At 68.7% G+C, this 56,325-nt stretch carries 52 protein-coding genes (1 of these 52 only partly in view); 31 read left to right on the top strand and 21 right to left on the bottom strand.

Going from position 1 to position 56,325, the window contains the following annotated elements; all coding sequences use genetic code 11:
- From CEF10_RS13265 to CEF10_RS13255, 3 genes are all read left to right on the top strand, one after another.
- Positions 1–61, top strand: the 3' end of a protein-coding gene (locus tag CEF10_RS13265) for a carboxyl transferase domain-containing protein (RefSeq protein ID WP_101068657.1). 1,481 nt of this gene lie to the left of the window's left edge; 61 of the gene's 1,542 nt are visible here — the last part of the coding sequence; its start codon lies beyond the left edge, outside the window; its stop codon occupies positions 59–61.
- Positions 62–68: 7 nt separating this feature from the next.
- Positions 69–2,045, top strand: a complete 1,977-nt coding sequence (locus tag CEF10_RS13260; RefSeq protein ID WP_101068656.1) for an ATP-binding protein — start codon at positions 69–71, stop codon at positions 2,043–2,045.
- Positions 2,046–2,160: 115 nt separating this feature from the next.
- Positions 2,161–2,373 (top strand): DUF1858 domain-containing protein, encoded by a 213-nt coding sequence (locus CEF10_RS13255; RefSeq protein WP_101068655.1) that lies wholly within the window; start codon positions 2,161–2,163, stop codon positions 2,371–2,373.
- On the opposite strand, the gene CEF10_RS13250 is transcribed toward CEF10_RS13255, so the two are convergent.
- Positions 2,370–3,074 (bottom strand): Crp/Fnr family transcriptional regulator, encoded by a 705-nt coding sequence (locus CEF10_RS13250; protein ID WP_101068689.1) that lies wholly within the window; start codon positions 3,072–3,074, stop codon positions 2,370–2,372. The two genes, CEF10_RS13255 and CEF10_RS13250, sit on opposite strands and share 4 nt — an antisense overlap.
- 99 nt (positions 3,075–3,173) lie before the next feature.
- On the opposite strand from CEF10_RS13250, the gene CEF10_RS13245 reads away from it, so the two are divergent.
- The 4 genes from CEF10_RS13245 (at position 3,174) to CEF10_RS13230 (ending at position 6,212) form a co-directional block, all read left to right on the top strand.
- Entirely contained in the window at positions 3,174–3,602 is a 429-nt protein-coding gene (locus tag CEF10_RS13245; RefSeq protein ID WP_101068654.1) for a pseudoazurin, read from the top strand.
- Positions 3,603–3,808: 206 nt separating this feature from the next.
- Positions 3,809–4,927, top strand: a complete 1,119-nt coding sequence (gene nirK, locus CEF10_RS13240) for a copper-containing nitrite reductase (RefSeq protein WP_101068653.1) — start codon at positions 3,809–3,811, stop codon at positions 4,925–4,927.
- 61 nt (positions 4,928–4,988) lie between these two features.
- Positions 4,989–5,774, top strand: coding sequence for an SUMF1/EgtB/PvdO family nonheme iron enzyme (locus CEF10_RS13235; RefSeq protein ID WP_101068652.1), 786 nt, complete (start codon positions 4,989–4,991; stop codon positions 5,772–5,774).
- A 102-nt stretch (positions 5,775–5,876) separates the two neighbouring features.
- Positions 5,877–6,212, top strand: coding sequence for a YegP family protein (locus tag CEF10_RS13230; RefSeq protein WP_101068651.1), 336 nt, complete (start codon positions 5,877–5,879; stop codon positions 6,210–6,212).
- A gap of 68 nt (positions 6,213–6,280) precedes the next feature.
- On the opposite strand, the gene CEF10_RS13225 is transcribed toward CEF10_RS13230, so the two are convergent.
- Together CEF10_RS13225 and CEF10_RS13220 are read right to left on the bottom strand one after the other, a co-directional pair.
- Positions 6,281–8,671: a hypothetical protein gene (locus CEF10_RS13225; protein ID WP_101068650.1), complete on the bottom strand. Its 2,391-nt coding sequence runs from the start codon at positions 8,669–8,671 to the stop codon at positions 6,281–6,283.
- 11 nt (positions 8,672–8,682) lie between these two features.
- On the bottom strand, positions 8,683–9,885 hold the full coding sequence (locus tag CEF10_RS13220) for a methionine gamma-lyase (RefSeq protein WP_101068649.1): 1,203 nt from the start codon (positions 9,883–9,885) through the stop codon (positions 8,683–8,685).
- A 116-nt stretch (positions 9,886–10,001) separates the two neighbouring features.
- On the opposite strand from CEF10_RS13220, the gene CEF10_RS13215 reads away from it, so the two are divergent.
- The gene (locus CEF10_RS13215; protein ID WP_101068648.1) at positions 10,002–10,460 is read left to right on the top strand and encodes an Lrp/AsnC family transcriptional regulator; all 459 of its coding nucleotides are present in this window, start codon (positions 10,002–10,004) and stop codon (positions 10,458–10,460) included.
- Positions 10,461–10,514: 54 nt separating this feature from the next.
- On the opposite strand, the gene CEF10_RS13210 is transcribed toward CEF10_RS13215, so the two are convergent.
- The 3 genes from CEF10_RS13210 to CEF10_RS13200 are packed head-to-tail and all read right to left on the bottom strand — an operon-like array spanning position 10,515 to position 12,855.
- Entirely contained in the window at positions 10,515–11,864 is a 1,350-nt protein-coding gene (locus CEF10_RS13210; protein ID WP_101068647.1) for a sensor histidine kinase, read from the bottom strand.
- Entirely contained in the window at positions 11,861–12,526 is a 666-nt protein-coding gene (locus CEF10_RS13205; protein WP_101068646.1) for a response regulator transcription factor, read from the bottom strand. Before CEF10_RS13205 ends, CEF10_RS13210 begins: the two co-directional genes overlap by 4 nt.
- Entirely contained in the window at positions 12,526–12,855 is a 330-nt protein-coding gene (locus CEF10_RS13200) for a PepSY domain-containing protein (protein ID WP_101068645.1), read from the bottom strand. The genes CEF10_RS13205 and CEF10_RS13200 overlap by 1 nt, the downstream gene beginning before the upstream one ends.
- 132 nt (positions 12,856–12,987) lie before the next feature.
- Here CEF10_RS13200 and CEF10_RS13195 point away from each other — a divergent pair, with 132 nt between their 5' ends.
- Positions 12,988–13,287, top strand: a complete 300-nt coding sequence (locus CEF10_RS13195; protein ID WP_101068644.1) for a PepSY domain-containing protein — start codon at positions 12,988–12,990, stop codon at positions 13,285–13,287.
- A complete protein-coding gene (locus CEF10_RS13190) occupies positions 13,287–13,925 on the top strand; it encodes a cytochrome b/b6 domain-containing protein (RefSeq protein ID WP_101068643.1) in 639 nt (212 codons plus the stop codon). Before CEF10_RS13195 ends, CEF10_RS13190 begins: the two co-directional genes overlap by 1 nt.
- A gap of 599 nt (positions 13,926–14,524) precedes the next feature.
- Here CEF10_RS13190 and CEF10_RS13180 read toward each other — a convergent pair.
- From CEF10_RS13180 to CEF10_RS16940, 4 genes are all read right to left on the bottom strand, one after another.
- A complete protein-coding gene (locus CEF10_RS13180) occupies positions 14,525–14,722 on the bottom strand; it encodes a hypothetical protein (RefSeq protein ID WP_101068641.1) in 198 nt (65 codons plus the stop codon).
- A gap of 400 nt (positions 14,723–15,122) precedes the next feature.
- Positions 15,123–15,971 carry a BKACE family enzyme gene (locus CEF10_RS13175; protein WP_101068640.1) on the bottom strand — a complete coding sequence of 283 codons (849 nt, stop codon included), beginning with the start codon at positions 15,969–15,971 and terminating at the stop codon, positions 15,123–15,125.
- A 10-nt stretch (positions 15,972–15,981) separates the two neighbouring features.
- Positions 15,982–16,113, bottom strand: a complete 132-nt coding sequence (locus CEF10_RS17345; RefSeq protein ID WP_269801324.1) for a hypothetical protein — start codon at positions 16,111–16,113, stop codon at positions 15,982–15,984.
- 26 nt (positions 16,114–16,139) lie between these two features.
- A complete protein-coding gene (locus CEF10_RS16940; RefSeq protein WP_232796508.1) occupies positions 16,140–16,292 on the bottom strand; it encodes a carboxymuconolactone decarboxylase family protein in 153 nt (50 codons plus the stop codon).
- Positions 16,293–16,914: 622 nt separating this feature from the next.
- Here CEF10_RS16940 and CEF10_RS13170 point away from each other — a divergent pair.
- Both CEF10_RS13170 and CEF10_RS13165 read left to right on the top strand, forming a co-directional pair.
- The gene (locus tag CEF10_RS13170; protein WP_232796507.1) at positions 16,915–18,882 is read left to right on the top strand and encodes a hypothetical protein; all 1,968 of its coding nucleotides are present in this window, start codon (positions 16,915–16,917) and stop codon (positions 18,880–18,882) included.
- Positions 18,879–22,151 (top strand): hypothetical protein, encoded by a 3,273-nt coding sequence (locus CEF10_RS13165; RefSeq protein ID WP_101068638.1) that lies wholly within the window; start codon positions 18,879–18,881, stop codon positions 22,149–22,151. The genes CEF10_RS13170 and CEF10_RS13165 overlap by 4 nt, the downstream gene beginning before the upstream one ends.
- A gap of 27 nt (positions 22,152–22,178) precedes the next feature.
- On the opposite strand, the gene CEF10_RS13160 is transcribed toward CEF10_RS13165, so the two are convergent.
- Positions 22,179–24,863 carry a cation-translocating P-type ATPase gene (locus CEF10_RS13160; RefSeq protein ID WP_101068637.1) on the bottom strand — a complete coding sequence of 895 codons (2,685 nt, stop codon included), beginning with the start codon at positions 24,861–24,863 and terminating at the stop codon, positions 22,179–22,181.
- Positions 24,864–25,209: 346 nt separating this feature from the next.
- On the opposite strand from CEF10_RS13160, the gene CEF10_RS16935 reads away from it, so the two are divergent.
- From CEF10_RS16935 to CEF10_RS13145, 3 genes are read left to right on the top strand one after another with little or no spacing between them, the layout of a single operon-like run.
- The gene (locus tag CEF10_RS16935; protein ID WP_157933030.1) at positions 25,210–25,803 is read left to right on the top strand and encodes an ABC transporter substrate-binding protein; all 594 of its coding nucleotides are present in this window, start codon (positions 25,210–25,212) and stop codon (positions 25,801–25,803) included.
- Positions 25,800–26,489, top strand: a complete 690-nt coding sequence (locus tag CEF10_RS13150) for an ABC transporter ATP-binding protein (RefSeq protein ID WP_101068635.1) — start codon at positions 25,800–25,802, stop codon at positions 26,487–26,489. The genes CEF10_RS16935 and CEF10_RS13150 overlap by 4 nt, the downstream gene beginning before the upstream one ends.
- Positions 26,486–27,595: an ABC transporter permease gene (locus CEF10_RS13145; RefSeq protein WP_101068634.1), complete on the top strand. Its 1,110-nt coding sequence runs from the start codon at positions 26,486–26,488 to the stop codon at positions 27,593–27,595. Before CEF10_RS13150 ends, CEF10_RS13145 begins: the two co-directional genes overlap by 4 nt.
- 22 nt (positions 27,596–27,617) lie before the next feature.
- Here the strand turns inward: CEF10_RS13145 and CEF10_RS13140 are convergent, their stop codons facing one another.
- The 3 genes from CEF10_RS13140 to CEF10_RS13130 form a co-directional block, all read right to left on the bottom strand.
- Positions 27,618–28,805 (bottom strand): lipocalin family protein, encoded by a 1,188-nt coding sequence (locus tag CEF10_RS13140; RefSeq protein WP_101068633.1) that lies wholly within the window; start codon positions 28,803–28,805, stop codon positions 27,618–27,620.
- A 759-nt stretch (positions 28,806–29,564) separates the two neighbouring features.
- Positions 29,565–32,135, bottom strand: coding sequence for a penicillin-binding protein 1A (locus CEF10_RS13135; protein ID WP_332870152.1), 2,571 nt, complete (start codon positions 32,133–32,135; stop codon positions 29,565–29,567).
- Between the two features lie 608 nt (positions 32,136–32,743).
- On the bottom strand, positions 32,744–35,098 hold the full coding sequence (locus tag CEF10_RS13130; protein WP_101068632.1) for a cytochrome P450/oxidoreductase: 2,355 nt from the start codon (positions 35,096–35,098) through the stop codon (positions 32,744–32,746).
- A 163-nt stretch (positions 35,099–35,261) separates the two neighbouring features.
- On the opposite strand from CEF10_RS13130, the gene CEF10_RS13125 reads away from it, so the two are divergent.
- On the top strand, positions 35,262–35,942 hold the full coding sequence (locus tag CEF10_RS13125) for an IclR family transcriptional regulator (RefSeq protein WP_101068631.1): 681 nt from the start codon (positions 35,262–35,264) through the stop codon (positions 35,940–35,942).
- Between the two features lie 30 nt (positions 35,943–35,972).
- Here the strand turns inward: CEF10_RS13125 and CEF10_RS13120 are convergent, their stop codons facing one another.
- The 4 genes from CEF10_RS13120 to CEF10_RS13105 are packed head-to-tail and all read right to left on the bottom strand — an operon-like array spanning position 35,973 to position 38,438.
- Positions 35,973–36,452, bottom strand: coding sequence for a DUF6505 family protein (locus CEF10_RS13120; protein WP_101068630.1), 480 nt, complete (start codon positions 36,450–36,452; stop codon positions 35,973–35,975).
- Positions 36,449–37,156: a biotin/lipoate--protein ligase family protein gene (locus CEF10_RS13115; RefSeq protein ID WP_101068629.1), complete on the bottom strand. Its 708-nt coding sequence runs from the start codon at positions 37,154–37,156 to the stop codon at positions 36,449–36,451. The genes CEF10_RS13120 and CEF10_RS13115 overlap by 4 nt, the downstream gene beginning before the upstream one ends.
- On the bottom strand, positions 37,153–38,232 hold the full coding sequence (locus CEF10_RS13110) for an Mrp/NBP35 family ATP-binding protein (RefSeq protein WP_101068628.1): 1,080 nt from the start codon (positions 38,230–38,232) through the stop codon (positions 37,153–37,155). Before CEF10_RS13110 ends, CEF10_RS13115 begins: the two co-directional genes overlap by 4 nt.
- A gap of 2 nt (positions 38,233–38,234) precedes the next feature.
- Positions 38,235–38,438 carry a DUF6494 family protein gene (locus tag CEF10_RS13105; protein ID WP_101068627.1) on the bottom strand — a complete coding sequence of 68 codons (204 nt, stop codon included), beginning with the start codon at positions 38,436–38,438 and terminating at the stop codon, positions 38,235–38,237.
- 60 nt (positions 38,439–38,498) lie between these two features.
- Here CEF10_RS13105 and CEF10_RS13100 point away from each other — a divergent pair, with 60 nt between their 5' ends.
- Positions 38,499–39,263, top strand: a complete 765-nt coding sequence (locus CEF10_RS13100; protein WP_232796506.1) for a hypothetical protein — start codon at positions 38,499–38,501, stop codon at positions 39,261–39,263.
- Here CEF10_RS13100 and CEF10_RS13095 read toward each other — a convergent pair.
- Positions 39,257–41,215, bottom strand: coding sequence for a 4Fe-4S binding protein (locus CEF10_RS13095; protein ID WP_101068626.1), 1,959 nt, complete (start codon positions 41,213–41,215; stop codon positions 39,257–39,259). The genes CEF10_RS13100 and CEF10_RS13095 overlap by 7 nt on opposite strands.
- 395 nt (positions 41,216–41,610) lie before the next feature.
- Here CEF10_RS13095 and CEF10_RS13090 point away from each other — a divergent pair, with 395 nt between their 5' ends.
- The 13 genes from CEF10_RS13090 (at position 41,611) to CEF10_RS13035 (ending at position 53,783) form a co-directional block, all read left to right on the top strand.
- Positions 41,611–42,150 carry a DUF3305 domain-containing protein gene (locus CEF10_RS13090; protein WP_101068686.1) on the top strand — a complete coding sequence of 180 codons (540 nt, stop codon included), beginning with the start codon at positions 41,611–41,613 and terminating at the stop codon, positions 42,148–42,150.
- The gene (locus CEF10_RS13085) at positions 42,147–42,752 is read left to right on the top strand and encodes a DUF3306 domain-containing protein (protein WP_101068625.1); all 606 of its coding nucleotides are present in this window, start codon (positions 42,147–42,149) and stop codon (positions 42,750–42,752) included. The genes CEF10_RS13090 and CEF10_RS13085 overlap by 4 nt, the downstream gene beginning before the upstream one ends.
- Positions 42,749–43,378, top strand: a complete 630-nt coding sequence (locus CEF10_RS13080) for a TorD/DmsD family molecular chaperone (protein ID WP_101068624.1) — start codon at positions 42,749–42,751, stop codon at positions 43,376–43,378. Before CEF10_RS13085 ends, CEF10_RS13080 begins: the two co-directional genes overlap by 4 nt.
- 50 nt (positions 43,379–43,428) lie before the next feature.
- Positions 43,429–43,617 carry a twin-arginine translocation pathway signal protein gene (locus CEF10_RS13075; RefSeq protein ID WP_101068623.1) on the top strand — a complete coding sequence of 63 codons (189 nt, stop codon included), beginning with the start codon at positions 43,429–43,431 and terminating at the stop codon, positions 43,615–43,617.
- A gap of 111 nt (positions 43,618–43,728) precedes the next feature.
- Positions 43,729–46,626: a formate dehydrogenase subunit alpha gene (locus CEF10_RS13070; protein ID WP_101068622.1), complete on the top strand. Its 2,898-nt coding sequence runs from the start codon at positions 43,729–43,731 to the stop codon at positions 46,624–46,626.
- A 14-nt stretch (positions 46,627–46,640) separates the two neighbouring features.
- Positions 46,641–47,273, top strand: coding sequence for a formate dehydrogenase FDH3 subunit beta (fdh3B, locus tag CEF10_RS13065; RefSeq protein ID WP_101068621.1), 633 nt, complete (start codon positions 46,641–46,643; stop codon positions 47,271–47,273).
- 120 nt (positions 47,274–47,393) lie between these two features.
- Positions 47,394–48,605, top strand: a complete 1,212-nt coding sequence (locus CEF10_RS13060; RefSeq protein WP_101068620.1) for a formate dehydrogenase subunit gamma — start codon at positions 47,394–47,396, stop codon at positions 48,603–48,605.
- Between the two features lie 5 nt (positions 48,606–48,610).
- Positions 48,611–49,924 (top strand): c-type cytochrome, encoded by a 1,314-nt coding sequence (locus CEF10_RS13055; protein ID WP_101068619.1) that lies wholly within the window; start codon positions 48,611–48,613, stop codon positions 49,922–49,924.
- Between the two features lies 1 nt (position 49,925).
- Positions 49,926–50,063, top strand: coding sequence for a hypothetical protein (locus tag CEF10_RS17090; RefSeq protein WP_198586201.1), 138 nt, complete (start codon positions 49,926–49,928; stop codon positions 50,061–50,063).
- A gap of 481 nt (positions 50,064–50,544) precedes the next feature.
- On the top strand, positions 50,545–51,252 hold the full coding sequence (locus tag CEF10_RS13050; RefSeq protein WP_101068618.1) for an ABC transporter permease: 708 nt from the start codon (positions 50,545–50,547) through the stop codon (positions 51,250–51,252).
- Positions 51,245–52,000 carry an ATP-binding cassette domain-containing protein gene (locus CEF10_RS13045; RefSeq protein WP_101068617.1) on the top strand — a complete coding sequence of 252 codons (756 nt, stop codon included), beginning with the start codon at positions 51,245–51,247 and terminating at the stop codon, positions 51,998–52,000. The genes CEF10_RS13050 and CEF10_RS13045 overlap by 8 nt, the downstream gene beginning before the upstream one ends.
- A 27-nt stretch (positions 52,001–52,027) precedes the next feature.
- Positions 52,028–52,846, top strand: a complete 819-nt coding sequence (locus tag CEF10_RS13040; protein WP_101068616.1) for a substrate-binding domain-containing protein — start codon at positions 52,028–52,030, stop codon at positions 52,844–52,846.
- Between the two features lie 49 nt (positions 52,847–52,895).
- Positions 52,896–53,783: a helix-turn-helix transcriptional regulator gene (locus CEF10_RS13035; RefSeq protein WP_101068615.1), complete on the top strand. Its 888-nt coding sequence runs from the start codon at positions 52,896–52,898 to the stop codon at positions 53,781–53,783.
- A gap of 243 nt (positions 53,784–54,026) precedes the next feature.
- On the opposite strand, the gene CEF10_RS13030 is transcribed toward CEF10_RS13035, so the two are convergent.
- Together CEF10_RS13030 and CEF10_RS13025 are read right to left on the bottom strand one after the other, a co-directional pair.
- On the bottom strand, positions 54,027–54,572 hold the full coding sequence (locus tag CEF10_RS13030) for a hypothetical protein (RefSeq protein WP_101068614.1): 546 nt from the start codon (positions 54,570–54,572) through the stop codon (positions 54,027–54,029).
- Between the two features lie 311 nt (positions 54,573–54,883).
- Entirely contained in the window at positions 54,884–55,441 is a 558-nt protein-coding gene (locus CEF10_RS13025; RefSeq protein ID WP_101068613.1) for a hypothetical protein, read from the bottom strand.
- Positions 55,442–55,966: 525 nt separating this feature from the next.
- On the opposite strand from CEF10_RS13025, the gene CEF10_RS13020 reads away from it, so the two are divergent.
- A complete protein-coding gene (locus tag CEF10_RS13020) occupies positions 55,967–56,299 on the top strand; it encodes a hypothetical protein (RefSeq protein ID WP_157933029.1) in 333 nt (110 codons plus the stop codon).
- Positions 56,300–56,325 lie beyond the last annotated feature (26 nt).

Genomic DNA, 56,325 nt, shown 5'->3' with positions numbered 1-56,325 from the left:
CCTGTCGCTGGCCGCGGGCGCGGCCGGCGACACCGGGCCGCGGCCCGTCTACAGGATGTGAGGCGGGGATGTTCGACAGCCTGCTGATCGCCAACCGCGGCGAGATCGCCTGCCGCATCATCCGCACCGCGCGGGCGCTCGGCCTGCGCACCGTCGCGGTTCACTCGGATGCCGATGCCGACGCGCTGCACGTGCGCCTGGCCGACGAGGCCGTCCGCCTCGGCCCGGCGGCGGCGGCTGAAAGCTACCTGCGTCACGACCGGGTGATCGAGGCCGCCCAAGCCACCGGCGCGCAGGCCGTTCACCCCGGCTACGGTTTCCTGTCCGAGACGCCGGCACTGGCGACGGGCTGCGCGGAGGCCGGGATCACCTGGGTCGGGCCGCATTCCGGGGCCATCGCCGCGATGGGTTCAAAGGTCCGGGCCAAGGCCCTCGCCGCGGACGCGGGCGTGCCGGTCATTCCCGGCTACGCGGGCGACGACCAGACCACGGGCGGCCTGGCCGCGGCGGCCCGCGACCTTGGCCTGCCGGTCATGATCAAGGCCTCGGCGGGTGGTGGCGGCAAGGGCATGCGCGCGGTCGTTGCCGAGTCGGAGCTTGCGGCCGCGATCGACGCCGCGCGCGCCGAGGGCGAACGTGCCTTCGGCGACGGCCGCCTGCTGATCGAGAAGCTGGTGCAGCACCCCCGTCACATCGAGGTGCAGGTCCTTGGCGACAAGCACGGCACCCTGTTGCACCTGTTCGAACGCGATTGTTCCGTCCAGCGCAACCACCAGAAGCTTCTGGAGGAGGCGCCGGCACCGGACCTGTCCGCGGAAACGCGCACGCGGCTTCACGAGGCCGCGCTGCGGCTGGCGCGCGAGATCGGGTATGACAACGCGGGCACGGTGGAATTCGTCATGGACGCCACGACGGGGGACTTCTTCTTTCTCGAGATGAACACGCGTCTGCAGGTCGAACACACGGTCACCGAGGAAATCACCGGCCTCGACCTGGTCGAGCTGCAGCTGCGCGCCGCCGCGGGCGAACGGCTGCCGCTTGCCCAGGCCGATATCGCCCGCACCGGCGACGCGCTCCAGGCGCGTCTGACGGCCGAGGACGCCGCCAACGGGTTCCGCCCCCGGACCGGCCGGATCCTGCGCTGGGTGCCGCCCGCGGGGATACGCACCGACAGCGGGATCGCCACCGGGGCGGAGGTCGGCGCCAGCTACGACTCGCTTCTGGCCAAGCTGACCGCGCATGGCGCGGACCGTGACGAGGCGCGCCGCAGAATGGTGACCGCGCTGGAGCGGCTGGAGTGTGTCGGCCTCACGACCAACCGGTTGTTCCTGCGCGACGCGATCCTGCGGCCCGCCTTCGCCGCCGGCGGCGTGACAACCGGCTTCATCGAGTGCGAGTGGCCCGGCGGCTGGCAGCCGGACCCGGGGGATAACCTGCTTTTCGCGGCACTTGCGCGTCACCTGGCCCCGCCTTCGGGTGCATCGCCTTGGCACGCGCTCGGCGGCTTCCGGTTGCTGGCCGAGGCAGGCCGGCCCGCGCGCACGATCTACGTCGATGCGGCGGCGCCGGACGCGCGTGTCACGCTCAGCGGCCAAGGCACGGCCCTGACGGCCACGACCGACGGCGGCACGGCGCGGGTCGAGGCCGCGTGGATCGACGAGCGCACCCTGCGCGTGGTCCGCGAGGGGCGCGGCATCAACGTCGGCGTGTTGTTCGACGGCGCGGTCACCCATGTCCGGGGCGCCACCACGGAGGCCGCCCTGCACGTCGTGCCGCTGGGCGATTTCGAGGCGCAGGGGCCTTCCGACGTCGTTTCCCGGTCCGACGACGTCTCGGCGCCCATGCCGGGGCTCGTGGTTGAACTGCGGGTCACCCCCGGCGACGCGGTGGAAACCGGGCAGACCGTGGCGGTGTTCGAGTCGATGAAACTGCTGACCGAGTTGAAGGCCACGGCGCCCGGAACCGTCGCCGCCGTTGGCGCGGCACCGGGTGACACGGTCGATGCCGGTCACGTGCTTGTCACGCTCGACCCGGAAAACGATTGAGCGTGTTCGCCGTGCGCCTGGGCGGCGCGGTGCGTGCCGCCGATCTGTTTGCGCCATCGCAAAGAGCGGCCCGGCCGCCTGCGCCAGCATGGGGGTGCCGTGACAGGAGACCGCCATGCGCCGCCCGGACATCGACGACCCAGACCTGCCTCTGGAGGAGCTGTTCCGGCACTGGCCCGCCGCCGCCAGGCCGTTTTTCGAGCGGCGGATGCTGTGCCCGGGTTGCCCGATCGCGCCCTTTCACACGGTTGTCGAGGCCTGCGAGGAATACGAGCTGGACGAGGATGATTTCCGCGCCGACCTGCGCCGCGCGGCTGGCCTGGACTAGCTTTCCGGTCCTCCGGCGCTGCCCAGCTCCACCAGCCGGTGCGGCGCGGTGATGACGATGTGCTTGCGGGTCGACCGCACGATGCCGGCCTTCTGCCAGGCCGACAGCAGCCGGCTGACCGTGTGCAGCGTGGTGCCAGTCATCTCCGAGATGTTCTGCCGGGTCACCGGGAAGGCGATCTCGATGCCCGCGTCCGTCTTGCGTCCGCTCTGGTTGGCCATCCGCAGCAGGGCGTCGGCGACGCGCTGTTCGACCGCCTGCGTCGCCAGCTGGGTCAGCGTGCCCTGGATCTCGCCCAGCCGCTGGCCCACGGTGCGGTAGGTTTCCGCGGCGAACCCGTCATACCGCGCGGCGAAGTCGTGCCACAGCTGGACGGGCCAGGCGAGCGCGATGCATTCCGCCGCGGCGGACGCCGTCGCCGGGTAGGTGTCGCGCCGCAGGGCCGGGGCGATCCCGAACAACTGCCCCGGCGCGATGTGCAGCACGACCACCTGGTCGCCGTCGGCCGTGGTGCGCGCGACCCGCACGTATCCGTCGAGCAGAAGGAAGAAGGTTTCCGCGTCGTGGCCCTCGCGGAAGATCGCCGCGCCCTCGTCGTAGCGGCGCGACGCCGCTTGGTCGAGGATCTCGCGGATCTCGGGCCGCCCAAGGCGGGCGAACGGCGGCAGGCCGGTGAGCAGGCTTTCGTCGAGTCTGGGCACCAATGATCCGGAAGTTTGTGGAAGAGCAACGTTCAGCGCGCGGGACCATCGCATACCGCACGGGTCGATTCACCCTGACAGATAGAAAAGGACGACCCGATGTTCAAACCCCTGATGACCGCCGCCGCCCTCGTGCTGACCGCTGGCGCCGCGGCCGCCGAAACCCACGAGATCGAGATGCTCAACCGCGGCGAGGCCGGGATCATGGTGTTCGAGCCCGCCTACGTGAAGGCCGAACCCGGTGACGTTGTCCGCTTCGTGCCCACCGACCCGGGCCACAACGTGGAAAGCATCGGGGGCATGCTTCCCGACGGTGTCGAGGCGTTCAAGACGAAGTACAACGAGGCCTTCGAGCTGACGGTGGACGAGGAGGGCCTCTATGGCGTCAAGTGCACGCCCCACTACGGCATGGGCATGGTCGCGCTGATCCAGGCCGGCGATGCGGTCAACCTCGACGCGGCCAGGGCCGTGAAACAGCGCGGCAAGGCCGGTGCGCGCTTCGACGAGATCTTCGCCAACGTCGAGTGATCCGGGCATGTCCCGCGCCGGGCGGGCAGCCGGGGCGGCCCCCTTCGGGGGGCCGCCCTTTTGCTGTCCGAAAAAGACCGAAGGCAACGCCGGCCACCGGAAAACCCCGTGCATCACGCGCGAAGTTTGCGCCGCCACAACGTTTCCGCCCGGCGACGGGCGTAATCTTCCCTCATACGGCATCAGAAATCGAAAGGAGATACCAGATGCTGACCAGAAGAGCCGCTCTGATGGGTGTCGCGGGGGCCGCTGCCATGCCGATGCTGGCCAAGGCCGCCCGCGCAGAGGAATCCTTCACCCCGGTCGCGCCGCCGGCCGACCTGTCCAACCTCGAGCGGGTCCGCCGCGAACTGGTCGCGCCCCCGTTCGTGCACCCGCACGAACAGGTGGGGCCGGCGGAGCCGCGGATCGTCGAGTTCGAGATGAACATCATCGAGAAGGAGATCGAGGTCGACACCGGCGTTTACATGCAGGCGATGACCTTCGACGGGTCGGTGCCCGGGCCGATGATGGTGGTGCACGAAGGCGACTACGTCGAACTGACCCTCGTCAACCTGCCCGAGAACATGATGCAGCACAACATCGACTTCCACGCCGCCACCGGTGCACTGGGGGGCGGGGCGCTGACGCTGGTGAACCCCGGCGAGAAGGCGGTGCTGAGGTTCAAGGCGACCCGGCCGGGCACTTTCGTCTATCACTGCGCACCGGGTGGCCCGATGATCCCCTGGCACGTCGTGACCGGCATGAACGGGGCGATCATGGTGCTGCCGCGCGAGGGCCTGAGTGACCACCGCGGCGACCCGGTGAGCTATGACAAGGTCTATTACCTGGGCGAGCAGGACGTCTACATTCCCAAGGACGAGACCGGGGCATACAAGCGGTTCCCGGATGTCGCGGCAAGTTACCCGGAGACCGAGGCGCTGATGAACGGGCTGATCCCGTCGCATGTCGTCTTCAACGGGCGCGTGGGCGCGCTGACCGGCGACAATGCCCTGCAGGCCGCGGTGGGCGAGAAGGTGCTTTTCGTGCACAGTCAGGCCAACCGTGATTCCCGGCCGCACCTGATCGGCGGGCACGGCGACCTGGTGTGGGAAGAGGGCAAGTTCGCCAACCCGCCCCTGCGCGACCTCGAGACCTGGTTCATTCGCGGCGGCTCCGCCGGCGCGGCGCTCTACGAGTTCCTGCAGCCGGGGCTTTATGCCTACGTGAACCACAACCTGATCGAGGCCGTGAACCTCGGCGCCACCGCCCACGTCAAGGTCGAGGGCGACTGGAACAACGACCTGATGGAGCAGGTCGTCGCGCCGACCGCCCACGGCGCGTGATGCACCGGGTGGCCGCCTTGCGCGGCCACCCCCTTTTTTCCATTCCTTTCCGGGGGTCGCGATGAAACTTTTCGCCCTCCTTTCGGCCGGGGCGCTCGCGGCGGGGGCCGCGCTTGTCGGGTTGCAGCCGCCGATCACGCCCGCCCCTGCCGTCCAGACAATCGCGATCCCGGCGGGCGAGATCCCGTTCCGCCCTGTCGGCAACTTCTCCCGCGCTGGCAAGACCGTCTCGGCGTCCCCGCAACCTGTCCGGGTGGACGCGTTCGAGATCATGAAATACCAGGTGTCGCGCGCTCGGTATGCCGCCTGCGTGGACGCCGGCGCCTGTCGTGCCAGCGTCACGGGCGAGGGATCCTTCCCCCAGACGCAGGTCAGCTGGCGCGATGCCGACGCCTATGCGCGGTGGCTGTCCGAGGTCACCGGCGAGACATGGCGCCTGCCCACCGCGCCCGAGTGGCAGCGCGCGGCGGCCGAACGCTTTGCCGAGGTTGCGGTGGAAAGTGACGGCGCCGACCCGGCCGCGCGCTGGTTGGGGCAATACGGCAAGGGCACGGCCCTGCGCGACGGGACGGAGGCCGCGCTGAAACCCGCTGGCGGCTTCGGCGAGAACAGCATGGGCGTGGCCGACATTGCCGGCAGCGTCTGGGAATGGACCAGCGGCTGCATGCAGACAGGCATCGTCGATGCCGACGGACGTCTTGCCGAAGCCGCGCCCTATTGCGGCGCCCGCCTGGCCGGGGGACGCCACCGCGCGATCGTCATCGACTTCGTCCGCGACGCCAGCGTCGGCGGCTGTGCCGTTGGGCTGCCGCCCGATCACCTGGGCTTCCGGCTGGTGCGGGACTGAACCCGGCGATCCCGGACGCGGAGGCGGACACACGCGCTTGCCAATCCGGCCACATCGCCGCAAGGTGACGCCGATACATGTCTGCTCGGGAGGACCACGGCGATGGCCGGAAAATTCGAACTCTATCAGGACAAGGCCGGCGAATATCGTTTTCGGCTCAAGGCCGGCAACGGCGAGATCATCCTCGTGGGAGAGGGGTACAAGCGGAAGGCCAGCGCCGAGAACGGGATCGAGTCGGTGCGCAAGAACGCCCCGCTGGACGCGCGGTACGAACGCAAGGTCGCCGGCTCGGGCAAGCCGATGTTCAACCTCAAGGCCGGCAATGGCCAGGTCATCGGCACCAGCGAGACCTACAGCAGCGACAGCGCGCGCGACAACGGGATCGAGTCCGTGAAGGCAAACGCGCCCGACGCCGGCCTCGACGACCAGACCGCCTGAGCGCCCGGCCCCCGCCGCCAAGGGGCGGCGTGTCGGCGCGTCGCACTCGAAGGCCGGGATCGCTCCGGTCAGGCGCGGCCGCCGGCAACCGGGGCCGCGGGCAGGCGCCTGCCTTTCGTCAGGCTTTCGGCGCGCTGCACGATGGCCGTCGCGTCGATCCCGTGGTGTGCGTAAAGGTCGGCGATCGTGCCGGTCTGGCCGAAATGCTCGACACCCAGCGGCAGGGTTTGGTGACCATGCACGCTGCCCAGCCACGACAGGGTGCCGGGGTGCCCGTCGATCACGGTGATGATCCTGCAATGCGGGGGCAGCGTGCGCATCAGGCGCTCCACGTGGGCCTCGGCGGTATCCTCGCCGCGGGCGCGGGCGCGCTGCGCCGCCGTCCAGCCCGCGTTCAGCCGGTCGGCCGATGTCACGGCCAGAACGCCGATGTCGCGCCGGCCTTCCGCGATCATGCCCGCCGCCCGGATGGCCTCGGGTGCCACGGCCCCCTGGTAGGCGATGACGATCTCGCAGTTGGGCCCCGGCGCGCGCAGCCAGTAGGCCCCGTCGATTGCGCCTTGCCGGAACGCGTCGTCGGCGCGCGGGCCGGGCTGCTCGATGGGGTTGGTGCTCAGTCGCAGGTAGACCGATCCGCCGGTTTCGTCCCGCAGCCAGGTGCGCTCGTCCGGGCGGCCTTCGCCGTCGCGTTGCAGGTAATCGAAGGCCCACTCCAGGATAACCGTCAGTTCGTCGGCGAACGCCGGTTCGAAGGCGGCCAGCCCATCCTGTGACATGCCGATCAGGGGGGTGCCGACGGACTGGTGCGCGCCGCCTTCGGGCGCGAGCGTGACGCCCGACGGCGTGCCGACCAGCAGGAACCGCGCGTCCTGGTAACAGGCGTGGTTGAGCGCATCGAGGCCACGGCCGACGAAGGGGTCGTAGACCGTGCCGACCGGGATCAGCCGCTTGCCGAACAGGCTGTGCGACAACCCGGCCGCGCCCAGCAGCAGCATCAGGTTCATCTCGCCGATCCCCAGCTCGATGTGCTGGCCCGCCGGGGTGAATTCCCACTTCGCGGTCGAGGGAATGCGGTGTTCGATGAAGGCGTCGGCCCGTTCGGTCCGCGCGAACAGCTTGCGCCGGTTCACCCAGGGGCCCAGCCCTGTGGTGCCGGTAACGTCGGGGGACGTGGTGAAGATGCGCGCGGCCAGCGGGCTGTCGCCCCTTGCCAGCGCGTCGAGCATCTTGCCGAAGGCGGCCTGGGTCGAGGTCTCGCGGCCCGCGTCCCGCGCGATGGCCGGCACCTCGATCCGGGCATCGCGAAACCGCCGCGGCCCTTCGGCGAAGAACGGCACGCCGCGAAGGAAGGCGCGCAGGGCGTCGGGGTCGTCCACGGTCGCGAAGGGATCCCATTCCGCGCCCTCGGGCACGCCCATGTGGGCCTGCCATTCGGCCATCTGGTCCTTCGTCATCAGGCCGCCGTGGTTGTCCTTGTGCCCGGCGATGGGCGTGCCCCAACCCTTGATCGTGTAGGCCAGAAAACAGGTCGGGCGGTCATGATCGACCGAGGCAAAGACCTCGGCCATCGTCTCGACGCAGTTGCCGCCGAGGTTTTCCATCAGCGCGGCCAGCTCGGAATCGCTGCGCCGCTCGATCAGCGCGCTGACCTCGCCCTGGTCGCCCAGATCGTCCAGCAGGCGCCTGCGCCAGACGGCCCCGCCCTGGTAGGTCAGGGCGGCATACTCCTGGTTGGGGCAGCTGTCGATCCACTGGCGCAGCCTGTCGCCGCCGGGTTCGCCGAAGGCCGCGCGCTGCAGCGCACCGTGCTTGATGCGGACCACGTCCCAGCCGAAGGCGTCGAAGATCTTCTCGACCCGCTCGAACAACCCCTCGCGGACGATCCCGTCAAGCGACTGTCGGTTGTAGTCGATGATCCACCAGCAATTGCGCAGGTCGTTCTTCCAGCCTTCCTGCAGGCATTCGTAGACGTTGCCCTCGTCCAGCTCGGCATCGCCCAACAGGGCCACCATCCGGCCCGATGGTGCCTCGGCGCCCCACGCCTTGGCCCTGATGTAATCCTGCACCAGCGATGCGAACGCGGTGATCGCCACGCCCAGGCCGACCGAGCCGGTGGAAAAGTCCACGTCGTCGGTGTCCTTCGTGCGCGACGGGTAGGATTGCGCGCCGCCGAAGCCGCGGAAGGCTTCCAGCGCTTCGCGGGTCTGGTTTCCCATCAGGTACTGCATGGCGTGGAAGACCGGGCTGGCATGCGGTTTGACCGCGACGCGGTCCTCGGGCCTGAGCGCCCGGAAGTAAAGCGCCGTCATGATCGACACGATTGAGGCCGAGCTGGCCTGGTGCCCGCCGGTCTTGATCCCGTCCGCCCTGGGGCGGACGTGATTGGCGTGGTGGACCATCCAGTGCGACAGCCACAACAGCCGTTGCTCGATGGTCTTGAGGTGCTTCATCTCGCCCATGGCGTCACCCTTCACGCGGCGGAGGTGGGGCGCGGTGCCGGAAGGGCCTGCGCCAGATCCGCGATGATGTCGTCGACATCCTCAAGCCCGACCGAAAGGCGGATCAAGCCGTCGCCGATGCCGTGTTCCGCACGTTCCTCCGGCGTGTAGGTGGAATGCGTCATCGACGCCGGGTGCTGGATCAGGGTTTCGCAGTCGCCCAGCGACACCGCGCGCTCGATCATGGCAAGCCGGTTCATCATGGCGCGTCCGGCCTCCAGGCCGCCGGTCAGTTCAAAGGCGATCATGGCCCCGGGCCGGTCCATCTGGGCCGCGGCCACGCCGCCCTGGTCGAAACTGTCCAGACCGGGATAGAACACCCGGCGGACGCCCGGTTGCCGTTCCAGCCATTCGGCCACGGCCTGTGCCGAGCTGCAGTGCCGCTCCATCCGCAACGAGAGGGTCTTGAGCCCGCGCAGGACCAGCATGGCGTTGAACGGGGCCATCACCGCCCCGGTCATGTCCTTCATGCCGACCACCCGGATCTCGGCCACGTCCGCGGCGCGGCCGACCACGATGCCGGCGACCACGTCGCCGTGCCCGCCAAGATACTTGGTGGCCGAATGCACCACGATGTCCGCCCCCAGTTCGATGGGCCGTGTCAGATAGGGTGTGGCATAGGTATTGTCGACGACCACGCTGGCCCCGGCCCCGTGCGCGATCCGGGCGGCGGCGCGGATGTCCACCAGCCGCATGTTGGGGTTGGCCGGCGTTTCGAAATAGACCACGCGCGTGGCGTCGCTGATGGCGTTGCGCAGGGCGTCGGTGTCGGACATGTCCACATGGGTGATCGTGACGCCCCATTTCGACAGCCCGTGCCGCATGAACGCGAAGGTGCAGCCGTAAAGCGTCTCGTCCACGATCACCTCGTCGCCGGGGCCGAGAAGGGTCCAGAGCGTCGCGGTGATCGCGCCCATGCCCGACGCCAGTGCCAGGCCCGCCTCGGCACCTTCCAGCGCGGCCATGCGGCGTTCGAGCAGGTCGCAGGTCGGGTTGGAGATGCGGCTGTAGACATGGCCGTCGCGCGCCCCGGCGAACATCTCGGCGCCGGCTTCCGCGCTCTCGAAGGCGAAGGTCGAGGTCAGGTGAAGCGGCGGCGTCAGCGCGCCTTCGTTGTCCGCTGGATCGTAGGCGTGATGGATGGCGCGGGTGGCAAATCCCTTCGGGGGCGTCATGGCGGGCTCCTGTGGTGTGGCTTGCGGCATGATCGCACCCCTGCACCACAAAATGCTATCAAAGTATTCCATAAAAGAGTAGGATTTCGGCATATTATGCCAAAAAGGTCAGCGTAATGGATCGAAAGGACCGGCAGATCATCCGTGCCCTGCAAAGAAACGGGCGGATGACCAACCAGGATCTGGCCGAAAGCGTGAACCTGTCACCGTCCCCCTGCCTGCGCCGGCTTCGCAATCTGGAGGCGTCGGGCGCGATACGCGGGTTCACGGTGGACGCCGATCCGGTGGCCTACGGGCTGCCGATCACGGCGTTCGTGCAGGTCCGGCTTGAACGCCACAACGAGGAAACGGTGCGCCAGTTCGAACAGCGCGTGACCTGTCTCGACGAGGTTCAGGAATGCCACATGCTGACCGGCGGCACCGATTACCTGCTCAGGGTCGTGGTGGCCGGGCTGGATGCCTACGAGGACTTCATCCGCAACCGCATTCACCCCATCGGTGGCATCGGCTCCATCGATACCAGCTTCGTCTACGGGACCGTGAAGAAGACCGGCGTGTATCCGATGATCGGGTGATGCCGGCGCACCACCGGCTGGATCGGCGCGACAGGGCGCTGCCCGGACCCGGGCCTATGGTGCCGCGACCATTGGCAACTCCAGGCACGCGATCAGGCCGCGCCGACCGTTGCGCAGCGAAAGGTCGCCGCCCGCGGCCCGGGCGATCTCGGCCGCGATGGAAAGCCCCAGGCCCGTCCCGGTGCCGCCCTCGTCGGTGCGCGCGCCACGTGCGGTGACCGCGGAAAGGTGCGCTGGCGGCATCCCCGGTCCATCATCGCGGATCAGGATCAAGGCAACGCCGTCCCCTGGCTCCGCGGACAGCGTCACCCGGCTCTCGGCATGGCGCGCGGCGTTTTCCGCCAGCGCCCCGATGGCTTCGGCGAGGTCCGCCTCGTCCATGGCAACGCCGAGCTTCTCGGGTATGTCCAGATGCCATGCAAGGCGTTCGCCATCGCGGGTGCGTTTCAAGACGCCGACGACGCGCTCGGCCACCTTGGCAGGGTCGGCGCGCGCCGCGCGGGCACGGGCGGCGGCGCGGGCACGGGCGAGTTCGCGGTCGACATGGGCCCGCATCGTGCCGGCAATCTCCTCGATGCCCTCGGCGGCTGCCACGTCACCCTGTGCGCGCAGGCGGCCGGCCTCGCCCAGCAATGCCTGCAGGGGGGTCTTGAGGCCGTGGGCCAAATCGGCGGCGCGGGTGCGCGCGCTTTCGACGTCGGCCGCGCGCGCGCCGAGAAGCCCGTCGATTTCCGCCGCCAGCGGCTGCATCTCGCGTGGCCAGTCCGGGCCCATCCGCGCCGTCCGGTCGCTTCGCAGTGCCGAGACGCGCGCCCCGAGCCGGCGCAGCGGCGACAGGCCGACGGTGACCTGCACCCATTGCGCGGCGATCAGGACAAGCGCGAGAACCCCAAGGTAGGGGGCCATGTCGGCCACGAACGCCCGTTTCGCGCGCGACAGCTCCGCGGTGTCCATCGCCACCGCAGCACGGACCGATCCGCCACCGAGCCGCTGGGGCAGGGCCACCGTCCGCTCAAGGGCAAGAAGCTCCGACTCGCCGGGGCCGGGCAGGGTGTGAAAATGCGTTTGCCCGTCGCCGAGCGTGTCGTCCGGAAGGTCCAGCGCCTGGTCCCAAAGAGAGCGCGCGCGCAGCAGTCTTCCATCCGCCGAGACCTGCCAGTAAAGGCCGCCGTAGGGTTGCGCGAACCGCGGGTCGGCCGGCGGACGGGCAAGCACCAGCGCGCCCTCGCGACGCTCCAACCCGGCCACGACCTGATCGAGATGCACGGCGAGCTCGGCCTGGGCGCGCCGTTCCACATGAGTGCCGAATAGCTGGGCCAGCCCCGCGGCGGCGAGCCCCAGCGCAAGGATAACCGCCGCCGCACCGCCGGCCAGCAGGCGCCAGCGCAGCGAGAGGGCGGTCACGCGCCGCCCCCTTCGACGAAATAGCCGAAGCCGCGCCGCGTGCCGATCACCCCGGGCCCGACCTTGCGCCGCAACCGCGCGATCACCGCCTCAAGCGCATTGGCCTCGCGCGAGTCGTCGTCGCCGTAGACGTGCTCGAGCAGTTCGGTCGGTGGGATGACGCGATCGCGGTTGAGCACGAGGTAGGCGAGCAGACGGTATTCCAGCGCCGTGACGGGGACCGGCACGCCGCGCACCGTCACGGCCATGCGGTTTGTATCCAGCGAAAGGGCCCCGGCGTTCTGCACCGCCGCGCCGTGGCCGGCGGCACGGCGCACCAGCGCGCGGGCGCGCGCCACCAGTTCCTCCATGCGGAAGGGCTTGGGCAGGTAATCGTCGGCGCCCGCCTCGATGCCCTCGACACGCTCGTGCCATGCGCCGCGCGCGGTGAGCACCAGCACCGGCACCTCGCGTCCGGCCGCGCGCCAGCGCTTGAGCACCGACAGCCCGTCCATGCCCGGCAGCCCGAGATCCAGAACGATTAGGTCGTAGTCCTCGGTATCGCCGCGGAACCACGCCTCCTCGCCATTGGCGCAGGTTTCGGCGTGAAAGCCCGCGCTCTCCAGCGCTGCGGCGACATCGGCCGCGATACGGTGATCGTCCTCGACCGCGAGCACGCGCATCAGTCGTCACCACCGTGGTATTCGCCACGGCCCTCGTTTTCCCGCTCCAGGATCCGGCCGGAGGCGCCATCCATCTCGAGCTCGATCAGTCGGCCGCCGGGCGTAACGAGCTCCAGTTCGTAGACCCAGCGGCCATCGTCGCTTTCGAACTCGACCTCGATGACACGCCCCCCGGTTGCCTTTTCCGCGATCTCGAGGATGCGGCCCAGCGGCAGTACCTCGCCCCGTTCGAGCGCGCGCCGCGCCCGGTCGTGGTCCTCGCGGTCGGCCAGCGCCGGGAGGGTCCCGGCGGCGATCACCGCGATGAGAAGGGCAAGGGGCCGTGCCATGGGCGCATTCTCTAGCCCCGCGCCGCTGACAGCAAGCTGACAGCCCCCGTCAGGCCGCGATCAGGCGAGTCGCGGCACAAGGGGCGTGCCAAACGCGGCGATCCCGCCGCGACAAACCGAAGGAGAAACCCAATGAAGACAGTGAAACTCGTCACCACCGCCCTTGCCGTTGCCGCCGGGCTGGCCGCGACCGGGGTGCAGGCCTCCGACGATGACATGCGCCGCGACGCGGACACGCCACCGCGTTCGGAATGGATGAGCGTGTCGGACCTCGCGCAGAAGCTCGAGTCGCAAGGTTACACCGTCCACGAGATCGATACCGAATACGGGGTCTACGAGGTGGAGATGACCGACGAGCAGGGCATGCGCGTGGAGGGCCATCTGCACCCCGTGACCGGTGAACCCGTGCACCGCCGCGGTGACGACGACTGATGTCGCAGCGTCCGCACAACGGCACGATCCGGGTCTGGGATCCCCTGGTCCGGATCGGCCACTGGGTGCTGATGGCGGCCTTCGCCACCGCGTACCTGACGGAAGGGGAGCCCGAGTGGCTGCACGCCTACGCCGGCTACGCGATCGCCGCAACGTTGGCGGTGCGTGTCGCCTGGGGGTTCGTCGGGCCGCGCCACGCGCGCTTCTCCGACTTCGTGACCGGGCCGCGCGCCGTGGCGGGATACCTGCGCGGCCTCGTGACCGGCCGGGGCAAGCGTCACCTCGGGCACAGCCCGGCCGGCGGGGCCATGACGGTCGCGCTGCTGCTCATGCTTGCGGCCACGGCCCTGTCGGGCATGGGCACGCTTGCGGTGGAAGAAGGGCGCGGCCCCCTTGCCGGTGTCGTCGCCGTCCCACAGGGCGCCGGGCAGGTGCGAGAATGGACCGGCGACGAGGAGGAACATGAAGACGACCACGGCGAAAGCGATGCCGGCGACGCGTGGGAGGAGCTGCACGAGGTTGCCGCCAACGCGACGCTCGTGCTCGTCCTGCTGCATGTCGGCGGCGTCATCTGGGCCAGCCGTGCCCACCGCGAAAACCTCGTCCGGGCCATGTTCACGGGGCGCAAACGGGCCTGATGCGCGATGAACGGTGGCCCCGCGGCGGGGCCGCCGCCATCCGCCGGCGGTGATGCCCGCGGTTGCGTGATGCGCGGCGTATCGTGGGGCAGGTGCATCGCCGCTGGTCGCCGCAGGCTTGCCTGGCGGACCGGGCCGTTCCGATTTGCCGTTCGTCCAGTCGCGCGAGACGGCCCGATCCGGTCGCAGGCCTGGTGCTGTGCAATACCGCCCCGCCCGCCGGCGACGTCCGGGCCGGGAACGCACGGATCGACCGCGCGGCGACCACCTCGGGCAGGCGGAGCTTGAGGTCGTCCCGGAACGCGTCGTCCGACCAATCGTCGACGGCGTGCGGTCGCACGTCCGCGGCATCGTGCACGATGCCGGCGCCGGCGGCATCCGGAAGCGACCCGCGCAGCTTGGGCCGGGCAAGCCACTCGGTGAAGAGGTTGAGCAGCAACCGCAGACCGGCATCGCGCGCGCCGCCGCGGCCACCGTGGGCGTGAACAGCCCGGGTCCGAGGAAGATTGCGCCCAAGATCACCAGAACCGGCACGAGCCGTACCAGCGCCCCGGTGGCCAGCGCCCCGCCGTGGTTCAGCCGGCGCAACTCGGGCAGGGTCACGCGCCCGGCGGTCGACGCCCGAAGGGCGCGACGATCAACAGTGCAAAGTTGCCCGCGATGCCGACGCCCGGCATCGCCAGCCCCACCGGCACCCGCAGGTCCAGCAGCGCGACCGAGATCACGCCGGGGGTGCAGAAGGGCCGTTCGCGCCTGCCCGGCATGCGCGTCGCGGTGCGCTCCCGGCTCATGGCCATGAGGAAGATCGCCGTTGCGAAGCGGGTGCCACCCGGCCCCCTCGATGCAGTATTCGGTCCGTCCATGCAGTTTCGGCGGCGGCAAGGTCTCGAACGGCACCAGCGCGTCGTCGTCGAGGTGAAGGGCGTTGCCGGCATGGACGTGCAGCAGCAGCGGGTGCAGATCCTCGAAATCCGCCTTGATCCTGTCCCGGGTGTCGCGGATCGCGAGGTCGGTCTGGCGGGCAAGGCCGTGGTGCACCGTCAGATGCTTGAAGACCTCGGTCCGCGGGAAGACGCCGGGCGTGCACCCCGGCAGCGTCCGGATGACATCGGGGAAGCCGTTCGTCTCACTTCCCTTGCACGCCCGCGCGTCTTTGTGCCGCGCGGGCGCGCACCCTTCGGGGAACGCGCCGTCGTCTCAGTCCCCCCGTCCCTGCGGCGCGGGGGGCAGCGACAGGATGTTCCGCGCCTCTTCCGTGGTGGCCGGCCGCCGGCCGTATTCGGGGCACAGCGCGACGACCCGCTCCACCAGGGCGGCGTTCGATGGTGCCAGGGTTTCGCGGTCGAGCCGGACGTTGTCCTCCAGTCCCGTGCGGCAGTGTCCGCCCCGCTCCAGCGACCAACGGTTGAGCGTGACCTGGTCCTTGCCGATTCCGGCCCCGGTCCAGGTGGCGTCCGGGGCAAGGCGCGCGAGCGTTTCGACGTAGAAGTCGAAGACGGCGCGATCGACCGGCATGGCGTTCTTCACGCCCATGACGAACTGGACATGCAGCGGCGCGGCGAGCCGGCCGTCGCCCTGCATCTTCACGGCCTGGAAGATATGGGACAGGTCGAAGACCTCGATCTCGGGTTTCACGCCATACTGGACCATTTCGGTGGCCAGCCAATCCACAAGGTCCGGCGGGTTCTCGTAGACGCGGGTGGGAAAGTTGTTCGACCCCACCGAGAGCGAGGCCATGTCGGGCGCCAGCGGCAGCATCCCGCCGCGCGCCTTGCCCGCGCCGGAGCGCCCGCCCGTCGAAAGCTGCACGATCATGCCCGGGCAGTGCTTGCGTATGCCCTCCTGCAGTCGCCCGAAACGCTCGGGGTCCGATGTCGGCGTGCCATCCTCCTCGCGCACGTGGCAGTGCGCGAGCGTCGCGCCCGCCTCGAAGGCGGCGTGGGTGGACTCCACCTGCTCGTCGATCGTGATCGGCACGGCGGGGTTGTCGGATTTCTGCGGCACCGATCCGGTGATCGCGACGGTTATGATGCAGGGGCTGGCCATGGCAACAGTCTCAGATATCGAAGGATACGGTTTCGTTGTCGCTTTTCAGGCGGATGTCGAAGCGGTGGACGGGCATGTCGTTGCTGTCCTCGCGCGCGGCGATCAGGGTCTCGTGGCGTCCGGTCCCGCTGATAGTAACCACCCCGGTTGTTCATCGTGTCCCTTCCGTCAGACCGCGATGCCGATCTCGGCATAAGCTGCCTTGGCGACCTGGATCGCGCGATTTGTCGCCGGAACCCCGGCATTGACCGTCAACGGCATCGACGCCTCGCGCACGTCCTTCGGGCTGGCGTCGGTATTGGCGGTGGCGCGCGCATGCATCGCCCGATGCGTGCCACCAGAATTGACCATGAGGAACGGTGATGCAAAACGAAATCATCGAACGGATCCGCCTCCGGCACCTCGGGCAAGTGGGTGACCTCGCAAGGTGTCGGCGGCCGCGACCTGCGCACCGGGGAGCTTGCCGCGCTGTTCGTCAGCGTGCACGGTGCCGAGGTGATCCCGCCGGGGGCCACCGTTCGCGGCACGATAGAGCCGCGGCGCGACGGCGACCACTACAGGGGCGAGCTTGCACGGCAAGGCGTGTTGACCGTGGCCTTTCCAAAGGTGCCGCCCGAACTCGACATGGCGTTCCGGGTGCGCACCGGGACCGGGCGGCAGGTCTGGCCGTGGCAGAACGCGCAGACCGTGGGCGCACCGTTTGTCGCCCAGCCCGAGATCGAGGCGCCCGGTCGCTGCGTGATCGAGGTTCGAGACGGGCATGACGACAGCCGATCACCCGACAGTTACACGATGAGGGCAAGGCTTGACTGGCAACGGCATCACCGGTGCAACATGCATAGCAGGGTCACGCCGGCGTCCATGCCTTTTCGGGCCGGCCGGTTGCCCCGCGGTTTGAGCCATATCAAGGCCGCGTTCGCCGATACGCTCCATTCAAATGAACATGCACGAGTCGTCAATGGCCACCCCCTTCCGGAATTCGATCCTGTCCTGTGTTTGCCTCGGCCTGCTCGTCGCGCTCGTCGTGGCGCCGGCCGCCGGTGCGCGCGCCGAGTCCTTCACGCCGATCCGGGTCGAGACGAAGGGCGACGGCCCGAAGGAGCGTGTCGTGCGCTTCGAGGTCAACCCGCTGGCGCGGTTCCACCCGCTTGACAAGCAGGTGCCGCTCGTCGCGCCCATCCGCGCCGCCATGGAAGACCAGCAGGCGCAGGCGCGCGACCTGTTGCGCACGGCCGAGGAGCAGGCGTTCCGGCAGGGGCTTTCCCTCATCTCCGCCGACCTGGGCATCATGGGTGCCGGGGCTACGCTGTTCGAGCATCTGTCAGGCTCGAGCGCAGTGTCATCGGCCTATTCCAAGCTGGGCAGTGCGCTGAACAACCTCGGCCTCGCGCTCACGCTCTACCAGTTGGCGCTGGGGCCGGTCTCCGGCGACGGGCGGCCGGAAATCCTGAACGCCTACAAGGGCGTCGCCAGCTACCTCATGGGACGTTTCGGCACGCCGGGCATGCAGCTCGCGATGATCGCCGGGCTGCCGATCGACGTCTCGCTGAGCTACTTCGGCGAAGCGGCCTGGTCGGCGCGCGAGGACGCCTGGCGCCAGTCCTACAAGAAGTATTACCGCGAAACGGAGCAGGCCGCGAAGGATCGCTATTACGGGTCCGTCGGACGGTTGCCACCGACCCTGGAAGAGCGTGTCGCGGAAATCCGCAACCGCACCGAGGGCGGGCGCACGATCAACGAGTGGAAACTCCTGCTCGCGTGGTACCTGGACAACATCAACAGGCCCGAAAAATTCAGCAGCGTCATGCACACCGAGGTCAGGAACTACGTGAGCCTGTTCTGGGACAGCGCGCGGTTTTCGGAGTATGCCGCGGACGTGGACCAGGCGACGGCCGGAATGGCGCGCGGCGCCTCGCTGACGAAGGCGATCAGGAAAAAGCTGGAGGACGAACACTATTCGGTCATCATGGCCAAGCTGATGCGCGACGTGCTGCCCGAGATCGCCCGCGAGCGGTTTCTCGACGGGTTGAACGAACAGGTGGCCACCCTCAACCGCGAGGTCCGGCCCGAGTTGAACGCGCCGCTGACGCTGGAGGTCTCGGCCTTCGGGTTGGAAGGGCCGACGAAATTCCACATGCTGCTCGGCGATGGCGAAACGTGGCGGGGCACGCTCAAGCCCGGCGAGCCGCTGCATATCCGGCTGACGAAACTTGCGTGGCTGAAGGCGGGCTTTCCCGACACCATTCGCCTTGACAGGCCCGACGGCGCCGTCACGCGCCGCTTCGTCTTCGAGCGGGACGAGGCGCTGGTCGTATTCGGCACGCCCGAGGCCGAGGGGATCATCACCTCCTTCGATCGCTCGGAGGGGCCGCAGGACTGCACCGTCACCACGCGCAGCAAGGGTCGGCCGGACCGGCAGCGGCAGGAGCAGCGCCCGGCGAATCCGGGCACGCGCCTGCAGACCGCCGTCTCGCCCGGGAAGTATCTGCTGGTGGGCCGGTTCGACGGTGCGGCGTGGACGGCGGCGGCCCCGGGTCGCGTGCTGGGGGTCGCGCGGGGCGCAAATGCCGGGGTGCCGGCGTTGGGCCAGGGCGACGCGATTTTCGCCGCCCCCTATTTCGAGCGGATCACCGCCATCTCCGACTGCGAGGGCAAGGTGGGCGACACTCCCCTTGCCCAGATGACGCAACCGTTCCGGTGCCGCGTGCATCGCCTGCATCGCGCGCGCGCCGGGGACGGGGGCGAGACCGTCACCCGCTGCACGGCCGAAATGAGGCTGCAACTGGCCGGCGCCTGGCACGAGACGGCTGACGGGCACGAATACGTGCCCTTCGACCGCGACCAGCTAAAAGCGATCGGGCGCGAATACGAAAACATGCTCGACCGCCTGCCCGGCGCGGGTGTCCAATGACCGAAAGGACCGTTTCCATGATGCGTGCCGCGTTCTTCGCCCTGCTGCTGGCCACACCGGCTTTTGCCCAGACGGATGCCGAGACGATCGACAAGCTGGCCGACCAGTACGGCGATTTCGCCCCGGCGGTGGAGGAAGAACCGCTCGACGAGCTCCTGCCGGAGACGGATGAACCGGCCGGCGAGGCCGACGCGCAAGACGGCGACACGCAGGCTGATGTCTTCGCGGTCGAGCCCTCCCCAACGGAGAGCGCGCAGGCGACGCCCGCGGACCCGGGCGCGGCGGACATCCCCGAGGGCTGGACCCGGCACGAGGCGCTTGGCCTGACATTTGCCGTGCCGTCGGACTGGAAGGTCATGCGCGAAAAGGACGACATCTACGTGGTCGCGGCGCCGGGCACCGTGCCGCGCGAAAGAAAGGGTCTGGGCCTGGGCATTCAGACGCTGGATCATAACGATTCACTCAAAGGCTATGTTGAGGACGAAAGCTTTTCCGCGCTTCTGCAGGCAGACCCGCGGCCCGCATTGGTCGTCGGGCCGGGCATTGCTTTCGACCGCTTCATCGCGCGCCCGGAGCAGACAGGCGAAAGCACCGGCTCGGAAGGTGTGGTATCGCCCTACCGCCATGCCGAATACGGCCATCACTTGGTGAGTTTCCAGGCCTTCGATCCCGCGCTTCTCGACGACAAGGCGGCCCTGATCGAGCGGATCTATGCCACCATCCGGGTGGCAGACGCCGAGGCATTCAGGGCCGCAACGACCCGCGCCGGACCGGATGGCGTTGCCCCGGCCGAACAGGTCACCACGCTGGGCGGGCTGTTCACGGTCCGCCCGCCCGAAGGCTGGGAACTGCACGAGGACGAGGAAGAGGTCACCCTGCGCACCGAAACGGTATGGAGCGCCTATGTCACGCTGCGCCGGGGCGAAACGGCGCGGGAGGAACTCGGGGGGCGCCGGGGGTCTGTCGGCATGCTTTCGCGTTTCCAGGGCGTGCCGGAGGAAAGCGCCGCCAATATCCTGGGCCAGCCCGCGCGGCTCTATTCCGGCCCCTTGCCCTACAAGGGCATGCAGGTCGGCCGCAGCATCGACCTGCGCGGCCAGGCGCGCGAGTACGTGCTCGAGCGGTGCCTGCCGGACGGCTCACCGGTGATGATCGAGATGGCGGCGCCCGAGAGGTGGCTTGAGGACAACGACCTCCAGGCCGTTCTGGATAACATCGAACCGCATTGGCCCGACGGCATGCAGGAATGCCACCCCGCGATCACTGCCCGCGCGGAATTCGCGCTGGACGGGCTGTTCGCCTTTGTCCCGCCGGAGGGGTTCGAAACCGGGCGCAGTCGCTCCGCGTTCCGGATCAGGACGAAGGACGACCCCCATGCCAGCCTGAACGTCGGAACCGGAGGGGATTCCTTCCCGTCGGTTTTCCAGTTGAGCTCATCGAACAGCCTTGGCAACGGTTTCCTTGCCCCGCCCGAAACGCGCCGCACGCAGATCATGGGTGAGCCTGCCACGCTGTTCGCCGGCCGCGGGGCGCGGGGCGACGACACGGGCGCGCGGCAGGTGGCGCTGCTCGACAAGTGCTTGCCCGGGGATGAGCCGGTGGTGGTCGAGGCACGGGCCGACGACGCCTGGCTGGACGCGAACGACGGGATCGAGGCCCTGCTCGACGACGCGTGGCTGCTGCTGCCCGAGGACGCGCGGCCCTGCGACCCGGGGCTGTTGAAGACCGCGATGGAGGTTTCGCGCGCCGGTGACGCGCCGCGGGCCACGGCAGAGCCGGGGGCAGAGATGCCCGAGCCTGTCGCCCCCCGCGCGGCCGAGGCACCGCGCGCCGACACCGCCGCCGAGACGCAGGCGGACGGGCCGGCGGCGGCCAGCCCCGCAGACGGCCGGACCCCGCCGGGCTGGATCCGCTACGAAAAGTTCGGCCTGTCGGTCGCCCTGCCGCCCGACTGGACCGTGGCGCGCGACGACGCGACCGATTTCACCGCCATCGCCCCGGGCCACGACCGGGCGCGGCGGGTCGGGCTGGGGCTCGACATCCGCATGCTCGACGCCGAGGAGGTGGCGCGGCCGCTTCTGACCGACCCGGCCGTGCGCGATGTCTTCACGGCCTCCGGGATCGAGACGTTGCCGGTGGCGCCGGGCGTGGACTTCATCACTTTCGTCGTCGACAACGAGGCCTTCGGCTCGAGCGTGCGGATGTACTGGGCCGTCTCCCAGCATCGGTTCCCCGGCGGGCACCCGCTGGTGGGCTTCGGCGCGCTCGACAAGGCGTCGTTCGAGAACAATCGCGCGCTCATGGATCGCATCCTCGACACGCTGCGGCTTGTCGACCGGCAGGCGTTCCTTGCCCGCGGCACGCTTGTCGGGCCCGGGCTGGGAACCCCGGAGGATCCCGCTGCCGCGCCCGCGCGGCCCGCGCCGCAGGCCGAGCCCTCCACGGCGACGACGCCGGCCGGTGGCGGCGTCTGGCAGGCGGTGGGCGACCCGGTCACCGGCGGTATCGACAGCAAGATGGCGGTGGGCAACGGCCCGTCGGCGCCCACGACGTTCCGGCTGGCCCGCCGGGCGATGATCGACCGCATCACGACCTACCACTGGAACCACGGGCAGGGCGCGGCGCCCGGCACGATCGCCCTGCGCGACGAGAGCGGGCAACTCTACGGACCGTGGCCCGCCTACGGCTCGGAAGGGCAGGGCGGGGTGCCTGATGCCTATTGGCACGTGGAGCCCGGCATGGTGCTGCCCGGCGGGCTTTACACGGTCGTGGATTCCGACCCGTCCACGTGGGCCACCAATGCCGACGTGGACAACCGCGGCATCTTCACGGTGGAAATCCGCAGGGTCGTGCGGCGCGAGGCGCAGCAGGCTCCGGCCGCGCCCGCGCCGTCGCCGTCGCCATCAGGTTACTACACCCCGGCGCGGGGCACGGACGAACGCGCGGCGCTGATGGACGCGGCCCGCGTTCCGGTGCAGCGCGAGCTGGGCCAACCGGTGATCTTCAAGGTCTCGCGGCTGCGCAGCGACGGCACATGGGCCTACCTGGAGGCAACGCCGTTGCAGCCGGACGGCCGACCGCTCGACTGGTCGCGCACGCCCATGGCCGAGGCCTGGGCCGCCGACATGATGAGCGACCTCGTCCTGCTGGTGCTGCGCCGCGATCCGGGCGGCTGGCGCGTCGTCGAGCACGTCATCGGGCCAACCGATGTCGCCTGGGTCGGCTGGATGGACCGGTACGGCTGGCCGCGCGTGCTGTTCGCGGACTGAGGCCTCCAGCGTCGCCCGGCCGCGCCGTCAACGCACTTGCGCCGCCTGGCGTTCACGACGGCGCAGGACGGTCTTGTGCGCCTCCTCGGTCACCAGCAGCGCCAGCGCGACGCCCAGCAGCAGCGTCCATTCGCGCAGCGAGATCGGCTCGAGCGCCAGCACGTCGCCCAGCCCGGGCATGTACATCGCCCCGATATGCAGCGCCTGCGCCCCGGGCACGGCGAGGATCAGGAACGGGTTGGCGAAAAAGCGCATGCGAAACAGCGAGCGTGTCTCGGACCGGCTGGACAGCGCGTGGATGTTTCCGAACAGCACCATCAGCATCAGCGTCAGGTTCCGCGCCGCGTCGAGGCCCGTGCCCGCGTCCAGCAGATACCAGTAGGTCGCGAAGGCCAGCCCGCCCATCAGCGTGCCGGTGATGAGGACGTGTTCGATGATGTGGCGTTCGAAGATCGGCTCGTCCGGGCGGCGGGGCGGCCGGTCGAGTTCGCCGCCCTCCTTCGGCTCGAACGCCAGCGCGACGTCCTGCAACCCGTTGGCCACGAGGTTGAGCCACAGCAGCTGCACCGCGATCAGCGGCATCGGCAGCCCGGCCAGCACCGTCAGGAAGAACAGCAGCAACGCCGAGAAGCCGGTGGCGATCAGCAGCCCGATCACCTTGCGGATGTTGTTGTAGACGATGCGCCCCTGCTCGATCCCGTCGATGATCGAGGCGAAGTTGTCATCGGTGATGATCAGGTCGGCGGTTTCGCGCGCCACGTCCGTGCCGCGCTTGCCCATGGCGACGCCGGCATTGGCGCGGCGCATCGCGGGCGCGTCGTTCACCCCGTCACCCGTGACCGAGACGAAGTGGCCCGCCCGGTTGAGGCTGTCGACGATCGCCTCCTTCTGCGTGGGCTCGATGCGGGCGAAGACGCGTGCCGGGCGGATCAGGGCGTCCAGCCGGTCGCGGTCGTCACCGGCCTCGTGGATCATGGCGCCGGTCACGACCGCGTCGTCGGGCCCGCAGAGCCCCAGCTCGGCGGCGATCGCGCGGGCGGTCAGCGGGTGATCGCCGGTCACCATCGCGACCTCCACGCCGCCACGCCGGCAGCGCGCGACAGCGTCCTTGGCCTCGGGGCGCAGCGGATCGATCATCGCGACCATGCCCAGAAAGGTCATCTCCTGCATCTGGTCGAGCGCGCCCGCGCGCCGCGCCGGCCGCCGTGCCAGCGCGATCAGCCGGTAACCCTGCGCGGCGAGTTCCGCGAACCGTTGCTCGATGGTTTCGGTCTCGATCGGCACCGGCCCGTCGCGCGTCTGCATGTGCGTGCACAGCGACAGGATCTTTTCCGGGCTGCCCTTGATGTTGAGCATGGGCGCCTCGGCGTCCTCGTTCAGGCTGCCCGACAGCGCGCGCTCGGATTCGTAGGGCACCAGTTCCAGCTGCCGCTTGCGCAGCCGGGTCTGCGACAGCGACAGGCCCAGCTTCTTGGCCAGCACCAGGAAGGCCACGTCGACGATGTCGCCGTCCGAGACCCACTCCCCGCCGGCGTAGTCCAGCATGCTCTCGTTCGCGAGCACACCGGTGATGCACAGATCCTGCAACCGCGTGTCCGGCGCCGCGCCGTTCTCGCCCTCGACCGTGCCGGGGCCCACCCCCTCGCCGGTCGCCGAGAAGCTGGTGCCGTCCGCCAGCACGATGCGGCGCACGGTCAGCTGATTGACCGTCAGCGTGCCCGTCTTGTCCGAGCAGATGAACGTGCAGGAGCCGAGCGCCTCCACCGCCACCAGCTTGCGGATGATGACGTTGAGCCGCGCCATGCGCCGCATGCCGATGGCCAGCGCCACGGTCAACGCCGCTGGCAGGCCCTCCGGAATGGTCGAGACGGCAAGACCGATGGCCATCATCACCATGCCCTCGGCGTCGTATCCGCCGCGCAGCAGCATGAGCGCGGCAAGCAGGACGATCGCCGTGATGATCGCGGCCGCGACGCGATAGGTGAAGGTGCGGATGCGGATCATGAGCGGCGGTTCGGACACGCGCCGCTCGGCGACGTGGCTGGCGATACCGCCGATCTGCGTGTTGCCGCCCGTGGCCGTGACGACACCGCGGCCCCGGCCGCGGGTGACCACGCTGCCGGCGAAACAGTGATCGACGCGGTCGCCCAGCGCGGCGTCGGCGGGCACCTCGGCCCCGGCGTTCTTGGTCACCGCCGTCGATTCGCCCGTCAGCATCGATTCATCGACGGTCAGGCTCTGGCTGTCGTCGAGGCGGATGTCGGCGGGCACCTTGTCGCCCGAACTGAGCAGGACGATGTCGCCCGGCACGACGCGCTCGGCGTCGATGCGTTTCGGCGTGGCCTCGCGAATGACGCGCGCCGTGCCCTTCACGAGGTTGCGCAGCGCCTGCGCCGACCGCTCGGCCGAGAACTCCTGCACCGTCCCGATGGTCGCGTTCAGCAGCAGGACCGCGGCGATGAACACGGCGCTGGGGATCTGCCCGATCGCGAGCGAAACGATTGCCGCGATCAGCAGGATATAGATGAAGGGGCTGAGGAACTGCCGCAGGAAAATCCTGAAAGGACCGGCGCTTTCGGGCTCGGGCAGTCTGTTGGGGCCATCGCGTTCGAGCCGGCGCGCGGCCTCGGCTTCCGTCAGGCCGGTGCCCCGAGGCGTATCCGTGCCTGGTGCGGACTGGTCCGCGCCGCTCTCGAGATCCCGGGATGACATGCTCCGCCCCCTGAAATGGCCCGCCTGTTGCCACGGCCGCCGCGCGGCCGCGTCCCGGGCTTGCCCACCGGCGCGTCAGGCAACGCCGCCGCTTTCCTGCCAGCCGAGTGTAACGCGGCTGCGACCCGCGCACCATCGCCTCCATCGCTGGCGGGGCGACTCGTCTCGACCTTCGGGTAACGCGGGGGCGCGAACGGCGCTTTCGCACCACCTTCGGTCCCCGGGCCGGGCCTGCCCGGAGATGGCGAACACGACCCGGTCCGAATCCGGACGCCCCGTGTTGATCCCGCCGCACAGTTGGCGGATAAGGATCCAACCGTGGCAGCGCCGTGGAAAGGGTGGAAACGTGCGAAAATTCTGCAGGGCCCTCGCGATCGTTTGCCTGGCTGCACTGCTTTCGATCCGGCCGGCCGCCGGCCGGGCCGAGGATCCGTCGCTCGCGGACTGGGCGTCGGATGCGGTTCGGGCGCTCGACGCCCTGTCGGCGAAGGCCGACCTCGCACCCGACGCGCGCATGCGCCGCTTCAGGAAGCTTGCGACCCGGATCTTCGCGCTGGATGCGATGGCCGCCGCGGCATTGCCGCGCGATGTCAGGCCGACGCCCTCGGACCGGGCGCGCTACGGCGACGCATTCCGCCACCACCTTGCCATCGGGTTCGAGCGGGCGGTTCAGCGGTTCGGGCCGACGACATCGCGGGTGCGCGCCGTCCGGCAGCGTGCCGACACGCGGATCGTCCTGTTGCGGACGCAAAGCGAAAAGCGCACCAGGACCAGCGCGTGGATCCTCTGCCCGCCTCCTGCGTTGCGCGTCTGCGACGTGGAGGTCGACGGCATCCGCATGTCCGCGCACCACCGGCGCGAGTTCGCGGCGGTTCTGGCGCAGGAGGGGCTGGAGGGATTGATCGCGCATCTCCGTTCCGGGCGGCTGGCGCGGCCATGACGGAAACGCTGGCGATCCGGGCGCGCGGCCTCGAACGGACGTTCCGGCGCGGCGCCGTACGGGCGCTTGCGGGCGTGGATATCGACGTGCCCGCGGGCGCCAGCGTGGCCATCACGGGGCCCAGCGGCAGCGGCAAGACCACCCTGCTGCACGCGCTGGCCGGGCTTCTGCCCGTCACGGCCGGAGAGGTGCGCATTGGTCAAGAGGTGCCGCGGACCCCGGCCGACTGGGCACGCTTCCGCCGCGATCACATCGGCCTTGTGTTCCAGGACGACTGGTTGCTCCGGCGCCTTTCGGCGGTGGAAAATGTCGAGATCGCGATGCAGGGCACGCACCTGCCGCCGCGCGAACAGCGGCAGCGCGCGCTTGACCTGCTCGACCGGGTGAACGCGCGCGCCTTCGCACACCGTCGGCCGGCCGGGCTCTCGGGCGGGGAACGTCAGCGCATCGCGGTCGCGCGCAGCCTGGCCAATCGCCCGTCCATCCTGCTGGCGGACGAGCCGACCGGCGAGCTGGACAGCTTCAACGCCGAACAGATCCTGCGCCTGTTGTTCGCGCTTCACGGCACGGAGGGCCTGACGCTGATGATCGTGACCCATGACACCGCGCTCGCCGCGCGCTGCGCGCTGCAATTCCGGATGCATGACGGCCGTGGCCGTTTCTCCGGTACGGAGAAGACCGAATGACGCTGTTCGGCGTGGCGCTTCGCAACCTGTCCGGCTGGCAGCCCCGCAACCTGGGCGCGCTTGCGGGGATCACGATCGCCGTCGCGTCCTTCGTGGCGCTCGTCGGGCTGGCGCGGGGGGTGGAACATTCGCTTCTTTCGACCCTCGTCGACCGTGGCACCGACCTTATGGTCACCGAGGCCGGGGCGCTGGATCTCGTCTCCTCGATCGTGCCCGACGCCCGTGCCGAGGACATCGACGAAATCGAGGGTGTCACCCGGACCGCGCCGGAGCTTTCGCGTTTGACGAGCCTCGACGATGGCCGGTCGGTCGGCGTGGTGGGTTGGCCGGTGGGCAGTTTCCCATGGGAGAGCCTGACGGTGGTCGAGGGCCGGCTGCCGGCAGGGCCGGATCGCCGCGAGGTGGCGGTCGGAGAGGCGCTGGCCGAACGTGCCGGCTTCGCGATGGGCGATGAAGTCTGGCTGTTCCAGACCCGGTTCGAGATCACCGGCGTCGTCACTGCACCGACCGTCCTTGCCCGCAGCCTTGCCTATGTTCCGTTGACCCAGGCGCAGGCGCTGACGTTTCGCGACGGCCAGGCGACCGTGATCAACGTCCGGACGGACCCGGATCGGCCCGACGAGGTTGCCGGCCGCATACGCGAACGCTTTCCCGACCTGGCCGTCGAGCGCGCCGAAACGCTGGCGTCGGATTTCATGTTCGCACGGATCGCCGCGGTGCTGGCCTACGCGATCTCGACGGTGGCGCTGGTCAGCGCGGGGCTTGTCATCTTCACGGCGATGTCGACCGCGGTCGCCGCGCGCCGGGGCGAGATCGCGATCCTGTCCGCGATCGGCTGGGCGCGCTGGCGCATCGTCTCGGCGCTGCTGATCGAGGGCACGGTGATCGCCATGGTCGCGGGCGTGGCGGGGGCCGCGGCGGGCGTGCTCGCCGCCGAGGCCGTGGCCGCCCGGCCCGACATCTCGGGTTTCGTCGCCCCGCGCATCGGTGCGGCGTTGCTGGCACAGGGCGTCGGGCTGTCGCTCGCGGTCGGCATCGTGGGCTCGCTGCTGCCCGCGCTTTCGGTCACGCGGCGCCCGCCGGCCGAGGTTCTGCGCGGCAAGTAAGGACCGATGCCGGCGGCCGGCCTCAGCCCGCCCGCAAGCGCCTGAGCCCCGCCGAGACGGATGTGCCCAGCCGGCTGAGCGACCGGCCGAGTTGCGCGCCGAGCGTCAGCGGGGTGCCGTAGCCGACAAGCTCCAGCCGGCCGTCGCCGCCGACGGGACCGGCCGGTGTCGTTCCCTCGAAGCGGACCGCGCCCTCCCAGATGGCCGTCGTGCCGTAGACGGGGATTTCCTGATCGTCGAGAAGCGGCCGGATTTCGCCCGCCAGGCCCTCCTCCGGCAGGTCGAGCGTCCAGCCGACGGGGTAGCGCGCCCCGCTTCGGGGGCTTGTCCAGTACCGGGACGGCGTCGCGTCGACCCTGCGGCGCAGCTGCGGGCGGCCATCCTTGAAGACCACGGCGAAAGAGATGCCGTTGTGTGCGCGGGCGGCATCGCGCTGTTGGAACGCCATCAGGTCGGTCCCGTCGTCCAGGTTGAGGCCGAACCAGTCCCATCCCAGAAGCCTGTAGCCACCGCCCGCTGGTGCAAGCAGCAGCCCCTCGTAGCGGCCCCATTGCCGGTCCAGCCAGAACTGCCCCGTGACGGGGTCATCGCCCGCCGTGCCGGTCGCGCTCAGGCGCGGGCAGCATTGATACCCGAAGGCGGGACCGAGAGCGTCGTGAAGGCGCTCGCTGCGTTCGTCGAGCCAGGCGCTTTCGGGGCGCAACGCAAGCCCGGCGAATTCGTCCGGGCCGACGGCGACGCGCATGTCCAACCCGCCCGAGGAGCGCGCCAGTTCGAACCCGTTCCAGTCGACGCCGAAGGGGGTTTCGCGAAAGCGCGGGCTCGCTTCGTCGACCACCACGCCGCTTCGCCGCGCCCAATCGTCCGCCCTGGCCAGATGCTGCCTGAGCGCCAGCCCCCGCGCCGGGGCCGGCAGGCTGCCCATGGCGACCCGCCCGGCAATCTGGCGGTGATGGGTGAGGGTATGGGGGGTGACCCGGCTGTGCAGCCAGCTGCGCCCGGTCGATTCCTCCACCGTGTGCTGCAAGAGCATTGCGCCGTAGGGGGCGCTGCCGTCGAGGGCATGGATACGGAACAGCGCCGTCATGACGTGGCGCGGCCCCATCCGCGGCCCGGCAATCCGGCCCTGCACGAACCACCATTCGATGGCTGTGTCCGCGCGCGGGGCGAGGCTCGGTATCTCGTCCCGCCAGATCAGCCCGCTTTGCATCGTGTCCGCCTGTCTGGGCGCGCCGATGCTGGGGGCGCGGTTTCGTCACGCGGCGGGCTGCCCGCCGTGGCGCCCTGCGCCGGTGGCGGCGTGGGGGCGTGCCCCGCGAGGGAAGGAGGGCAGGCAGGGACGCCGCGGCAGACGTCATAAGACCGCCGGGGCGTGATACGCCGACGGTCGAACCTGGGTCGTGCGGGGAAAGGGAAATGTATCACGGTTTGCGGCCGAAGCGGACTCTGACAGTAAATTGCCGCCCGATAAGTCGCAATTTCCGCCCCGGCAATCAAGCCGGTGAAAACGCGCGCGTTCGCATCCAAGCGATCTCCACCGCGAGGGCCGTGCCGGGGCAAGCCCCTACCGCGCCGAGGGGGACAGCGGGAAGAACAGGCGAGGGCGTGACGGGCGGGGCGCCACTGCCCCTCCGTCCTGACGCGCCGGCGTTTGCCGCAATGCCACGGCCGATGAGGAGGACGCGCGGCGCCGTCAATGAGGGTGGGGGCCACACGGCCGGGGCCGCACGTCACGCCGGCCCTTCGGACCAAGAGGGTGCCCCGGGCCATTTGCGGCCGCGCGTGCCGATTGCAGGAATCCGTTGTCGGTTGTTACCTTGTCCACAACCTGTGCGGTTGGAGCGTCGATTGCTCAACCGAAACGCCCTTGAGGCGATACGCCATCAAGGCGTGCGCGCGGCGTGATGGACAGGTTTGCCGTCGCGACGGGATGCCTCGCAATCCGCCCCATCGCCTCGATCCGGATGTTTCACCGGCCAAGCTGCTCGAAGAAACGGCTTCGGTCCGATTGCCTCCCGGTGCCCGAAGCTGGCCTTGCTCCGAACGCGCCGGACGCCGGTCTTGGGTCCCGCCCGCCTTGCGCGATGCCCGGGTAGGCTGGCCGCTCGACCCGCACCGAACCGGCATCGTTCCACCGGTTGCGGCTTACCCGGTTGGTCGACCCGTCAATCCGGACCGGAGTTGCAGAGGCGATACCGCCGTTATCAGGCTCTTCGCCGCGACGGATGAACTCGGACACGACATGGGGGCCGGATGCTCCGTCGTGCAGGCGCGCGCCGGTGTGCCTGTTGAACTTCACCACATATCCGCCCTCCGGCACCTCGAAGTCCTCGCCCCCGTATGTCCTGACGGCTTTCGACATGAATTCCTGGAAAACCGGGGCGCACATGGTTCCGCCATAGGCGCCCGGGCCAAGTGGCCTCGGGTCATCGAACCCCATGTAGCAACCCGCCACGACCGTAGAGGTGAAACCGACGAACCAGACGTCCCTGGAGGCGTTCGTCGTTCCCGTTTTCCCGGCGGCGGGAACCGGAAGCGAGACCGCCCGACTCGCGGTTCCGCGTTCCACGACGCCGCGCATCATGGACGTCAGTTGATAGGCGGTGACCGCATCGAGAACCCGTGTGCCCCCGGAGAAACCCGAAGGCTCGGAAGTGCGTGCCGTTCCTTCGTCCTGCAACAGCGGCGTGCCCGTGCGGTCCAGGACCGCGTCCACCATCGTTGGGTGCACGTCGCGCCCGCCGTTGGCGATTTTCGCGAAGGCAGCCACCAGTTTGGCCAGCGTGGTTTCCTGGGATCCGAGGACGTTGGCAAGATGCGGGGTCATGGGATCATAGATGCCCAGGCGCCCGGCCAATTCGGCGATGGGATCGAGACCGATCTGCCGGGCGAGGCGAACGGCCATGACATTGCGTGACCGTTCGAGGCCGGTCCGGAGCGTCGTGTGCCCGAGGAAACCCCCGGACGCGTTCTTCGGGCGCCAGGTGCCGTTCGGCGTTTCTATCTCGAGCGGGGCGTCGAGCACCCTGCTCGTCGGGTCATACCCGCGTGCCAGGGCGGCGGCATAGACGAAGGGCTTGAAGACGGATCCGGGCTGCCGCATCGCCTGTGTCGCGCGATTGAACGGCGAGTGCTGGTAGGAAAAACCGCCATGCATGGCGATCACCCGACCGGTGTTCACCTCCATCGCCATGAAGCCGCCCTGGATCTCGGGGACCTGTCGAAGCGACCAGCGGACGAAATTCCCGTCTCCGCTCGTTTCGGCCCGGACGTGAACGACCTCGCCGTCGCGCAGCAGGTCACGCGCGCTTCGGGCGCGTCGACCGACGGTTCCGTCGGTGTCCTGCCTCCGTCTCCATGGCGCCGCGCGAAGGTTGATCCAATGGCCGCCCGGTGCTGCCTCGACTCCTTCGATGCCGATGCGCGCGCGGTAACCGTCCAGGGAAAGCACGACGGCGGGTCGCCAGCGGCCATCGAGATCAATGTCCCTCGCAACGGGGATGTCGGACAGCGCGGCCCGCCAGGCCGGTTCGCTCGCAAGGTCGGCGGCGGCGACCCGCTGCCCGGTCGGTCGCCACACCCCCCGTTTCCGGTCGTAGCTTTCGAGCCCGCGCCGCAACGCCTGCGCCGCGGTTCTCTGCATTTCGGGGTCGACGGACGCCCGGATGGTAAGCCCGCCGGACTTGAACCTTTCCTCTCCGAGGGTCTCCGTCAGCTGGCGCCGGATCTCGTCGGTGAAATAGCTTCTCGGCGGCAACGCCGCGGCAAAACCCGGGATATCACCGCTCTGCACGGTTTCCAGCGGCGCCCAGATTTCCGCGTTGTAGACGTCTTGCGTGATGAAGCCGTTTTCGTGCATTTCCCGCAGCACGTAGTTGCGGCGTGCCCGCAGGCGCGCCATGTCGTCGACGGGGTGCATTTTCGAGGGCGCTTTGGGCAAGGCGGCAAGCACGGCGGCCTCGCGCAACTCGAGCTCTTCGAGGGACTTGTTGAAATAGGTGCGGGCGGCCGCGGTGACACCATAGGAATCCTGTCCCAGGAAGATCTCGTTGAGGTAGAGTTCCAGGATCCTGTCCTTGCCCAGCGCCGTCTCGATCCGATTGGCCAGGATGAACTCCTTCACCTTGCGATCGAGGGGCGGATCGTCGGCAAGGAGAAAGTTCTTGAGAACCTGCTGTGTGATCGTCGAAGCGCCGCGCATCTCGTCGCCGGTTCGGAGCGCATCGACGAGGGCGATGCCGATCGCGCGAAGGTCATAGCCGCTGTGCTCGAGGAAATTCTTGTCTTCGGCCGAAATGAACGCGTTCTTGACGACTTCGGGAATGTCATCGATCGGTGTGAAAATGCGCCGTTGCGTCGCGAATTCATCCAGAAGCACGCCGTCGACCGAATAGATCTGCGTGATCTCGGCGGGTTTGTAGTTCAGCAGCGCATCATGTTCGGGCAAATCCCGTGCGAACAGGAAAACCACCACGAAGAACACCATGACGGTGGTGACCAGAGCGGAGTTCAGAAGCGCCGCGCTCAGCAAAACGAACACCGACGCAAAACGCGCGGCAACGCTGCGGCGTCGCGTGCCGTTGCGCGGGACAGCATCACTTGTATCGACCGGGGCCGGACGCGCGCCACCGATCCCCTCAGCGGGTTCCTCAAGGCCGTCCGAAAGGTCGTCGCGGTCCTTCAGAAGCTCGAAAAGATGTTGATGGCGGCAATCGGACAATGCGGCACGCCCCCCTGTGCCAGATGAATGTTGAACAGAATTCCAAAAACCTCTTCATTCTTCGCGATTCGAAAAAATTATCAATATTTTTCCAGCAATTGTTTCCGTTTATCAAATAAATGGAGGTTGTATCATTGAACTGTTTACCTTTTGCCGGGTGCGGGTCTTGGTTCAACCCGGCCGCTGGCGCCGGGGCAGGCCGGCCTCGTGCCGGTCCGGAGCCTCGCGGACCGTGGTCAACAGCTGTGCCGACGGCAGATTCGGGCATGCCTGTCGTGCCGGGCTTCGCCAATTCCGCCCGGAGTTCCTGGCCGTGCTGGAAGAGCGCGGGCTCACTCCCGAGGACGTGTTCCGCCTGCCGCTCACCGCCGGCGGCCCCGCGCGGGCGATACCCCCCGGCGACGGCGTGGCCGCGTCAGACGGGCGGCCTATACCGCCAGCTTGATCCGCCCGCCCGCCTTTGCCCGTGAACAGCAACTCATCATGCGCTTGTTCTCGGCCCGTTCGGCGCGTGTCAGCACCATGTCGCGGTGGTCTATGTCGCCTTCAACCACGTCGACCTCGCACGAGCCGCAAAGCCCTTCGCGGCAATCGCTGGCCACGTCGATGCCGGCCGCGCGGATCGCGTCCAGCAGGGTGGTGTCGGCGGCCACCTGCACGGTCAGCCCCGAGTCGGCCAGTTCGGCCTCGAAGGCCTGTTCCTTCTCGGGGTCCAGGCCGCCGGCCTGCGCGCTGAAGTGTTCGAAATGGAAAGTGCCGTCCGGAAGGTGGGCCGTGAGATCCTCCAGCGCCGATATCATCCGCTCGGGGCCGCAGGCATAGATCTGTCCGCCCTCGGGCAGCGCGGCGACCAGGGCTGGCAGGTCGGCGCGGGTGCCCTCGTCGCCGGCATGGATGGACAGGGCGGGTCCGTGATCCCGAGCCAGCCGGTCGAGGAAGGCCATGGTCCGGCGCGACCGCCCCGAATAGTGGATCTCGTAGCTGCGGCCCAGCGCCTTGAGGCGGTCGGCCATCGCGATGACGGGCGTGATGCCGATGCCGCCGGCGACCAGGACGTGATGCGGCGCGCTCTCGTCAAGGCGGAACAGGTTGGAGGGGCCGCGCAGCTTGATCTCGTCGCCCGCCCGCAGGGTGTCGTGGATGTGGCGGGATCCGCCGCGCCCGTCCGCCTCGCGCAGGATGGCCACCTGGTAGGTGCCGTCGCGCGGGTCGCCGCAGAGCGAATACTTGCGGTCATACGCGCCCACGACCAGTTCCACGTGGGCGCCCGGGCTCCAGTTCGGCAGGGTGCGGCCCTTGGCGTCCTCGAGCACCAGCCCGAGGATGCCGTCGGCCTCGCGGCGCACCTCGGCGACCCGGACCTTGCGGGCGATGTCGCGTCGCGCGGGGGCGCCCACGGGGAAGTGCAGGTGCCGCGTGGCGACCGAGGGGTCGGCACGCTCGGGGTTCCGCGCGGGGTCCCATTCGACCCAAAGATGATCCGGGCCGCGGAACGAGGTGTTGGGCAGATAGGTGAATTCCTGATCGGACAGGCGCAGGTGGGGCAGGCGGCGCGTCATCTCCTCGAGGAAGATCCGCATCTCCATCCGGCCGATGTTCTTGCCCATGCACTGGTGGGCGCCGTAACCGAAGGTCAGGTGCTCCACGGCGTTGTCGCGGTAGATATCGAACGTGTCACCGTCCTCGAAATGCCGCTCGTCCTGGTTGCCCGAGGCCTGCACGATCAGCAGCTTCGCGCCCTCCGGCAGCTCCACGTCGCCCAGGGTGGTCGGCGCCGTCGTCTCGCGGCGCCACGCGACGATCGAGCCGGCGTAGCGCAGGCATTCCTCGACCGCGTTGGGAATGAGCGATGGATCGGCGCAGATGTCATCCCACGCGTCGCGATGGGTCAGCAGCGTCTTGAACATGTTGGCCGAGGCGAGCGAGGTGGTTTCGTGCGCGGCCACGATGATCGCCATCATCATCGAGTGCACGTAGCTGTCGGTCACCACCTCGGGCATCTTTTCGTTCATGCGGATGGTGTGGTGCATCCAGCCGGTGCCCTCCGGCTGGGCGCGCATCTTCTCGACCACCGCGCCGGCGTATTGCCAGAACCGGCCGACGTCATGGGCCACCTCGATCTGCTTTTCGGGCGAGGGCTTGCCCCAGGTGTTCACGGAATGCGCCAGCGAGAAGGTGCGCAGCGTCTCGATCTCGTCCTCGGGCACACCGAGAAAGTGCAGCGCCACCAGAAGCGGGACCTCGTAAAGCATGGCATCCACCAGGTCGACGCGGCCGTCGTCGATGAATTCGTCCATCTTCTCGCGCGTGAGGCGGCGGACCATGTCCTGGTGCTTTTCCAGGTTGTCGGGCACGAAATGGTCCATGAGAACGCGGCGGCGCTCCATGTGCGCCGGCTCGTCCTCGTTCACCAGCGTGCGGTTCATGCCGTAATCATAGCTCTTGAGGATCTCCAGCGCCTCGTCGGTGGGCGGGGTGATCTTTTCCAGCACGTTGCGCGGCGAAAACAGGATGTTGTCGCGGAACACCGCCTTGATGTCGTCGTAGCGGGTCACGACCCAGTAGGCGAGCCTGGGGGCGAAAAAGACCGGCAGCTGGTCGCGCGACCAGCGCAGCGCCTCGGCCGGGTCGAGTTGATAGGGGCCTTCGAAGGCGTCGAACGCCTGCGCCATCGCTGCGGGGTCATCGACCGGGCAGCCGTTCCGGCCGGCGGCCGGCATGCCGTGTGCGCTGAAGGGGCAGCCCGCGGTTTCGGTTCCGGTCCCGTGGGATGTGTCCGCCATGGTGCCGTCTCCTCTCACTCGTGTCTTGAGGATTTTCTAAATCACGCATAATGAAAAATCAATTGCATACGACGAAAAAGATTTGCATATAGTGCGAATTACGACTTCGAGGCATGATTTCCCGAAGGCGCATGCATGCGCGGACGACAAGGAGTGGCGAAGCATGGCGAACGGCAGGCTGCAGACACTTGACCGGGGCATCGAGGTGCTTCTGCTGCTTGCACGCACCCCCGGCGGCCTGAAGGTGGGCGAACTGGCAACACGCCTCGACCTGCATCGCGCGGCCGCGTACCGGATCGTCGCCACGCTGGCCGATCACGGCATGGTGCAGCGCACCGACGGCGGCCGCGTGATCCTCGGTCCCGGCGCCTACCTGCTGGGGGCGCATGCCGGCGACAGTCTTCGCGACCTGGCACGCCCGGTGCTCGAGGATCTTGCCGAACGCACCGGCGCGACCGCCTTTCTTTCGATGGCCCAGGGCGGGGAATGCGTCGTGGTTCTCACAGCGGAGCCGCAAGAGGCGTTCTTGAACATCCACTACCGTGTCGGCACCCGCCATCCGATCGACCGGGGTGCGGCCGGGATCGCGATTCTTGCCACGCGGCCGGAGCAGCCGGACGACCCGGAGGACGTGCGGTTCGCCCGGGCCCACGGTTACAGCGTCACGCGCGGGCAGCTTCAGAAGGGGGCCGTCGGGGTTTCGAGCGCGGTCGACCTTGCCGGCGGCGGGTTTTCGGGCATGGAATTCTCCGTCGGCGTGGTCGCGCTCGAGGATCTGGACCTCGAGCGCGCCCCGGACGCCGTCCGCGCGGCGGCGCGCAAGTTGTCCGGGACCCTCGGGTGAGCCCCCGCCGGTGCCGTCGGCAACCCCGGGCTATTCGTCCAGCGACCCATGGATGGCGAACTGGTCCAGCCCGGCCTCGCGCGCCTCGATCACCCTGAAGCTTTCGCGCACGCCCGCTTCGGTCAGCTCGCGCTGGACCGTCAGCAGGGTGTTGGGGGGGTGATCCTCGCACAGATCGACCATGTGCGCGATTTCCTCCTCGGCCACGGGCAGGGCGGCGGACAGGTCCGGCGCGCCGTAGGCCTCGACGAAATGCTGTGCAAGGCGGCCGGCGAGGGCGTCCTGCTCGCCCTGCTCGATCGCGGTGACGGCGACGAAGGTGACCCGGCCGAACGTCTCGATCCCCAGCCAGCCGTTCGCAAAGGCCTGGCGTGCCTTGCCGGTCAGGTCGGCGTCGCCCCAGTTGGAGAACTCGAAGCCGCCCGAGATGCACCACTCGCCGGTGCGCGCGGGGGCCGCGTAGACACGCATGTCGCTTTCGTCGAAATGGATGGCGCGGGCGAGTTTCATGTCTTCTGCTCCAGAACCTTGCTGAGCGGGACGAGATGGGTGGCCTCGCCGGCGCGCAGCAGCATGCCGAAATTCTCGTCGACGCCCAGGAATGTGCCGGTGAGGCCGTTCCGCGTCACGTCCTCGCCGATGGTGTCGACGAGGCCGCGCCATTCGGATTGCAGGGCGCGCGCGCCGGCGTCCTCCCAGCGGTTGATCCAGACCAGGGTGTGCCGGGCCCAGCTTTCCAGAAGCGCGACCGGGTCCACGTCCGCGCAGCCTTCCTCGTAAAGCGCTGTCTGGTCCGGCCGGTCGCCGGGCCGCGCGGCGAGCTGCATCAGCGGCACATCCAGCCCGATCACCAGCCAGCTTGGTTCGGCCCTCGGGTCCGAGGTGTCTGCCATGGCCCGGAGCCGGCCGCAGGCCCCGCCGTTCACCCGGATGCCACCGTCCCATTCCAGATGCACGGCCACCTCTGGCGGGCCCAGCGCGCCGAGCGCGTTCTGGAAGCCGATCCCGCAGGCCGGCAGCACCGCCATCGCCGCCTCCAGCGGCACCTCGGGCGCCACGACAAGCGCCGCCGCCAGCCGGTCGGCCGTGATGTCGTACACGATCCGCCCGGCATCGCAGCCGAGCGCGGCCATCGCGCAGGCCTTTTCGAACGGGTCTATCCCGCCCTCGACCCTTTCCCCGGACATCAGGGGCGGAAAGGTCGGCTCGTTCATGCGACCTCCGTCCCGACCAGGTCGCGGGCGATCTTGCGGAACGCCCGTGCCTGTGCCGTCTCGGGCTTCGAGACCACGATCGGTGCCCCGCCATCCGAGGACAGCCGGATGTCGATGTCGAGGGGCACCTCGGCCAGAAGCGGCACGCCCATCTTCTCGCATTCGGCCGCGACCCCGCCGTGGCCGAAGACGTGTTCCTCGTGCCCGCACCGAGAGCAGATGTGCGTCGACATGTTCTCGATCATGCCCAGAACCGGCACCTTGAGCTGGGTGAACATGTCGATCCCCTTGCGGGCGTCCAGAAGGGCAACGTCCTGCGGGGTGGACACGATGATGGCACCGTCGACCACCGTCTTCTGCGCCAGCGTCATCGCCACGTCGCCGGTGCCCGGCGGCAGATCGACCAGGAGGCAGTCGAGCGCGCCCCACTGCACCTGCATCAGCATCTGTTGCAGCGCCCCCATCAGCATCGGGCCGCGCCAGACGACGGCCTGGTCGTCGTTGGTCATCAGCCCGATCGACATCATGGTGACGCCGTGGTTGCGCATCGGCAGGATCGTCTTGCCGTCGGGGCTGGCCGGGCGTCCAGAGACGCCCAGCATGCGCGGCTGGCTGGGCCCGTAGACATCGGCATCCAGCAGTCCCACGCGGCGGCCCTCGGCCGCGAGCGCGCAGGCGATGTTCGCCGAAACGGTCGACTTGCCCACGCCGCCCTTGCCGCTGGCGATGGCGATGATGTGCTCGACGCCCGGCACCCGTTCCGGGCCTTCCGGCGCCGCCGGGCGTTGCGGCTTGAGGTCGGGCGGCGCCTCGGCCGAGTGGGCGGTCAGCACCGCCGAAACCTCGGACACGCCGGCCAGGGCCCGGACGGCGGCGTCGGCGGCGTCGCGCACCGGGTCGTAGGTCTTGGCCTTCGCCGGATCGATCTCGAGCACGAAACGGACGGTGCCGCCGTCGATCGTCAGCGCCTTGGCGACGCCGGCGGCTACGATATCCTCGCCCGAGACCGGGTCGCGGACGGTTTCCAGCGCAGCCAGGACGCTTTCCCTGGTGACGGAGTCGTTGGTGGTGGACACGACTATTCCTCGCTCTTGAGGGTTCCGGTCACCTCGTGTTCGACGCCGAGGCCCTCGACGGTCAGCACGACCCTGGCCTCGAACTCCTTGCCGGCGGCATCCGGCGTGTTGCGCAGCGCGTCCTCGATCGCCTGCTGCGAGGTAACGCCGACGCGTTTCAGGAACTTGCGCATGGACATGTTGAATTCGCTGACGTCGTCACTCATTTCGAACTCCCTTTCTCAAGATCATTGACGCGGGCTGCCCTCGCTCCGTACCCTTCAAGCATGCGTCGTTTGCCTGGCACCTGCGGCGCGTGGCTGGTGCTGGCCGCGCTGGCGGTGTCTTTCCCCGCGGATGCCGCCGCCGAGGATTTTCGCCTTGGCGCCCCGCAGCGCCTGGTCGAAACGGGATTTCTCGAATATGTGCTGCCGCGCTTTTCGCTCAAGACGGGCGTGGGGATCGACGTGGTCGGCGCGGACGCCACGGCGGAACTGGCGCTTGCGCCCGACGGGCCGGGCAAGCCGGTGTTTTCCGGGCAGGGGATAACCTGGCGCATGCGCCTGCATGACCAGGCGCATGACGGGGCCGCACGGTTCGCCCGGTGGCTCGCGTCCGACATCGGGCGCCGAACGATTTCGGGATACCAAGTGGATGGCGCGCCGCTGTTCACGCCGCCTGCCGCCAAGGCCGCGGCGGAGGCGGAGATCGCATTCGAAGGGGATGTCGATACGGGGCTGAAGCTGTCGCATGAGCACTGCGGGCGCTGTCACGCGGTCAGCGAGAAACACCGGATGAACGACATCGGGTCGACCCCGTCGTTCTTCGTCCTGCGCACCCTGCCGGACTGGGACGCGCGGTTCCAGATCTTCTACGCGGTCAATCCACACCCCGTCTTCACCCAGGTCGAGGGCGTGACCGCGCCGTTCCCGATCGATCGCCCGTCGCCGATCGTGCCGGTGGAAATCACGCCGAAGGAACTCGAGGACATTCTCGCCTACGTGGCCGAGCTCGAACCGGCCGATCTTGGCGATCCGCTGTCCCATCAGTGATCCCGGCGCTTGTTGAAATAATCCTCGGTCGTGCGCACGCGCGGCGGCTCGCCCGCGGCGAACGGATTGTCCTGCGAGTGGTACTGCGCCTTGACGCGGCAGTCGTCGCACATCTGGATCATCCGGATCGCATCGGAGCCGGTGAACATCGAGTGCTTGCCGGCGAGTTTCTCGATGATCTTCTCGACCGTCGATTTCACGCCGAAGAGCGCACCGCATTCGATGCAGGCAAAGGGCTCTTCCTCGTTCAGGACCTGCTGCTGCAGCGCGCTGTCGGCGAGGTTCAGCCGCGGCTCGTATGAAATCGCGTCCTCCGGGCAGACGTTGGCACACAGGCCGCATTGCAGGCAGGCGTCTTCCTGGAACCGCAGCTGCGGCATGTCCGGGTTGTCGACCAGCGCGCCGGAGGGGCAGAGCGAGACGCAGCTCAGGCACAGCGTGCAGGCCTCGGTGTCGACCAGCACCGCGCCATAGGGGGCGCCGTCGGGCAGCGGCACGGTCTCGGGGTCGGGGTGCAGCGTCTTGGCCGCCAGCCGCGCGACCTGGCGCCGGCTGCCCATCGGCAGCGCGGGCTCGGGGCAGGGCGCGGGCGGATCACCGGCACCGTAAAGCGCGTCGCAAAGCGCATCCGGGTCGTTGACCTCCAGCGTTGCGATCCGGCCCTCGCCCGCGATGGCGGCGGCCAGCGGCACCTCGCGGTCGAGCGCGTCGCGTTCCGTGGTCGGCGCCAGCAGGAGCGTCACATCGGCGAAGCCGGAGCCCAGCGCCGCCAGCATCTCGGCATGGCCGAAGCCCGAGAGCGCATCGACCTCCAGCGGGATCACGTCCGCCGGCAGGCCACGCCCGAACCGCGCGGCGAGCGAGATCAGCTCGGTGCCGAAGGCGCGGTCGCAGACCAGCAGGCGCGGCGCCTCGCCGCCGGCCTCGCGATACGCCGAGGCCAGGGTGTGGATGCGCTGGAACAGCGTCGCGGGCGGCGGCGCGTCATAGCTTATCGCCCCCGACGGGCAGACCGCGGCGCAGGCGCCGCAGCCGGCGCAGATCATCTGGTCCACCGTGACATGATCGCCGTCCGGGGCGATCGCGCCGGTGGGACACAGGTCGAGGCAGCGCGTGCACCCGGTCTGACCGGCGCGGGAATGGGCGCAGATCATCGGCTCGGTTGCCACGTAGAGCGGTTTCTCGAAGGTGCCGACAAGTTGCGAGGCCTCGAGCACGGCATCGGCCACCGCCGTTACGCTGCCCGGATCGGCGCGCAGGTACCCCTCGCGTTTCCCGGGCGCCGGAAAGAGCGGCGTGCCGCCGCCAAGATCGAGGATGATGTCACACTCGGTCGTGCCGCCGTCACGGGGCGCGGTCCAGCCCAGCGCCCCGCGCCCGGTCGGGTCGACCTGCTGCAGCGCGTCGAGGCGCAGCGAGAACTGCCCGAGCGCGCCCTCGGCGCGCCGCAGGCGGCCCCTGATGACGTCGAAACCGCGTTCGTGGGGCGGGTCGCTCTCGTCGGTCAGCAGCACCGTCACGCCGAGGTAGTCCTTGAGCCTGCGCGCGGCCGGCAACGCCGTTTCCGCGGTGCCGATGACGAGGCAAAGCCCCTCGGACACGACGTCCATGCTCTTGTCCGGGGGCGTCGGCAGGTTCGCCTCGGCCAGAAGCGCGGCCATCTTGGGAAGCTTGGGCCGGGGGTCGTTCGACCAGCCCGCGCGGTCGCGCAGGTCGGTGAACGCGGGGTCCGGCGCGCCGGCCTCGGCGGCCAGTTCCTCGAAGATGCGCTGCTCCTGGCGGCAGCATATCATCGCCTCGCCGGTGGCCACGGCCTCGGCGGCCCGGTCCAGCTGGTCGGTGCAAAGCGCGCTGTGCACCCGGGAACACGGCAGTCCCGTGGCCTCCTGCAGCTTTTCGCCATCAAGGGGCTGCGTGCCCGCGCAATCGCACAGTATCAGGTGTTTCGCCATTCGCTCGCCGTTGTCCGCGGGCCACGGCCGGTCCCGGTCGAGGGAGGCCGGCGCTGGACCGGTTTTCAGCGTAGGCGTGATTCGCCGCCTCGTAAACACGCTTTCGCACGGACCCCGAGGGGCCGGCCGGCGCCCTTGCCGCATGACATTCCGGGCTCCGGGCATCCGGGCGGGGCCCACGCCGCGGCGTGCTCGAGCCCTTGCAGCGAAGGCTCTTGGCCGTCCGCCCGTGCTGTTCGCGGTGGCCGCCAGCCGTCCGTGCCGCCCCGGGGGCGGCAAACGAGGGAGGCAAAGTTGAATAGACAACTGTAGATTTTTTCCGCCGGGTCGGTACACTAAGGGATGCAAGAAGGGAACGTAGCCAAGTGGCGCCAGCTCAGCCAACGTTCATGACGATGCCGGTGGGCATCGTCGTCCAGCGCTCGCCCGGGGTGACGGCATGGGCCGCGTGGTCGTGGAAGGCTGTCGCGGTTCTTCCCGGCGCCGGGTCCGCCGACTGGCGGGTTCTTCGTGAAGAGGGCGACCGCGTGATGTATCACGCCGCGACGCCCGAACTCGAACTCCACGCCGCGGAAACCGAAGCCTACATTCACGGCCTGTGTGCCGAGACGCCCTCGGTCTACGCCGTCCTGCGCGAGACCGAGGACCGCGGGCGCCCGTTCGATGTGGTGCTGGTGACCGCCTCGCCCTACGAGGCACAGGACTATGCCGACAGCGGTGAGGAGGTCGTCGAGAAGATCCCGATGCCGGCGTCTCTGGTCGACTGGGTGCGCCGCTTTGCCGAGGCCCATCACGAGGAAGAGGTATTCACGAAGCGCCGCCGCGACGAGGTCGATGTCGACAAGGCCCAGGATGGCATCGGCGATCCGCGCATCGACCAGATGCGCGACGTCTACCGCGCGCCGCGCCAGTTCCGGAAGGGCAGGCTGCAATGACGCGCGGAGGCGACTTCTGGAGCCGTCGAAAGGCCAGGGTGCGCGAGGAGGAGCACGAAGAGGCCCGTGCGCTCGAGGCGCGCGCGCAGGCAGCCCGCGAGGCGGAACTGGAGGAGAAGCCCGACGAGGTCATTCTGGAGGAACTGGACCTGCCCGATCCCGACACGCTCGCCCCGGGCGACGATTTCAAGGCGTTCATGGCAAGGGCCGTGCCGGAACGGATCCGGCGCCGGGCGTTGCGGCGGCTTTGGCTGAGCAACCCGGCACTGGCCAACCTCGACGGCCTGGTCGATTACGGCGAGGATTACACCGACGCCGCCACCGTGATCGAGAACCTGCAGACCGTCTACCAGGTGGGCAAGGGGATGTTCGTGCCCGCAGAGGAAACGGCACAGGGCGCGGATTCCCCCGACGACACCACCGATGCCGATCCGGCCGAAGCGCTTGCCGATGCCGACGACGAGATCTCCGGCGACCCCCTTCCGGAAACGGAGGCGGCCTTTTCACCCGAAGCCCGGGACGAAGACACTGCGGTCGCCGCCGCGATTCCGCGCCGGCGGTTGCATTTTTCATTCGACGATCACGCCGGAGGTGATGCATGACCAATCCCGAGGCCGTGATGGACACCCCGGAGGACCGCCCCGAGATCGCCGAAGAAGACCGCATGCGGGCCGAGCTTTACGATTTCCTGGGCCTGCTGCTGGCGGCGCCGCCGGGAAAGGATCTGCTGAAACAGACCGCTGCGCTGGACGGCGACGACACGCCGCTGGGCACCGCCATCGCCGCGCTGGCGCGCATCGCGCAGCACAGCACCGCGCAGGGCGTGGAACGCGAGTTCAACGCGCTGTTCATCGGCCTGGGCCGCGGCGAGCTGCTGCCCTATGCCAGCTATTACCTGACCGGGTTTCTCAACGAAAAGCCGCTCGCCAGCCTGCGGCGCGACATGGCCGCGCGCGCCATGACCCGGGCGCCCAATGTCCATGAGCCCGAGGACAATATCGCCTCGCTGATGGAGATGATGGCCGGCCTGATCACCGGGCGTTTCGGACGCCCCGCGCCGCTTGCCGACCAGAAGACGTTCTTCAACAGGCACATCGGCCCCTGGGCGCGGCATTTCTATTCGGATCTGGAGGCCGCAAGGAACTCGGTCCTCTATGCCTCGGTCGGTGCGGTCGGCCGGACGTTCATGGAGATCGAGACCGAGGGCTTCCGGATGAACGCGGAGTGATCCGCAATGACCGGCGGGGGTGCCCGCCATAAAGAGGGAGGAGGACTCTCATGACCAGGAAGACCGAGGAGGGGGCAACCCGCCGCGATTTTCTCAGGCTCGCCGCCACCGGCGCCCCCGCTGCCGCGGTCGCCACGGCGACGGCCGGCACGGCCGAGGCGGCCGAGCCGGACCTGTCATCGGACCGGATGCAGGACACCGCGCACACGCGCGCCTACTACGACAGCGCCCGGTTCTGAGGCCGGACGCCGTCTCGCGACCCGCCGGCGACCGGTAGCGTTCGGCCCGACTGTCGGTGGAAAACCTTAGTACCCAGCCTCGGTTCGGGGGCCCAGGGAGGAGAGATACAAATGCTTAGGAAAAAGACCAACGGGGTTGCGAGAGGCCCCCAGCGGACAAGTATCCTGTCTGACGCGGCCGGCAAATCCGTCGACCGCCGCGCGTTCCTGCGCGGTTCCGGCCTGGCGATCGGCGGCCTGGCCGCGATCGGCGCCACGGGTGGCACCGTCACGCGTGCCAACGCGCAATCGGCCGCGAAAGAGGCCGTCGAGACCGTGAAGTCGGTCTGCACGCACTGTTCGGTCGGCTGCACGGTGATCGCCGAAGTCCGTGACGGTGTCTGGGTCGGGCAGGAGCCCGGCTGGGACAGCCCGTTCAACCTGGGCGCCCATTGCGCCAAGGGCGCCTCCGTGCGCGAACACGCGCACGGCGAGCGCCGCCTCAAGTACCCGATGAAGAAAGAAGGCGGCGAGTGGAAGCGCATCAGCTGGGAACAGGCGATCAACGAGATCGGCGACGGCATGACGCAGATCCGCGATGAAAGCGGCCCGGACAGCGTCTACTGGCTGGGATCGGCGAAGCACAACAACGAACAGGCCTACCTGTTCCGCAAGTTCGCCGCCTACTGGGGCACGAACAACGTCGATCACCAGGCGCGCATCTGCCACTCCACCACCGTTGCCGGGGTTGCCAATACATGGGGCTACGGCGCCATGACCAACTCCTACAACGACATTCACAATTCCAAGGCGATCTTCGTCATCGGCGGCAACCCGGCCGAGGCGCACCCCGTCTCGCTGCTGCACGTCCTGAAGGCCAAGGAGCAGAACAACGCGCCGCTGATCGTCTGCGATCCGCGCTTCACCCGCACCGCGGCGCATGCCGACGAATACGTCCGCCTGCGCCCCGGCTCCGACGTGCCGCTGGTCTGGGGGCTGCTGTGGCACATCTTCGAGAACGGCTGGGAGGACAAGGAGTTCATCCGCACCCGGGTCTGGGGGATGGACCAGATCAAGGAAGAGGTCGCCAGGTGGGCGCCCGACGAGGTCGAGCGCGTCACCGGCGTGCCCGGCTCGCAGCTGGAGCGCGTGGCCCGCACGCTGGTGAACAACCGCCCCGGCACGGTGATCTGGTGCATGGGCGGCACCCAGCACACCACCGGCAACAACAACACCCGCGCCTACTGCATCCTGCAGCTGGCGCTGGGCAACATGGGCGTCTCGGGCGGCGGTACCAACATCTTCCGCGGACACGACAACGTGCAGGGCGCGACCGACCTGGGCGTGCTGTCGCACACGCTGCCGGGCTATTACGGCCTGTCGAAGGGCGCCTGGGGGCACTGGGCCCGCGTCTGGGACGAGGATCCGGACTGGCTCGCCGGGCGGTTCGCGAAGGTCTCCGGCAAGGACGGCAAGGAAAAGTCGCTCCAGAACCTCAAGGGCATCCCCGTCAGTCGCTGGATCGACGGCGTGCTGGAGGACCCCGAGAACATGGACAACCCCAACAAGGTGCGCGCCATGGTGCTCTGGGGGCATGCGCCCAACTCGCAGACGCGCGGGCCGGAGATGAAAAAGGCGATGGAGATGCTGGATATGCTGGTCGTGATCGACCCCTATCCGACGGTCTCCGCCGTCATGCATGACCGCACCGACGGGGTCTACCTGCTGCCGGCGGCCACCCAGTTCGAGACGCGCGGCTCCGTCACAGCGTCGAACCGGTCGCTGCAATGGCGCGACAAGATCGTCGATCCGCTGTTCGAGGCCAAGCCGGACCAGGAGATCATCGGCCTTTTCGCGCAGAAGTTCGGGTTCCACGATCGCATCTTCCGCAATATCGAACTGGAAGATGACGGCGTGACGCCGAGCATGGAAGACACCCTGCGCGAGATCAATCGCGGGATGTGGACGATCGGCTATACCGGGCAGAGTCCGGAGCGGCTCAAGATGCACATGGCCAACCAGCACACCTTCGATCGCACGACGCTCCAGGCGTTGGGCGGCCCGGCCGACGGCGACTTCTACGGCCTGCCGTGGCCCAGCTGGGGCACGCCGGAGATGAAGCACCCGGGCACGCCGAACCTCTACGACATGTCCAAGCCGGTCAGCAAGGGCGGCCTGACCTTCCGTGCCCGTTTCGGCGTGGAACGCGACGGCGACAACCTGCTGGCCGAGGGCGTCTACAGCCAGGGTTCGGAAATCCAGGACGGATACCCCGAATTCACCATGCAGATGCTGATGGACCTGGGTTGGGATTCGGACCTGACGGACGAGGAACGCGCCACCATCGACGGCATCGCCGGCCCTGACACGAACTGGAAAACCGACCTTTCCGGCGGCATCCAGCGGGTGGCGATCAAGCACGAATGCGCGCCCTTCGGCAACGCCAAGGCCCGCGCGGTCGTCTGGACCTTCCCCGACCCGGTGCCGGTTCACCGCGAGCCCCTTTACACGAACCGGCGCGACCTGGTCGAGGATTACCCGACCTACGAGGACAGGCACGACTACCGCCTGCCCACGCTTTACGCGTCGATCCAGAAACAGGACTTCAGCAAGGATTATCCGATCATCCTGACGTCCGGGCGGCTCGTCGAGTATGAGGGCGGCGGCGACGAAACCCGCTCGAACCCGTGGCTGGCAGAACTGCAGCAGGACATGTTCGTCGAAATCAACCCGCGCGACGCCAACGACCTGGGCGTGCGGGACGGTGCGGATGTCTGGGTCGAAGGTCCGGAAACCGGCAAGGTCAGGGTCAAGGCGATGGTCACCGAAAGGGTCGGCGAAGGCGTTGCCTTCATGCCGTTCCATTTCGGTGGGCACTTCCAGGGCGAGGACCTGAGGGACAACTATCCCGAAGGCGCCGATCCCTACGTGCTCGGCGAGGCATCCAACACCGCCCAGACCTACGGGTATGACTCGGTCACGCAGATGCAGGAAACCAAGGCCACGCTCTGCAAGATCTCGGCGGCATAAGGGAGGAACACAAAATGGCAACCCAAAAGGACAACCAGGGAACTCTCGGCGGCCGTGCACGGGCGAAATTCCTGTGCGACGCGGAACGTTGCATCGAATGCAACGCCTGCGTCACCGCCTGCAAGAACGAGCACGAGGTGCCCTGGGGCATCAACCGCCGCCGGGTCGTGACGATCCAGGACGGCAAGCCGGGGGAACGGTCGATCTCGGTGGCGTGCATGCACTGCTCCGACGCGCCGTGCATGGCGGTCTGCCCGGTCGACTGCTTCTACCAGACGGCCGACGGGGTGGTGCTCCACTCCAAGGACCTGTGCATCGGCTGCGGCTATTGCTTCTACGCGTGCCCCTTCGGCGCGCCGCAGTATCCGCAGGCGGGCAACTTCGGCTCGCGCGGCAAGATGGACAAGTGCACCTTCTGCAACGGCGGGCCCGAGGACAACCACAGCCAGGCCGAGTTCCAGAAGTACGGAACCAACCGGATCGCCGAGGGCAAATTGCCGATCTGCGCCGAGATGTGCTCGACCAAGGCGCTGCTGGCGGGTGATGGCGACGTGGTGGCGTCCATCTACCGCGAACGTGTCGTCGCCCGCGGCTTCGGCACCGGCGCCTGGGGCTGGGGCACGGCCTACGAACAGAAGGGCGGCTGACACCCGCCGGCGGGAGCGCGCCGTCGCGCGCTCCCGTGCCATTTCTCCGGCGACGAGGGGCGCGCGCCGCCGCGGCCTTCGCGTCGCGCTGGATTCACCGGATACGCAGGACCGTTCGTCATGGCACGTCTTCTTTCAATGTTCCTTCTGTCCTTGGTGCTGGCCGCGCCGGTTTCGGCGCAGGACGGGCCGGGCCTGCCCGAAACCGACAGGTCGGCCACCGGCGGGGCGACAACGCTCGAGGACATCCTGGCGCGGCAGCGCGGGGAGGAGGTCGACAACGCCTACCGGCGCAATGCCACCGGCGACGATCACCGCCCGCCCGAGGCCGCCGAGGCGCTCGGCCCCCTCGGCGGCCTGTCGGATTCCGAGGTCTGGCGCGACCTGCGGTTCAACGACGCCGATGTCACCGTCTCGGCGGGCGGCGACCCGGCCCGCGTGCTGGTGCAGGACCGGGGCATGTGGTGGCAGCAATTCCGCGAGGGACCGCTGGCGCGCTACGGGGCCTGGCTTCTCGGGGCCACGCTCGTGCTTCTGGCGCTTTTCTTCCTGGTCCGCGGCCGCATCCGCATCGACGGCGAAAAGACCGGACACACCGTAACCCGCTTCCAGTTCATCGAACGCTTCAGCCACTGGCTGATGGCAGGGTCCTTCATCCTTCTGGCGCTCACCGGACTCATCACGCTGTTCGGGCGCAAGCTGCTGATCCCGGCATTCGGCAAGGCGGCCTTTGCCGATGTCGCCATGGCGTCGAAGTGGCTTCACAACAATGTCGCCTGGGCCTTCATGCTGGGGCTGGTGATGGCCTTTGTCCTCTGGGTCGTGCACAACCTGCCCGACCGGACCGACCTGAAATGGCTGGCGCAGGGCGGCGGGATCTTCAGCAAGGGCAAGCATCCGCCGGCGAAGAAGTTCAACGCCGGTCAGAAGCTCATCTTCTGGGCGGTGACGCTGCTCGGTGCATCCGTCGCGGCCTCGGGGCTGTCGCTGCTGTTCCCGTTCGAACTGCCGATGTTCGCCAAGACCTTCGCCATTCTCAACGACACGGGGCTGCCGCAGCTTCTGGGCCTCGGCACCCTGCCCGAAACGCTCGCGCCGCATGAAGAGATGCAGTACGCCCAGCTGTGGCACTCCATCGTGGCCTTCATCCTGATGGCGATCATTCTCGCGCACATCTACATCGGCTCGGTCGGCATGGAAGGTGCGTTCGACGCGATGGGGTCCGGCCAGGTCGAGGAGCAATGGGCGCGCGAGCACCACAGCCTGTGGCTCGAGGAGCTGGAGGAGAAGGAGAGATCCGCGCCCGACGGCAAGAGCACGCCCGCGGAATAGGCGCCATGCGGGCGGCCGTGGCAGGCATCCTGTTTTGCCTGGTCGCCGCCGGCGCGACCGCCGCGAGGGAATTCACCACCCTGAAGGGACACGGTGGCCCGGTCATGGGTATCAGCGTGAATCCCCGCACGGGCCAGGTGGCGACAGCGAGTTTCGACAATTCCGTCGGCCTTTGGCGCAGCCGCAGCCCGCGATGGCTGGAAGGTCACGCAGCCGCGGTCAACACCGTCCTGTTCGCGTCGCCCGGCCGCGTCCTCTCGGCGGCGGATGATTTCGCGGTGATCGACTGGAACCTCGCCACCGGTGAAAAGACCCGGCTGACCGGGCACAAGGGCAAGGTCGTGGCGCTCGACCTTTCGCCCGACGGCCGGTGGATCGCCTCGGCAAGCTGGGACGGCACGATCGGTCTCTGGCCCGCCAAAGGCCAGTCCGGCAAGCCCCGCTTCCTGGACGATCACGACAACAGCGTGACGGACGTGGCCTTCGCTCCGGACGGGCAGGGGCTCTATTCCGGCTCGGCCGACGGCACGATCCGGTATCACCGGCTGGGCGAGGCGGGCAGCGACAGCCGCGTCATCGTGGACCAGGGGTTTGGCATCAACTGCTTCGTGCTGGCCCCGGACATGGGCTGGATCGCCTATGGCGCCGTCGACGGGGCAACGCGGGTGATCCACCCCCGGACCGGCGCGCTCGTTCAGGATTTCACGCTCGACCGCCGCCCGATCCTGGCGCTGGCCCACCATCCGGAAACGCGGCGGCTGGCCGTGGGCGACGGCCACGGCTACGTCATGATGATCGACACGGCGCGTTGGCGCATCGCGCGCGATTTCCGGGCGATGCGGAGTGGACCGGTCTGGGCACTCGGGTTCTCGCCGGACGGCGAAATGATCTACGCGGGCGGGCTCGACGATGTGGCCTATGCCTGGCCGGTCGGGATGCTCGACCAGTACGAACCGGCCGGAAAGGAAACCCGCGGTTTCCTGCGCGACCCCGACGAGATGCCCAACGGCGAACGGCAGTTCATGCGCAAGTGCTCGATCTGTCACGCGCTGACACCGCCGCCCTCGCGCAAGGCCGGCCCGACGCTCCACGGCCTTTTCGGGCGCCGCGCGGGCACCGTGCCGGGCTATTCCTATTCCGGGACTTTGACAGGATCGGATATCATCTGGTCTGATGAAACAATCGACGCGCTGTTCGAACTGGGCCCCGACCACTATGTGCCGGGGTCCAAGATGCCGATGCAACGGATCAACAGCGCCGACGACAGGCAGGACCTGATCGAGTTCCTGCGCAAGGCATCGGCGCCAGGGGAGGAATAGGATGAACGCGATGTACGCGGCCTTTGCGGCCATGATCGTGATAACGGTCGGCGCTTGGTACGGCCTTGGCATGCTTGGCTTTTCCAGCGGCGAGCGGCTGGCGGGCGACAACGTCCGCCTGAGCGCGCCCGCCGACTGACCGGTTGCGCGGAACCGCCGGACACGGGCCCGGAGCGCGGCGTTGCGCCCGCCGGTCCCGGGCGTGGTGACGGCGGTTCATGGCAGCACCCCGTCGCCGTCCGGGCGTTTTGCGAAGCGGCCTTTCCCGGCCAGGCGTCCGCCCATGATTGCCATGCGATCACGCGCGCACCGATGCGGCGCGTGACAGGCCGCCCGGCGCGCGCTCCGCGCTGAAAGGCGCCCGCTTGCACTGACAGGATACCGACGTGCCACCGATGGTGTCGGTGCAGGGCATCCGGTGGCCGCCACCGCGCGGTTTTCCGGCAGCCACCGCGGCCACGGCGGTGGCCCGTCGTGGGCGGCGTAAATTTTGCAGTCAGGCGCGGCCATGTGCGGGCCCGCGCGGCCGATTCCGAAACGACGATACCATGCAAGACTTGCGCGATGCCGGTCGGCAGCGTAGCGTGAGATTCAGCATATTTTTCGGAGGAGCGGAAAAAATGCAAGGCATGGGGGAGGCCCTGTCGCTCGCGCTGCAGATGGTGTGGTCGGGCGATGCCGATTTGCTCGAGATCGTCCTGTTGTCGCTGCGCGTCAGTCTCAGCGCGACGCTGGTCGCCCTGCTGATCGGGTTGCCTCTGGGCGCGCTGGTGGCGATCAGCCGCTTCCGGGGCCGCAACCTCGTGCTGATCGTGATGAATGCGCTGATGGGCCTGCCCCCGGTCGTCGTGGGCCTTGTCGTCTACCTGCATTTCTCGCGGTCCGGGCCGCTGGGGTTCCTGGGCCTGCTCTATACACCCACGGCGATGATCGTCGCCCAGACCATCCTGATCGCGCCCATCGTGGCCGCCCTGTCGCGGCAGGTGCTGGAGGATCTGCACGCCGAGTATGCCGAGCAGTTCCGCTCGCTGGGCCTGTCGAAGGTCCAGAGCGTGCAGGCACTGCTGTGGGACGCGCGGTATTCGCTGCTGACCGTCGGACTCGCGGGGTTCGGCCGCGCTGTCGCCGAGGTCGGCGCGGTCATCATCGTCGGCGGCAACATCGACCACCTGACGCGGGTCATGACCACCGCGATCGCGCTCGAGACGTCGAAGGGCGACCTGTCGTTCGCCCTGGCGCTCGGGATCATCCTGCTGGTGATCGCGCTTGGCGTGAACGCGGCGGTTCAGTCGGTCCGCATGAGCGCGGCGCGGATGTCCTATGTCTGACGTGGCGGCCACATCCCTTGCCCCGGTGGCCGCAGAGCGTGGCGCGGCCCCGATCATGCCGCTTTCCGTCCGCGATCTGCACCTGCGCTTCGGCGACTCCGTCGTTCTTGACGGGCTCGACCTCGAACTCGGGCCCGCGGGCTGCACCGTCGTCATGGGACCCAACGGCGCGGGCAAGAGCCTTCTGCTCAAGCTCATGCACGGACTCATCCAGCCGACCTCGGGGCGCATTTCATGGGATGGCCATCCCCCCGCCGCGGTGACCGCGCGACAGGCGCTCGTGTTCCAGAAGCCGGTGCTGCTGCGCCGCACGGTGGCGGCGAATCTCGATTTCGTTCTCAAGACCCGCGGCCGCGACCGCGCCCGGCTGGGCAAGCTGCTCGATCACGTCGGGCTTGCCCACAAGGCGGGCCAGCCGGCCCGGCGGCTGTCGGGGGGCGAGGCGCAGCGGCTCGCGCTGGCCCGCGCGCTCGCCACGGAACCGGAGGTGCTGTTTCTCGACGAGCCGACGGCGAGCCTCGACCCGGCCTCGGTGCTCACCATCGAGAGGATCGTCGCGCAGGCGCGCGATCGCGGGGTGCGCGTCGTCCTCGTGAGCCACGACATCGGCCAGGCCCGGCGCATGGCCGACGACGTGGCGTTTCTCTATCGCGGCCGGGTGACCGAACACGCCCCCGCCGCCGAGTTCTTCCCGGAACCGCGCTGCCCGGCGGCCCGGGATTACCTGAACGGCAATGTTGTCGTGTGATCCAAGACAAGGAGGAGAAAGTTGCCAATGATCAGAGATGCCTTTGGTGCCACGGCACTTGCGCTGATACTTGCGGGCCCGGTGGCCGCGCAGGAGCAGTCCATCATCGTGCAGTCGACCACATCGACGGCGAACTCGGGGCTTTATGACCACCTGCTGCCGATCTTCGAGGAAGAGACCGGCATACAGGTCAACGTGGTCGCGGTGGGCACGGGCCAGGCGATCAAGAACGCCGAGAACTGCGACGGCGACGTGCTGCTGGTCCACGCCAAGCCGTCCGAGCAGGCCTTTGTCGAAGCGGGCTTCGGGACCGGGCGCACCGATCTGATGTACAACGACTTCGTCATCGTTGGCCCCGAGGCGGACCCGGCGGGTGTCGGTGGCATGACCGACGCGCAGGACGCACTGGCCAGGATCGCCGAGGCGGGCGCGCTGTTCGCCTCGCGCGGGGACGATTCCGGCACGCACAAGAAAGAGATGTCGCTGTGGGCGGATACCGGTGTCGCGCCGGCGGACGGGTCCGGCGCGTGGTACCGCGAGACCGGCTCGGGCATGGGCGCGACGCTCAATGCCGGCATCGGGATGGGCGCCTACGTGATGACCGACCGCGCCACCTGGATCAGCTTCGGCAACAAGCAGGATTACGAGATCCAGGTCGAGGGCGACGAGGATCTGTTCAACCAGTACGGCGTGATCCCCGTGAACCCCGAGACATGCCCAAGCGTGAACATCGAGGCGGCGCGGACCTTCGCGGACTGGCTGTTGTCGGACGACGGCCAGGCGGCGATCGGCGCCTACGAGGTGGACGGCCAGCAACTGTTCTTCCCGAACGCGCCCGAAAGCTGATACCATCGGCCGGGACGGCGCGTGCGCCGTCCCGGTCCCGGCGGAACCAATGACCGATCCTGAGACACAGACGCAAGAATTCCTGACGGTCCGCGAACTCGCGGAGTTGCTGCGGCTGAAGGAGCGCAAGGTCTACGACCTGGCGGCGTCCGGGGATCTGCCGTGCTCGCGCGCGACGGGCAAGCTGCTGTTCCCGGCGGCCGAGGTGCGCGCGTGGATCGACCGGGCCAAGTCCGGCGGGCATGCCGCCGCGGCGACGCGGCCGCCGATCATGCTCGGCAGCCACGATCCCCTTCTGGACTGGGCGATCCGTGAATCCGGCTGCGGGCTTGCCACCTATTTCGACGGTTCGCTCGACGGGCTGGCCCGTTTCGTGGGGGCGGAAGGCGTGGCCACGGGGTTGCACGTTTACGACGCACGGACAGCGCGCTGGAACGTGCCGGCGGTGTCGCGTGTCGCCGGCGCGCAGAATGCCGTCCTGGTCTCGTTTGCCAGGCGCCGGCGCGGGCTGGTCTTTCGCCCGGATGGGCCGCGCCCGGAAACGCTGGCCGACATCGCCGGCTTCCGGGTGGCGCCGCGGCAGGAACAGTCGGGCACCGCCGGCCTGTTCGAGGCGCTGGCGGCCGAGAGGGGCCTCGACACGGCCACGCTCACCTTCACGCAGGCGGCGCGCACGGAAGACGACGCCGTCGACAGCGTGCGGCGCGGGGCCGCCGATGTCACCTTCGGGCTGGAGGCCGTCGCGCGCCGCTTCGGCGTCGATTTCGCGCCCGTCATCGACGAGGAGTTCGCCCTGCTGGTGGACCGCAAGGCGTGGTTCGACCCGCCCCTGCAAACCCTCGTGGCATTCCTGGGAACGGAAAGATTCCGCGAGCAGGTGTGCAGCTACGGCGGCTACGACGCGTCACAGGCCGGTGCCGTCGTGTGGAATGCCTAGGCAGCCGGAGAAGAGGCTGGCAGACGCATCCGGACCAAGCCAACGGCACGAACCGGCCCTCCCTTCGCCCGCGCCTGGGGGCGGCGGGCGGAGTCCGGCGCGCCGCGCCAAGGGCAGGTTGGCTGACCTTTATGCCGCGCAGAACAGGCGTGGAACCGCGCGGACGTTGCGCGGCCCCAGAGACGGCTTCAATTGCCGAACTGCGACGGGTCCGACCGGCCTGACAGCGCCATTGTCCGCGGCTCAGTCGTCGCGTGCCGCGATCATCTCGCGCACGACCTCTGCCCGGGGCCGCCAGTTGTAACGGTCGTCCTCGCGGGTCGGTGCCCAGAACAGCGCGCCGCCGTGGCGCCAGCCGTCAAGGATGATGCCCTCGTGGATCGTGTCGCCCGGCCGGGTAATGACCGCGGCGTGGTGGATGATCCGGAACGGAGAGCGGGGCGAGATCGCCCGCTGAACCGAGAGCGTGCGGAAGCCTTCCTGCGACAGGCGGCGGTGCAGGTCCTCGGCCCAGTGGTTGCACAGCCCCCGGTCGCGCTGGCCGCCGTGAACCTTGGCGTTGTGGACCAGCGGCGGGTCCGTGACCTCGTAGTCGCGTGCCAGTTGCTGCGTGTAGCCATAGGCGATCCGCGCCGCGCGGGTGGCTTCGTCGGGATCGACCTTCGGGCCCAGCGCGGCAACCTCCCGCGCCAGAGCGTCGACATCCTCCGGCCCGGTGCCGGGCGGGGCGGCGCAGCCCCCCAGGATCAGCCCTGCCATCGCGATCTTCAGCACATCACGCCGCTGCATCCTGCCTGTCTCCACCGAAAACCCCAATCCCGGACGATTGAGCGCCCCATTCGCGACGCCGGAACGGCCTGCGCGCCGACCAAGCCTCCGCCCACCGCCCGGCGCATGACGGCATCGCGGGTTTTGCCAGATCAACCGGTCCGGGTCGTTCCTCCCCGGCCCGGGCTTTCCTGCGCTGGCATGCATTCTGCGTTTGCTTGATTATTCGCAATTGGCGCCGAAAAAAGCCAGCCGAAATCGGCAGGGGCGAGCGTATCACGAGGGGCCCCACTGGCAATGCTCGCTTTCGGCGCATTCTCCGGGTTCTGACGCTAGCTGCCCCTTTCGGTGCGGCCGGGGCGCCCGAGGATGAAACCGAAAACGAAGGTGCCGGCGATCGCGGCGATGATGCGGAAATCCCACTGCGCGCTGTTGCCTCTGAGGACGAGCGCGGCACTGCTGAGCGGTGCGCGCGGCGTGATCTCTGCAATGATCGAGTGCGGGCCCGCGGCGGGCACCGGGAAACTGCCGACATTCACCGAAAGCCCCCTTGCGGGACCTGCGGAGCCGCCGGTCTCGTCGCTCAGACTGGCCGTGCCGCTTTCGTCGAACACGACGTTGCCCCCGGCATCCGACACGGTGACGCTGTAGGATGCCACCCGGCTTCCTTGCGGGCGCACCTCGAAGTCGAGGACCGCGCGCACCGGGGTCATGGCCGGGTCCAGTGGGACGGAGTCGCGCCGTGTCGTGCCCGAGGTCCTGAGCTCCGCCTGGGCGACAGTGCTTCCGGACCATTTCACGACATACAGAGGATACAAGACCATTGCGGCGAAGGCGAGAAGCGCAAGCCAGCCGCCGAGTTTCTCGCGCGGGCTTTTCTGGATGGCCATGGTCCCCTCCTGCCATCTTGAGCATCCGGGCCGCGACGGCAGCGCGCGGCGAAAGCCGTGTTCCCGACCTTTCTGGCCATGCCGCAACGCGGTGTCAATCGGGCGCTGCACTTGTATGTCCGGCAGGAACTTCCCAAGTGGCCGGCCGCTTGACGCGAAGGCGCCCTCGCCATTCCGGCGAGGTTCGGCGCGAGCGCCGTCGCCGCGGCAGGTGCGAGTTCCCTGCGCGGATGTTCCCTTGGCGTTACGTCTGCCGCCGGTCCGCCCAAGCGATCTCTGCCATTGCGGTGCCGCATGAGCATCGTTCGTCATGTCGGCGGGGCAGGTTCCCGAGAAATCTCGTCTCGACTTGACATTCCACCGGCCGACCCTAGAAATCCAGTACCCTGTTACACGCGGATAAGTGACCATTCTCCATGTTGCCATTGTGCTCTGCTGTGCGGCGGGAACTTGGAATAGGGCGATGGATCATTGGCGAAAACGCACATCTCTCGTATTGCGAAGCTGCTTGAGCTCGTGACCTCGATGGAGAAGGATCTCGGGCTGGACAAGCTGTCCGAGGACGAGCGCATCCTGATCTACGCGTTGTCCGTCATGTCGCCGGACGGAAACGGGGTCGTGCGGAGCGTCGAGTTGAAACGACATCCGCTCTGCCGCAAGTTCAGCAATCCCACCTTCTACCGCACGCTGCGAGCCTTGCTCGACAAGGGGTTCGTGTCACGGGCCGGACCGCGGAGGACGGGTGCTGACCTGAGACCCGACTTTCCTCCAGCCTTAGGAAGAATCCGTCGGTTGATTACTGGCCTCATGCGGCCTTGGTTTCCAGTTTCGATTTCATTGCAAACTCCTGCGGCGTGAGATTGCCCAGGGATGAGTGGGGTCTG

This window comes from Roseovarius salinarum (assembly GCF_002834145.1).
In the GTDB taxonomy this organism is placed as follows: domain Bacteria; phylum Pseudomonadota; class Alphaproteobacteria; order Rhodobacterales; family Rhodobacteraceae; genus Roseovarius; species Roseovarius salinarum.
This window is presented reverse-complemented; position numbering and strand designations above follow the sequence as displayed.

Coding starts and splice junctions, on each gene's coding strand:
- CEF10_RS13260 (WP_101068656.1), top strand. CDS start 69: ATGTTCGACAGCCTGCTGATCGCCAACCGCGGCGAGATCGCCTGCCGC.
- CEF10_RS13255 (WP_101068655.1), top strand. CDS start 2,161: ATGCGCCGCCCGGACATCGACGACCCAGACCTGCCTCTGGAGGAGCTG.
- CEF10_RS13245 (WP_101068654.1), top strand. CDS start 3,174: ATGTTCAAACCCCTGATGACCGCCGCCGCCCTCGTGCTGACCGCTGGC.
- nirK (WP_101068653.1), top strand. CDS start 3,809: ATGCTGACCAGAAGAGCCGCTCTGATGGGTGTCGCGGGGGCCGCTGCC.
- CEF10_RS13235 (WP_101068652.1), top strand. CDS start 4,989: ATGAAACTTTTCGCCCTCCTTTCGGCCGGGGCGCTCGCGGCGGGGGCC.
- CEF10_RS13230 (WP_101068651.1), top strand. CDS start 5,877: ATGGCCGGAAAATTCGAACTCTATCAGGACAAGGCCGGCGAATATCGT.
- CEF10_RS13225 (WP_101068650.1), bottom strand. CDS start 8,671: ATGGGCGAGATGAAGCACCTCAAGACCATCGAGCAACGGCTGTTGTGG.
- CEF10_RS13220 (WP_101068649.1), bottom strand. CDS start 9,885: ATGACGCCCCCGAAGGGATTTGCCACCCGCGCCATCCATCACGCCTAC.
- CEF10_RS13215 (WP_101068648.1), top strand. CDS start 10,002: ATGGATCGAAAGGACCGGCAGATCATCCGTGCCCTGCAAAGAAACGGG.
- CEF10_RS13205 (WP_101068646.1), bottom strand. CDS start 12,526: ATGCGCGTGCTCGCGGTCGAGGACGATCACCGTATCGCGGCCGATGTC.
- CEF10_RS13200 (WP_101068645.1), bottom strand. CDS start 12,855: ATGGCACGGCCCCTTGCCCTTCTCATCGCGGTGATCGCCGCCGGGACC.
- CEF10_RS13195 (WP_101068644.1), top strand. CDS start 12,988: ATGAAGACAGTGAAACTCGTCACCACCGCCCTTGCCGTTGCCGCCGGG.
- CEF10_RS13190 (WP_101068643.1), top strand. CDS start 13,287: ATGTCGCAGCGTCCGCACAACGGCACGATCCGGGTCTGGGATCCCCTG.
- CEF10_RS13180 (WP_101068641.1), bottom strand. CDS start 14,722: ATGGCCATGAGCCGGGAGCGCACCGCGACGCGCATGCCGGGCAGGCGC.
- CEF10_RS13175 (WP_101068640.1), bottom strand. CDS start 15,971: ATGGCCAGCCCCTGCATCATAACCGTCGCGATCACCGGATCGGTGCCG.
- CEF10_RS16940 (WP_232796508.1), bottom strand. CDS start 16,292: ATGCATGCGCGCGCCACCGCCAATACCGACGCCAGCCCGAAGGACGTG.
- CEF10_RS13170 (WP_232796507.1), top strand. CDS start 16,915: ATGCACGAGTCGTCAATGGCCACCCCCTTCCGGAATTCGATCCTGTCC.
- CEF10_RS13165 (WP_101068638.1), top strand. CDS start 18,879: ATGACCGAAAGGACCGTTTCCATGATGCGTGCCGCGTTCTTCGCCCTG.
- CEF10_RS13160 (WP_101068637.1), bottom strand. CDS start 24,863: ATGTCATCCCGGGATCTCGAGAGCGGCGCGGACCAGTCCGCACCAGGC.
- CEF10_RS13150 (WP_101068635.1), top strand. CDS start 25,800: ATGACGGAAACGCTGGCGATCCGGGCGCGCGGCCTCGAACGGACGTTC.
- CEF10_RS13145 (WP_101068634.1), top strand. CDS start 26,486: ATGACGCTGTTCGGCGTGGCGCTTCGCAACCTGTCCGGCTGGCAGCCC.
- CEF10_RS13140 (WP_101068633.1), bottom strand. CDS start 28,805: ATGCAAAGCGGGCTGATCTGGCGGGACGAGATACCGAGCCTCGCCCCG.
- CEF10_RS13130 (WP_101068632.1), bottom strand. CDS start 35,098: ATGGCGGACACATCCCACGGGACCGGAACCGAAACCGCGGGCTGCCCC.
- CEF10_RS13125 (WP_101068631.1), top strand. CDS start 35,262: ATGGCGAACGGCAGGCTGCAGACACTTGACCGGGGCATCGAGGTGCTT.
- CEF10_RS13120 (WP_101068630.1), bottom strand. CDS start 36,452: ATGAAACTCGCCCGCGCCATCCATTTCGACGAAAGCGACATGCGTGTC.
- CEF10_RS13115 (WP_101068629.1), bottom strand. CDS start 37,156: ATGAACGAGCCGACCTTTCCGCCCCTGATGTCCGGGGAAAGGGTCGAG.
- CEF10_RS13105 (WP_101068627.1), bottom strand. CDS start 38,438: ATGAGTGACGACGTCAGCGAATTCAACATGTCCATGCGCAAGTTCCTG.
- CEF10_RS13100 (WP_232796506.1), top strand. CDS start 38,499: ATGCGTCGTTTGCCTGGCACCTGCGGCGCGTGGCTGGTGCTGGCCGCG.
- CEF10_RS13095 (WP_101068626.1), bottom strand. CDS start 41,215: ATGGCGAAACACCTGATACTGTGCGATTGCGCGGGCACGCAGCCCCTT.
- CEF10_RS13090 (WP_101068686.1), top strand. CDS start 41,611: ATGCCGGTGGGCATCGTCGTCCAGCGCTCGCCCGGGGTGACGGCATGG.
- CEF10_RS13085 (WP_101068625.1), top strand. CDS start 42,147: ATGACGCGCGGAGGCGACTTCTGGAGCCGTCGAAAGGCCAGGGTGCGC.
- CEF10_RS13080 (WP_101068624.1), top strand. CDS start 42,749: ATGACCAATCCCGAGGCCGTGATGGACACCCCGGAGGACCGCCCCGAG.
- CEF10_RS13075 (WP_101068623.1), top strand. CDS start 43,429: ATGACCAGGAAGACCGAGGAGGGGGCAACCCGCCGCGATTTTCTCAGG.
- CEF10_RS13070 (WP_101068622.1), top strand. CDS start 43,729: ATGCTTAGGAAAAAGACCAACGGGGTTGCGAGAGGCCCCCAGCGGACA.
- fdh3B (WP_101068621.1), top strand. CDS start 46,641: ATGGCAACCCAAAAGGACAACCAGGGAACTCTCGGCGGCCGTGCACGG.
- CEF10_RS13060 (WP_101068620.1), top strand. CDS start 47,394: ATGGCACGTCTTCTTTCAATGTTCCTTCTGTCCTTGGTGCTGGCCGCG.
- CEF10_RS13055 (WP_101068619.1), top strand. CDS start 48,611: ATGCGGGCGGCCGTGGCAGGCATCCTGTTTTGCCTGGTCGCCGCCGGC.
- CEF10_RS17090 (WP_198586201.1), top strand. CDS start 49,926: ATGAACGCGATGTACGCGGCCTTTGCGGCCATGATCGTGATAACGGTC.
- CEF10_RS13050 (WP_101068618.1), top strand. CDS start 50,545: ATGCAAGGCATGGGGGAGGCCCTGTCGCTCGCGCTGCAGATGGTGTGG.
- CEF10_RS13045 (WP_101068617.1), top strand. CDS start 51,245: ATGTCTGACGTGGCGGCCACATCCCTTGCCCCGGTGGCCGCAGAGCGT.
- CEF10_RS13040 (WP_101068616.1), top strand. CDS start 52,028: ATGATCAGAGATGCCTTTGGTGCCACGGCACTTGCGCTGATACTTGCG.
- CEF10_RS13035 (WP_101068615.1), top strand. CDS start 52,896: ATGACCGATCCTGAGACACAGACGCAAGAATTCCTGACGGTCCGCGAA.
- CEF10_RS13030 (WP_101068614.1), bottom strand. CDS start 54,572: ATGCAGCGGCGTGATGTGCTGAAGATCGCGATGGCAGGGCTGATCCTG.
- CEF10_RS13025 (WP_101068613.1), bottom strand. CDS start 55,441: ATGGCCATCCAGAAAAGCCCGCGCGAGAAACTCGGCGGCTGGCTTGCG.
- CEF10_RS13020 (WP_157933029.1), top strand. CDS start 55,967: ATGGAGAAGGATCTCGGGCTGGACAAGCTGTCCGAGGACGAGCGCATC.